Source organism: Lysinibacillus sp. RS10 (assembly GCF_041956855.1).
Lineage (GTDB): Bacteria > Bacillota > Bacilli > Bacillales_A > Planococcaceae > Lysinibacillus > Lysinibacillus xylanilyticus_A.
The window spans coordinates 1,667,873-1,725,543 of record NZ_CP167122.1 but is presented as its reverse complement, the minus strand read 5'-3'; the positions used below and the strand labels follow the sequence as shown (position 1 = coordinate 1,725,543).

General features: G+C 36.1%; 54 protein-coding genes, 1 pseudogene and 1 riboswitch (1 of these 56 cut by a window edge). Of the genes and pseudogenes, 2 read left to right on the top strand and 53 right to left on the bottom strand.

The genetic code is table 11. The features are described from left to right. Positions 1-134: 134 nt before the first annotated feature. From ACB089_RS08780 to ACB089_RS08550, 47 genes and pseudogenes are all read right to left on the bottom strand, one after another. The gene (locus ACB089_RS08780; protein WP_374966082.1) at positions 135-698 is read right to left on the bottom strand and encodes a hypothetical protein; all 564 of its coding nucleotides are present in this window, start codon (positions 696-698) and stop codon (positions 135-137) included. 233 nt (positions 699-931) lie between these two features. Then, positions 932-1,195: a hypothetical protein gene (locus ACB089_RS08775; protein ID WP_374966081.1), complete on the bottom strand. Its 264-nt coding sequence runs from the start codon at positions 1,193-1,195 to the stop codon at positions 932-934. Between the two features lie 523 nt (positions 1,196-1,718). Continuing rightward, on the bottom strand, positions 1,719-1,913 hold the full coding sequence (locus tag ACB089_RS08770) for a hypothetical protein (RefSeq protein WP_374966079.1): 195 nt from the start codon (positions 1,911-1,913) through the stop codon (positions 1,719-1,721). 193 nt (positions 1,914-2,106) lie between these two features. After that, positions 2,107-2,628, bottom strand: coding sequence for an SUKH-4 family immunity protein (locus tag ACB089_RS08765; protein WP_374966078.1), 522 nt, complete (start codon positions 2,626-2,628; stop codon positions 2,107-2,109). A gap of 55 nt (positions 2,629-2,683) precedes the next feature. After that, positions 2,684-2,851 carry a hypothetical protein gene (locus tag ACB089_RS08760; protein WP_374966077.1) on the bottom strand — a complete coding sequence of 56 codons (168 nt, stop codon included), beginning with the start codon at positions 2,849-2,851 and terminating at the stop codon, positions 2,684-2,686. 83 nt (positions 2,852-2,934) lie between these two features. Beyond that, positions 2,935-3,303, bottom strand: a complete 369-nt coding sequence (locus tag ACB089_RS08755) for a hypothetical protein (protein ID WP_374966076.1) — start codon at positions 3,301-3,303, stop codon at positions 2,935-2,937. Positions 3,304-3,418: 115 nt separating this feature from the next. Further along, positions 3,419-3,907, bottom strand: a complete 489-nt coding sequence (locus tag ACB089_RS08750; protein WP_374966075.1) for a CPCC family cysteine-rich protein — start codon at positions 3,905-3,907, stop codon at positions 3,419-3,421. Positions 3,908-4,503: 596 nt separating this feature from the next. Then, positions 4,504-5,181, bottom strand: a complete 678-nt coding sequence (locus ACB089_RS08745) for a hypothetical protein (protein WP_374966074.1) — start codon at positions 5,179-5,181, stop codon at positions 4,504-4,506. A gap of 322 nt (positions 5,182-5,503) precedes the next feature. After that, complete coding sequence (locus ACB089_RS08740; protein WP_374967528.1) at positions 5,504-5,653, bottom strand: RHS repeat-associated core domain-containing protein; 150 nt, start codon at positions 5,651-5,653, stop codon at positions 5,504-5,506. A gap of 158 nt (positions 5,654-5,811) precedes the next feature. Next, positions 5,812-6,798 carry an RHS repeat domain-containing protein gene (locus ACB089_RS08735; protein ID WP_374966073.1) on the bottom strand — a complete coding sequence of 329 codons (987 nt, stop codon included), beginning with the start codon at positions 6,796-6,798 and terminating at the stop codon, positions 5,812-5,814. Positions 6,799-7,351: 553 nt separating this feature from the next. Beyond that, on the bottom strand, positions 7,352-7,897 hold the full coding sequence (locus tag ACB089_RS08730) for an imm11 family protein (RefSeq protein WP_374966072.1): 546 nt from the start codon (positions 7,895-7,897) through the stop codon (positions 7,352-7,354). Positions 7,898-7,899: 2 nt separating this feature from the next. Further along, complete coding sequence (locus ACB089_RS08725; RefSeq protein ID WP_374967527.1) at positions 7,900-9,411, bottom strand: RHS repeat-associated core domain-containing protein; 1,512 nt, start codon at positions 9,409-9,411, stop codon at positions 7,900-7,902. Positions 9,412-9,780: 369 nt separating this feature from the next. Further along, positions 9,781-10,089: pseudogene (locus tag ACB089_RS08720) on the bottom strand (hypothetical protein); the annotation flags it as partial. A gap of 295 nt (positions 10,090-10,384) precedes the next feature. Next, entirely contained in the window at positions 10,385-10,969 is a 585-nt protein-coding gene (locus ACB089_RS08715; RefSeq protein ID WP_374966071.1) for a hypothetical protein, read from the bottom strand. Between the two features lie 19 nt (positions 10,970-10,988). Then, entirely contained in the window at positions 10,989-13,049 is a 2,061-nt protein-coding gene (locus ACB089_RS08710; protein WP_374966070.1) for an RHS repeat domain-containing protein, read from the bottom strand. A gap of 353 nt (positions 13,050-13,402) precedes the next feature. Then, positions 13,403-14,329: a hypothetical protein gene (locus ACB089_RS08705; protein ID WP_374966069.1), complete on the bottom strand. Its 927-nt coding sequence runs from the start codon at positions 14,327-14,329 to the stop codon at positions 13,403-13,405. Positions 14,330-14,460: 131 nt separating this feature from the next. Next, on the bottom strand, positions 14,461-15,297 hold the full coding sequence (locus ACB089_RS08700) for a hypothetical protein (protein ID WP_374966068.1): 837 nt from the start codon (positions 15,295-15,297) through the stop codon (positions 14,461-14,463). Between the two features lie 769 nt (positions 15,298-16,066). Next, on the bottom strand, positions 16,067-16,615 hold the full coding sequence (locus ACB089_RS08695; RefSeq protein ID WP_374966067.1) for a hypothetical protein: 549 nt from the start codon (positions 16,613-16,615) through the stop codon (positions 16,067-16,069). Between the two features lie 15 nt (positions 16,616-16,630). Beyond that, on the bottom strand, positions 16,631-18,583 hold the full coding sequence (locus ACB089_RS08690) for an RHS repeat domain-containing protein (RefSeq protein ID WP_374966066.1): 1,953 nt from the start codon (positions 18,581-18,583) through the stop codon (positions 16,631-16,633). Between the two features lie 598 nt (positions 18,584-19,181). Further along, positions 19,182-20,063 carry a hypothetical protein gene (locus ACB089_RS08685; RefSeq protein ID WP_374966065.1) on the bottom strand — a complete coding sequence of 294 codons (882 nt, stop codon included), beginning with the start codon at positions 20,061-20,063 and terminating at the stop codon, positions 19,182-19,184. A 35-nt stretch (positions 20,064-20,098) separates the two neighbouring features. Further along, on the bottom strand, positions 20,099-25,591 hold the full coding sequence (locus ACB089_RS08680) for a DUF6531 domain-containing protein (RefSeq protein ID WP_374966064.1): 5,493 nt from the start codon (positions 25,589-25,591) through the stop codon (positions 20,099-20,101). 30 nt (positions 25,592-25,621) lie between these two features. After that, a complete protein-coding gene (locus tag ACB089_RS08675) occupies positions 25,622-26,020 on the bottom strand; it encodes a DUF4280 domain-containing protein (RefSeq protein WP_134020098.1) in 399 nt (132 codons plus the stop codon). A 77-nt stretch (positions 26,021-26,097) separates the two neighbouring features. Further along, positions 26,098-26,595 carry a hypothetical protein gene (locus tag ACB089_RS08670; RefSeq protein WP_374966063.1) on the bottom strand — a complete coding sequence of 166 codons (498 nt, stop codon included), beginning with the start codon at positions 26,593-26,595 and terminating at the stop codon, positions 26,098-26,100. A 39-nt stretch (positions 26,596-26,634) separates the two neighbouring features. Beyond that, a complete protein-coding gene (locus tag ACB089_RS08665) occupies positions 26,635-27,732 on the bottom strand; it encodes a pentapeptide repeat-containing protein (protein WP_374966062.1) in 1,098 nt (365 codons plus the stop codon). A gap of 15 nt (positions 27,733-27,747) precedes the next feature. Continuing rightward, positions 27,748-29,274, bottom strand: a complete 1,527-nt coding sequence (locus ACB089_RS08660) for a phage baseplate assembly protein V (protein ID WP_374966061.1) — start codon at positions 29,272-29,274, stop codon at positions 27,748-27,750. Then, entirely contained in the window at positions 29,271-29,915 is a 645-nt protein-coding gene (locus tag ACB089_RS08655; RefSeq protein WP_374966060.1) for a hypothetical protein, read from the bottom strand. Before ACB089_RS08655 ends, ACB089_RS08660 begins: the two co-directional genes overlap by 4 nt. A 290-nt stretch (positions 29,916-30,205) precedes the next feature. Further along, positions 30,206-30,979: a DNA and RNA helicase gene (locus ACB089_RS08650; RefSeq protein WP_374966059.1), complete on the bottom strand. Its 774-nt coding sequence runs from the start codon at positions 30,977-30,979 to the stop codon at positions 30,206-30,208. A 49-nt stretch (positions 30,980-31,028) separates the two neighbouring features. Then, positions 31,029-33,677 (bottom strand): molecular chaperone, encoded by a 2,649-nt coding sequence (locus ACB089_RS08645; RefSeq protein ID WP_374966058.1) that lies wholly within the window; start codon positions 33,675-33,677, stop codon positions 31,029-31,031. Between the two features lie 24 nt (positions 33,678-33,701). Beyond that, the gene (locus ACB089_RS08640) at positions 33,702-34,397 is read right to left on the bottom strand and encodes an iron-dependent peroxidase (RefSeq protein WP_374966057.1); all 696 of its coding nucleotides are present in this window, start codon (positions 34,395-34,397) and stop codon (positions 33,702-33,704) included. Next, positions 34,388-35,665 carry a normocyte-binding protein gene (locus tag ACB089_RS08635; RefSeq protein ID WP_374966056.1) on the bottom strand — a complete coding sequence of 426 codons (1,278 nt, stop codon included), beginning with the start codon at positions 35,663-35,665 and terminating at the stop codon, positions 34,388-34,390. Before ACB089_RS08635 ends, ACB089_RS08640 begins: the two co-directional genes overlap by 10 nt. Before the next feature lies 1 nt (position 35,666). Continuing rightward, on the bottom strand, positions 35,667-37,313 hold the full coding sequence (locus ACB089_RS08630) for a serine/threonine protein phosphatase (protein WP_374966055.1): 1,647 nt from the start codon (positions 37,311-37,313) through the stop codon (positions 35,667-35,669). Between the two features lie 51 nt (positions 37,314-37,364). Next, on the bottom strand, positions 37,365-38,201 hold the full coding sequence (locus ACB089_RS08625; protein WP_374966054.1) for a PP2C family protein-serine/threonine phosphatase: 837 nt from the start codon (positions 38,199-38,201) through the stop codon (positions 37,365-37,367). Between the two features lie 6 nt (positions 38,202-38,207). Beyond that, positions 38,208-38,732: an FHA domain-containing protein gene (locus tag ACB089_RS08620; protein ID WP_223556189.1), complete on the bottom strand. Its 525-nt coding sequence runs from the start codon at positions 38,730-38,732 to the stop codon at positions 38,208-38,210. Between the two features lie 40 nt (positions 38,733-38,772). Then, positions 38,773-39,348: an FHA domain-containing protein gene (locus ACB089_RS08615; RefSeq protein ID WP_374966053.1), complete on the bottom strand. Its 576-nt coding sequence runs from the start codon at positions 39,346-39,348 to the stop codon at positions 38,773-38,775. Positions 39,349-39,384: 36 nt separating this feature from the next. Then, positions 39,385-39,819 (bottom strand): J domain-containing protein, encoded by a 435-nt coding sequence (locus ACB089_RS08610; RefSeq protein ID WP_374966052.1) that lies wholly within the window; start codon positions 39,817-39,819, stop codon positions 39,385-39,387. A 92-nt stretch (positions 39,820-39,911) separates the two neighbouring features. Continuing rightward, on the bottom strand, positions 39,912-40,337 hold the full coding sequence (locus ACB089_RS08605) for a membrane-associated protease 1 (protein ID WP_368636830.1): 426 nt from the start codon (positions 40,335-40,337) through the stop codon (positions 39,912-39,914). A 223-nt stretch (positions 40,338-40,560) separates the two neighbouring features. Further along, entirely contained in the window at positions 40,561-42,729 is a 2,169-nt protein-coding gene (locus ACB089_RS08600) for a transcriptional regulator (RefSeq protein ID WP_374966051.1), read from the bottom strand. Positions 42,730-43,178: 449 nt separating this feature from the next. After that, the gene (locus ACB089_RS08595; protein ID WP_374966050.1) at positions 43,179-44,102 is read right to left on the bottom strand and encodes a serine/threonine-protein kinase; all 924 of its coding nucleotides are present in this window, start codon (positions 44,100-44,102) and stop codon (positions 43,179-43,181) included. A 748-nt stretch (positions 44,103-44,850) separates the two neighbouring features. Continuing rightward, entirely contained in the window at positions 44,851-45,264 is a 414-nt protein-coding gene (locus ACB089_RS08590) for a hypothetical protein (protein WP_374966049.1), read from the bottom strand. Continuing rightward, positions 45,261-45,377, bottom strand: coding sequence for a deaminase domain-containing protein (locus ACB089_RS08585; RefSeq protein ID WP_374967526.1), 117 nt, complete (start codon positions 45,375-45,377; stop codon positions 45,261-45,263). The genes ACB089_RS08590 and ACB089_RS08585 overlap by 4 nt, the downstream gene beginning before the upstream one ends. After that, positions 45,361-45,633, bottom strand: a complete 273-nt coding sequence (locus ACB089_RS08580) for a hypothetical protein (protein ID WP_374966048.1) — start codon at positions 45,631-45,633, stop codon at positions 45,361-45,363. The genes ACB089_RS08585 and ACB089_RS08580 overlap by 17 nt, the downstream gene beginning before the upstream one ends. Continuing rightward, positions 45,633-46,340, bottom strand: coding sequence for a phage baseplate assembly protein V (locus ACB089_RS08575; protein ID WP_374966047.1), 708 nt, complete (start codon positions 46,338-46,340; stop codon positions 45,633-45,635). The genes ACB089_RS08580 and ACB089_RS08575 overlap by 1 nt, the downstream gene beginning before the upstream one ends. Positions 46,341-46,737: 397 nt before the next feature. After that, on the bottom strand, positions 46,738-47,484 hold the full coding sequence (locus ACB089_RS08570) for a DUF4261 domain-containing protein (RefSeq protein ID WP_374966046.1): 747 nt from the start codon (positions 47,482-47,484) through the stop codon (positions 46,738-46,740). A gap of 49 nt (positions 47,485-47,533) precedes the next feature. Further along, the gene (locus ACB089_RS08565; protein WP_167397445.1) at positions 47,534-48,004 is read right to left on the bottom strand and encodes an Imm30 family immunity protein; all 471 of its coding nucleotides are present in this window, start codon (positions 48,002-48,004) and stop codon (positions 47,534-47,536) included. A gap of 22 nt (positions 48,005-48,026) precedes the next feature. Then, the gene (locus tag ACB089_RS08560) at positions 48,027-48,518 is read right to left on the bottom strand and encodes a hypothetical protein (RefSeq protein WP_374967666.1); all 492 of its coding nucleotides are present in this window, start codon (positions 48,516-48,518) and stop codon (positions 48,027-48,029) included. A gap of 597 nt (positions 48,519-49,115) precedes the next feature. After that, positions 49,116-49,427: an SMI1/KNR4 family protein gene (locus ACB089_RS08555; RefSeq protein WP_374966045.1), complete on the bottom strand. Its 312-nt coding sequence runs from the start codon at positions 49,425-49,427 to the stop codon at positions 49,116-49,118. Positions 49,428-49,621: 194 nt separating this feature from the next. Beyond that, positions 49,622-50,545, bottom strand: coding sequence for a serine/threonine protein kinase (locus ACB089_RS08550; protein ID WP_374966044.1), 924 nt, complete (start codon positions 50,543-50,545; stop codon positions 49,622-49,624). Positions 50,546-50,708: 163 nt separating this feature from the next. Between ACB089_RS08550 and ACB089_RS08545 the strand changes: the two genes are divergently transcribed. Both ACB089_RS08545 and ACB089_RS08540 read left to right on the top strand, forming a co-directional pair. Further along, complete coding sequence (locus ACB089_RS08545) at positions 50,709-51,203, top strand: hypothetical protein (RefSeq protein WP_374966043.1); 495 nt, start codon at positions 50,709-50,711, stop codon at positions 51,201-51,203. A gap of 2 nt (positions 51,204-51,205) precedes the next feature. Continuing rightward, positions 51,206-52,444, top strand: coding sequence for a hypothetical protein (locus tag ACB089_RS08540; RefSeq protein ID WP_374966042.1), 1,239 nt, complete (start codon positions 51,206-51,208; stop codon positions 52,442-52,444). 37 nt (positions 52,445-52,481) lie between these two features. Here ACB089_RS08540 and gcvPB read toward each other — a convergent pair whose 3' ends face one another. From gcvPB to comGF, 6 genes are all read right to left on the bottom strand, one after another. Then, the gene (gene gcvPB / locus ACB089_RS08535; protein WP_374966041.1) at positions 52,482-53,945 is read right to left on the bottom strand and encodes an aminomethyl-transferring glycine dehydrogenase subunit GcvPB; all 1,464 of its coding nucleotides are present in this window, start codon (positions 53,943-53,945) and stop codon (positions 52,482-52,484) included. After that, entirely contained in the window at positions 53,938-55,284 is a 1,347-nt protein-coding gene (gene gcvPA / locus ACB089_RS08530) for an aminomethyl-transferring glycine dehydrogenase subunit GcvPA (protein WP_368636825.1), read from the bottom strand. The genes gcvPB and gcvPA overlap by 8 nt, the downstream gene beginning before the upstream one ends. A gap of 25 nt (positions 55,285-55,309) precedes the next feature. After that, on the bottom strand, positions 55,310-56,413 hold the full coding sequence (gene gcvT / locus ACB089_RS08525) for a glycine cleavage system aminomethyltransferase GcvT (protein ID WP_374966040.1): 1,104 nt from the start codon (positions 56,411-56,413) through the stop codon (positions 55,310-55,312). Between the two features lie 260 nt (positions 56,414-56,673). After that, a riboswitch (glycine riboswitch) is annotated at positions 56,674-56,766 on the bottom strand. Between the two features lie 144 nt (positions 56,767-56,910). Further along, entirely contained in the window at positions 56,911-57,426 is a 516-nt protein-coding gene (locus ACB089_RS08520) for a shikimate kinase (protein WP_368636823.1), read from the bottom strand. Positions 57,427-57,445: 19 nt separating this feature from the next. Next, positions 57,446-57,646: a hypothetical protein gene (locus ACB089_RS08515; protein WP_068983514.1), complete on the bottom strand. Its 201-nt coding sequence runs from the start codon at positions 57,644-57,646 to the stop codon at positions 57,446-57,448. Beyond that, on the bottom strand, positions 57,624-57,671 hold the 3' portion of the coding sequence (comGF, locus tag ACB089_RS08510) for a competence type IV pilus minor pilin ComGF (RefSeq protein ID WP_374966039.1). 378 nt of this gene lie beyond the right edge of the window; only the last 48 of its 426 coding nucleotides appear in the window; its start codon lies beyond the right edge, outside the window — the gene reads right to left on this strand; the stop codon is at positions 57,624-57,626. Before comGF ends, ACB089_RS08515 begins: the two co-directional genes overlap by 23 nt.

The following is a 57,671-nucleotide window of genomic DNA, read 5'->3' as shown; positions in this document are numbered from 1 at the left end:
ATTAAACTGTACCTTATCGAGAGACTTTTTTTAAGTGTCTACTCGACAGGGTACAGTTTAAAGTTTGCCTAGCTTTTTTTCAAAATGTCCTTTACAAAGGGTACACTTCATATAGCCAATCAAGGTACTGTTACTTAAATAGAACTACTAAAAGGATAAGGTTTGTCCCATAGATTAACTGACAGGTTCATTTCACACACTTGTTTTACAGCCTCATCACATTTTTCTGTACTACCAATATCAACATAATAATCATAATCAAATCTCACAAACATTGTTTCTGATTCTAATTGCACCCAAACATACTCCCTTAAAGCCAAGCGAGTAATAAGTTCTACTTCATTAAAACTTATACTCATCCCTTGTTCAGCCTTTTGAAAAAAATTAAGCATTTCTTTGGATTCTTCCAAGGAAAATCCCTTTTTTTCGATACTATCTTCAATCGCTTCCAAGCCTAGCGGTTTTTCAAGTTGTTTAACAATTAATTTAAGAGAAGTTGAATTGGTCATAAAAACCTGAATAGCTTTAATAAACAAGTCTTCTGTAGTTAAATATTCAATTACTGTAAATATTATCCCATTGTATTTTTTTCCTATATCAGAAACAGATGTCCAGATAGGGTTTCCACCTTGTGAATTTAATGGATGTTCGTCATCTTTATACTTAGAAATTTGCCAAAAATAATTAATATTAATCACCAATCCTGTTTAAATTTTTATCATATGTTCCTAGTCTAGTTTCCTCCCTAAACATATACCCTAGCAATCCCCCCCTGTAATATTCTGTCATTCGAATAGTTTTTGCCTTAATTTTGATTTAAACAACGGATATAAAAGAAGCCGCAACATGGGCAAATTGCTTTCGTTGCGGCATTATTAATAAGACTGTAAGTAATATTACATAAACTTATGCAATCGTACCTTTTTAGTATCTACAACTGTTTGTAAATAAAAGGAGTTTTGAGGTGATTAATTAACTTGCTTGAAAGATACTTTTTCTGATACTGATCCAAGTCTGAATTTATAATCACAGTGTGATTCTCTTTTCTAAATAATTGATCTGAGCCATTTTCGATAAAGACCATATCAGGATTAAAAGCGATCAAAATTTCACCGAAAATTTGAAATAAAACCTCTAACCCTTCCTCAAATGTTTTCCCAAATAATTGTATCCCTACTTCCGTATCAATTTCCATTTTATACTCTTATCTTAGAAAATCAATGCTAGTAATATCTTCTGTTTCAATATCCATTGTGAAGTACTTACAGCTAAGCCGAGAAGAATTTTCATAATAAGTTACGTTCTCTGTAACTGTCTCGTTTACTATACTATAAATTGTTCTCTTTAATGCTTTATGATCTATATTAGAAACTAAAAATAATGCACAGTCCATCTCACTTCTCCCCCCCAAATAATCTTGTAATTGAGCCATCCTTCACTATCAATAATTCTTCCAACCTTTTTAAATCACCATTAGGATTTGCTTTTCTTAATATTGTTTCTGTTTAAATACATTCCCTTCGATTAGAAAATCTGGATTCGATCCTTCTATAATGCCATAACCGTTCTCACCGTCAATTTCATCCAACATTTCAACGTTATAACCATTATCAGCCAAGAAATCGGCTGTTTCATTTTGTTTCTTTATTCCGTGGGGATCTCCTTCACCATAGCTCCCTTTAGGTTTACTGCCTTTTGGTAGAGAAGGTTCAGTAAGTTTAACCTTTGGAACTTACACGTCCCCTTAGTCTCGTCTCGTTCTTTAGGATCTTTATTTTGATTTTGACTTGTATTGGATTTTGTACTGGTTTTGAATCTGGTGTTGGTGTTGGTGTTGGTGTTGGTGTTGGTGTTGGTGTTGGTTTTGATTGACTACCACTAGGTGTTTTAGAAGTAGTTCCTTTTGTAAGCATTGATGTGCGTACACCATAAAGACGAAATTTTCATTCGGCAATGAGTAGAGAGCTTTTAAGAGCCACCCGCTAGTCCATAGAATGAAAAAACCACAACACGACGGTTAGCTCGCATTGTGGCGTTGTTCGTTCTACTATAAAACCATTTCAAGAATAGTTGCAACAAATGGATAAATATAGTTCTTATTGTTTTCTACAAATCTGTTTCATAGTCTTCTATCAAATGTGACCAGAATCCTTCAACGTCTTTCATTGCTAAAGGATCAATTTGGTCAAACATCTGTTGAAGTTCATGTGTATATTTTTGTGTACTATATTCATTTTCTTGTTTCATTTTCATTACCAATTCATTTTTTATTAAATGGAACAAAAAAAATGTCCTCAAATCTTTATTTATCATATATAAATGAGGTTCATGAAGGGATGAAGTAGTAAAAAATTCACTGCTACTTTCTTTAAAATACAATCCATATGAGTTACGCATACCGAAACTTGCAAAATGACCAATTTTAATATACTGTACGCCTTCAATTAATGTTTTTTGAAAAGTATCTGATCCATAGAACATAAAATCATTATATTCCTCTGGCACTCCGATACTGACCATAAACTCAGCATTATCATGACTTACACCAAGTCTTACTAATTCATTGTAATCATAGTTTCTTATTTCAGAGTCATAGTAGTCACAAATCTCACGAATATCAATATCCACACTTTCACTTCTCCTATAACTTTTTAATTCAGCATTTCCTCGATCCCTTAAAGCCTTATCTCCCATACTCAACGCTATAGGTTACTTCTACATCAGGAAGTTCATTAGTAGCTTGTTCACTCCATTTAAAAAGTTGTCCTTGATGCTTAAATGGTGAGTAATAAAAGTTAGAAAATACATCTTGCTTTCCCCAGAAAAATAAAAAGTCTTTAGCTTCTTTCATAATTAATGCTCCTTTTTTGAACTTAATTGAAAATCCTTTTTTAATCACCTAAATTGAAAAAATATTTAAGTAAAAGCCTATTTTCAAGGGAATATTTCCCTTCTATTCTTATCTATTGGTTCACTTGGATCTTTCCAAATTCCGAATTTCCATTTAATATCATAATTTTTTAATAGCTTCTTTATTTCATTTTCTATCACAATGTAATTAAACTCTTCTTCAAAATGTATACTAAGAGAAAGTACATGATGCTCATCACACAAAAATTCACTAAGATCATCAAATCTATCAATAAGTTCTATTTTATATCTGCCTTTTTGGCCTTCTGCTATATATCGTCCTTTTTTATTTTCATAGGGTAATGAAACGTTAAAAACTTTTTCTATTTTTTTTACTAAATCTACAAAAGGTAAATCTTCTAGTAATACAATATCTAGGTATTTTGTCTTCACCTTTATCGAAACCTCCCTTTAGACTAAAAAGCAAAAATAACCACAAACTACAAATATAGTTCTCGCTTTTGACGATCGAAAGTCGAGCGTTCTCTATAATACAAATACAATTGATTTAGTCACCTTTTTTATACGGGATATTTTCTGGCTCAAGAAGCATTCGGTGCTTATCTCTATAGTCTTTAATTGAAGAATGATTTACAGAACTAATACGCTCGATATCATTTTCCGATCCACCATCATCCTCCCACATACAGACGCGGCACACTTTATATTCGCCTAGAGTTGAAAGAGTAAGATACCCACAGCATGGACATTTATATAAAACTTCCTCATCTCCAATTATATTTACATCGTCTTTAAAACAATCTTCAAGAAATTTTTTTAAAAAGTTATTTGAAATTCCAACAAGAATGATAGTAGTAAAATGGTCAACTAAAAAGTTTTGAACATTTGGAGAGTAAACACTATCATATTCTTTTGTTTCACCTTCCTCATCCAAATAATCGGAACAAAGGATATTATCGATTTCGTTTTTGGGTAAAGAAGAGATTTTGTATATCGCGTAACTTGTTAACGCATGTTTCCTACTAAATATTAACATTTTTACTTAACCTCTGACTTTGATAGTTTTGTTTTTTCAAGCGCGTAATTAACTGCATCTGTAAAAGGATCCTCTACAACGAATTCAGGAAGTGCTTTATAAAACGAAAGAATCTTTCCATCTTTAGCATGTCCCGCAAGTACTCGATTAGTAGCTAGATCAACTTTAGCTGGTTACCCGGAGATTCATCTGCTAGAAATTGCTCCATAAGATCATGATACTCATTCTTAGAGATATCACCAAGTTCCACTTGTTTTACTACATGTTTGTTATAATGAATACCTAATTCCCCGCTTTTCCATTGTAAATATGGGTTGTCTTCCTAAAGTCGTATTGTTTTAACCATAACAAAAAACCTTGAAAGGTGGTTAGCCAATCAAGGTTATAATTAATATATCCAAAAAGTTATTTTGCTCTTACTTCAATTGCTCATCTCTACTAACCCTATACATAATTGTTGGTTGTACAACAAAACCCACTTTCTTCCAAGTTAAAAATGTTTACTTATTATCTTGTAACCATTTTCTAGCCTCTTACAGTCAATCTAGTTCTTCTAACTAATATCTCTATACTTCTCTTTTGTATCATTTAATATTTTACAATTCCTCTGAATCAACTAATTCATCTTTTAAATAGGTTATTTCTTCATTTAAGAAAACGCTGATTCCTAAATCAAGATTTTCTGTATTTTTTTTAAAACTTATTATCTCATCTATTAAATTTTGTATTTCAACTACATCATTCTGATTGTAAGTGTAAATTTTAAAATATAATTTAATGAAATCATATTTTGTTTCTGCTTCTAAATTGTATAGATCGTTGTTTATGTTTTGGTAATTAAATGTTGATGTTTTTTCAAGAATCAAATATTTTAAAGTCATTTGTTCATCAAAAACTATAAATACATCTTCTGTTAATTCCCTGAAAATATAACTTTCAGCTAAATAAAGTTCATTTTCAATAGAATATGTAAAAATAATAGTATCCTTATATAGAAATTGACGTACATTATCAAGTTTTTTGTTTTTATCCAAAAAAACTTGAAAATTTAATTCTATCTTTTCTTTTTGTTTTTCACCTAATACTTTTAGTACTTTAGGTTCATTTTGCAGAATTTTAGAACCTGAATTATAGAGTAGCTGAATGTTTAGTTTACAAACATTTCCGAATCTATCTGCTTCCCAATAATCTTGTATTTCATCAGAAGCATAAACTGATTCTCCCCACTCTATACAGTAGTAACCACCATTAACTATTTTTGTTATATTATTCATAGTTTCATTCTATTTGAGTAATTGCGGGCTTATCAGTTATAGACTTAATGTCTTTATACACTCCGGCAGCATCAGACTTGCCATAAGCAGTTATTATGCCAGAGTCCTTTCCGCTAACTACTACAACATCTCCATCTTTATAGAATAGTAAATGATTATTGTTCTTATGATAAAAAATATTATCTGGATTGTGATCCATTCGGATTAAGTGAATGTAAAGGTGCAAAAAGACTAGAAAAATTCAGAAAAAACTTTACGGGTGACCTGAAAGAATCCAGATTCAACAGGCATATGGATAAACATGGTATGAATCATGATGTTATCAAGGATATACTCGACCATACCCGTACAAAGTAGGATTATTGCTAGCTAATCCAATCGGGTCTTGTTGGGTGTACATACCCATTTCTAGGTCATAATAGCGAAAGCGATTATAGTATAATCCCGTTTCCAAATCATGGTATTGACCCAGGAATCTAAATGGAATAAATCCTGCTCTCCGGTTAGTTCTCTAACCTTTTACATATCCAGCTCCATTGACCATACAAGCTTGCCTTGACTGTCATAGGCAAGCTTGTAACACCTAGATAGTTAGAATTAAAGTCGACAACTAGGGTATTGCATATCAATTTATTTTACAATGGAGATTTTTTCAGGGTTACGTATTGGAATTTTAATTTTAATACCCTTTGTACTTGTTACTTGAATAGAATCATTTTCTAATTCTGCTTTTATAAAAGGATTACTATTATCTAAAAATAAGAACCAAATTAATTTTCCTGTTTTATCATTCAATTGAACAATACCGTCTCCTCCAAAACTACCTTCTCCAATGCTTACAGTAAAATCATCTGTTTCATACTTTTTCAATATATCAAAATGACATACGGAATCTCCATCATTGTACTTGAAAAAACTTTCAATTGTCGATTTGCATAACACTCTTATCCATTCGTTGTTATTATCTAAAACTAGTATATCTTCATTAGAAAAGAAAAAAGCATTAATTAATGGACACTCAAAATTTTCAATCAACTTATTTATACTCATAAAATCTCCTTTGAGGTTACTGAATTCATCGTAACCATAGGTAACCTTTACACCCGTTAACTCGTTTACCATGCTTCGTAAGCGATGATTGACATCCCAATTATACGTGCGTCTTCGTGTATCGCGGTTTTGACTATTTATTCGATGGTGTGTCGGTCTACCTGCTACATCATACTGCCATTTGCTGATGACATCTCCTGGTAAGATTCTTTCAATCTCTTGACCGAGTTCATTGTACTGCATGGATGCTGTCCAATGTTCTTGCTCTGAGTGAGAAGCTGTGATTTGTGACACATTCTCCATTTCATTACGAGCGACGTCGATTTTTGCACCTAAGCTACTCGTAATCTGGGAACGGTTACCTAATTCATCATAGCTACTCGTAATCCAATGATCATTCTGCCACTCCTTGATCATTTGTCCAGATGGGTCTCGCTCCAGCTTTACTTTCACATGCTCATTTTCGGTTTCAATTAAAGAACCATTTTTGTCATAGCCAAACGTTTCCCAAGTGTCATCGTAATAATCAGTCCAAATGATATTTCCTAGACCTGATACGCTGTCCAACTATCCCCCATGATTTTACCATGTAACAAAACACTGGTTTCAGGTTTCGAATAACGGTATTCAGTATATGCACAAGAGAAGTAAATTTCATTTCTAACAAAAAAATCGTATGTAATGAAGAGCTTAGGAGCATCTTCATTACATACGTTTTCGGTATATAAAAAATTTGACCAGTTCTTTATGATACAATTCATGACTATGCCAAATTATTTACAAAAGCATTTTCTAGGATTTTTTGCATAAACGAAAATAATTTTCTATATTCATTCCCTATCTTTTTTCCGCTAGAGCCTACAGCTTTAAACCTATTTTCCCTAGACTAATTTTATCAAAGTTTGAGCTCAATGTTTTTTAAACAAACAGCATTTTTTTGTGTCCTGCACTTCAATAAGTAGCGCAATGATCGTTTCTGGAAACGTATCATTAAACTGATTGTTAGGAACAACATATGATATTTCCAGCTCGAATGTACCTAAAATTCCAGAGACAATTGAGTAGTACCCTTTGTTTTACATATATTTTCGTTTCACATGTGAAAATATTGCTTTTCACACTATTCTGCATGTCCAACTTTTTCATATCGTAATCCTTTGATTTGATTATTATTCATTAAATCAATAAAAGAATCTGTAACAAAATAGCTCGCTGACATTTTACTATCTCTAAATATCGCTTGTTTTTTTACGATTGGAAGATCAAATACGTACCTATTATTTCTTACCATTTCCATTATTTCGTCTGAAGACATTTTATCTACATTTTTTATCGATATAATTTTATTAGTTACATTTATAAAATAATACGGGCCTCTATCTGTATTAACTGGCAAAACTTCTATTTCTTCACTATAATTAGATTCAAAAATCCTTTTAAGGTCATTATTCACGATTAAGATACCATCAAAATAGCATGAAGCATCAAAATCTTCCAATCGTTTATCCTTTTTCTTTCCTTTTTCTTCGAAAATTTCTAACTCTAAAGGAATCCAATTATCCCCTAAGTTTTGACCTTCAAAGTTTAAATAGTTAGACGTACTTCCTGGTTTAAATACAAAAAACTTAAAAACCTCATAGTCACTTTTAATTTCATAAATATTCACAGCTAATACACCTTCTTGTCAAATAATAGTTCATTCCTAATTCTCTCTAATTCTTTTTCTACGGCGGATTTTCCTCCTGCTTTACTTGCATTGATTATTCGTTTGTTTACATCTTCATAATATATATTTGTATGAATCACCCTATGATATGCGCCTGGTTGTTTACTATTAGGGTCTATGTGTTTCAAATAAATACCATTATCAGCTGAATTTATATCGATTTTATAATGAGCTAAGATATCCCTTGCAGGTTGCGCCCTTAGATCATCACCAGCTACAATATGATGCGCAGCAGAGCCTTTCTCCTTACGCCAAGCCCTTTTCATATATCCTTCTGTTTTGCCCAGCTCTTTGTTAGCTCTATTCATATTTTTCTTAAGCTCTTTTGTACATGAAAGCCCAAGTATATCTAGCCAAGCATTAGGATCATTTACATACCCATACAGTGTTGGATTATTTCCAGCAAGCCCAATAGGATCTATCTGTGTATATATCCCTTCGATTGGCGAGTAGTATCTGAATCGGTTGTAGTAAAGACCAGTTTCTACATCCTCGTACTGTCCTTGATAACGGAACGGTATAAAATCTTTCTTACTTGTAAATTCTCTAACACGTCCAAAAATGTCTAACTCACTTGACCATACTCTATTTCCTTTCGAATCATACGCCTCAACTGGTGTGCCAAGATAGTCCGTTATAATACTAAACTTGCCTTCATTCGTAAGTTTAGCTGAGGGTCTAAATGTTCCAGGGTCAAATATCCAAGTTACCAAATTTTTGGAAACATCATCTGAATGGTGAGTTTCATTATTAGTAGACGTATTCAAAGTACATAATTCACAAGTACAGCCACCATCTTCAACCCATTCATGCAAAGTCGTATTGCCATCCCAAATAAAATAAGTAGTTTTCCCATCAAAACTCTTCTCAATACGCCTACCTAAAGTATCATATTTAAAAGTAACTTCCATCTTATCTGGTCGTGTGACTCTCGACATCATACCACTGCCATCGTATTCGTACTTCCACGTATCACCATTCTTCTCAACCTTCTCAACCAGATTCCCTTCATCATCATAAGAGAAGGTAGCCTCTTTCGTTTCAAGCAATCTGCTGCCTGCGCCATAGACACGATCTGTCTTTTCTTTCGTTTCATACAAATTCCCGACATCGTCGACACTGCGGTGTAAGAAGTCAAATTGACCGCCTTGATTGGACCAGACGAGGTTACTGAATTCATCGTAACCATAGGTAACTTTTACACCGGTTAACTCGTTTACCATGCTTCGTAATCGATGATTTACATCCCAATTATACGCTCGTCTTCGTGTATCACGGTTTTGACTATTTATTCTATGGTGCGTCGGTCTACCTGTAGTATCATACTGCCATTTGCTGATGACATCCCCTGGTAAGATTCTCTCAATTTCTTGACCAAGTTCATTGTACTGCATGGATGCTGTCCATTGTTCTTGCTCTGAGCGAGAGGCTGTGATTTGTGACACATTGCCCATTTTATTACGAGCGACATCGATTTTTGCACCTAGGCTACTCGTAATCTGTGAACGGCTGCCTAATTCATCATAGCTACTCGCAATCCAATGGTCATTCTGCCACTCCTTGATCACTTGTCCAGATGGGTCTCGCTCTAGCTTTACACTCACATGCTCATTTTCAGACTCAATTAACGAACCATTTTTGTCATAGCCAAACGTTTCCCATGTATCATCATAATAATCAGCTCGAATGATATTCCCTAGATCATCATGTTGATACGCTGTCCAACGATCACCTGGACGTTGAATTCTCTGAACCAATCCAGCCAGACTTCGTTCATACGTTCTTTCCATCTCATCAAAGCCGACTTCCTTAATGATATTGCCTTTCGTATCACGTTCAAACTGATACGCTTCGCCTTTTTCGTTGATAACAGCGGTTAACTGCTCTTCTGTATCATAGGTGAATTTAACTTTCTTCCCACCTTGTTCTCGAGATATTACACTGCCAAGAATGGTGTAATCAAAGGCTACTTGTGTATGATTATCTTTCGCAAACACGACATCATCATAGGCATTGTACTTCAATTGAACATCGTTACCATCTGATGAATTTGCACGTACAAGGTGATTCAATTTATCATAACGGAATTTCTCTGTGGCCCCTAGAGGATTTGTCGTTTTTGTGCAATTCCCACGATGGTCATACTCCTATGTCGAACTTGTCCCGTCTGGTAATGTCACTTGATTCAGGTTTCGATCAGCATCATAAGCTAGCTTTAGTTAGATATAAAGATCAAAAGGGCAATAAAATCCTTTTAAATGGATTTATTGCCCTTTTTAATTTAACTTCAAATCTTTTAATACACTAAAGATCTGTTACAGAATAGATCCCCTATAGTATTTTCTTATCTATGGTAATTCTATTGACGTTGAAACCTTTAGAAAAATATGTTTTATCAGTTTTTTAGAATATTATCTAATCTAATTTTTAATCCATATCTGCCACATTAAAGTTGTATCTTTCATCTTCACGTGGATCATTAAAACCTTCAAATTCATTTACTTTAACAAGAGAAAACAAAAAACCATAATTCGCATTAGGATAATCTAATTTATTCTTACGTGCATAGCCCTTTATAGATACCGAATATTTACCAGAAGACACATTATACCCAAATCCGGAATTTAATGTAATTCCATCTAATGTTTGATATGATACTTCATTATTTCCTATAAATTTATTTTTATCGAATTCATAAAATAAACCAATACTAGCAATCCATAATGTATCTTTAACTTCAATATTGAAGTCATGATATACTAATTTTTCCTCCCATTCATCGTCAAATGATTGATTATAGTTATCAAGCTTGATTACATATTTTATAGAGTCTATTGGTAAAAAAGGAATCCAAATACCTTCAGTAAGTAAAGTTAAATATCGATTATGATTATCCTGAAAGTTCTTTAAAAGTTTTTTTGACCTAACTTTTTCTTTTTTTAAAAAATCTTCTAATACGTCTAATGAAAATAAACAAATACCGTAACTTGAGACAGTTAAAATTCTATCCATAATAACATCTCCTATTCTTCTATTTACAAGGAATTTTCCCATTTGAATGTAATTCTTTTATTTTATCTAATGCTTCTGCAGGGGTTAAATTTTCGAATAACCTATTATCAGTGTAAGGGATTTTCAAATAACCTTTAACGTCAATATCTTGGTATGCTTTAGCAGCTTTTTCAAAAAATTCATCTACTGTTCCAGTAAATTTTGAACCGTGATAAGGTATTCCTTCTTCTATAAGTTCTCTATGCAATTTTTTGTGAAGATCTGCTGTTCCAGCTCCTTTATCTGGATACCATGCAATCGAAGTTATTTGGCTTAATTCTGTAATACCTAAAGCCTTAGCTATTGATCTCGGCATCAAATGATGTCCCATACCTGTTTCTAATAAATCTGAATATAAACCAAATTTATCTATATTCTTATTCGTATCTTGGACATATCCATACAAAGTTGGATTCTTACCTTCAAGACCAATCGGATCCGGTTGAGTATAGTTCCCTTGTTCAGGATCATAGTATCGGAATCGATTATAATAAAATCCTATTTCTACATCTTCATACTGCCCTTGATAACGGAATGGAATAAAGTCTTTCGTCCCTGTGAATTCTTTCACTCGTCCATAAATATCAAGCTCTGCTGACCAAACCCTATTACCCTCTCCATCATAGGCTTCAACAGGCGTTCCTAGATAGTCACTAATAATACTATAATTACCTTCACTCGTGATTTTAGCTGAAGGTACGAACCCATCGTTAAATATCCATGTGATTAGATTATCATTTTCTAGTTCAGCTGAATCATTCTCTGATAAAAACTCATGTAATATAGTATTTCCATCCCATACGAATCTCATAGTTTTGTCGTCTGAACTCTTCTCGATCCGTCTACCTAGCGAATCATACTTGAAAGTAACTTCTGTGTTGTCTGGTCTGATGACTTTTGACATCATCCCATTACCGTTATATTCGTACTTCCACGTATCACCATTCTTTTCAACCTTCTGAATGAGATTCCCTTCATCATCATAAGAGAATGTAGCTTCTCTCGTTTCAAGCAATCTACTTCCGGCGCCATAGATACGATCAGTCTTTTCTTTTGTTTCATATAAATTTCCGACATCATCGACACTGCGATATAAGAAATCAAATTGACGACTGTCTTGATTTGCCCACACGAGGTTACTAAATTCATCATAACCATAAGTAACTTTTACACCTGTTAACTCGTTCACCATGCTTCGTAAGCGATGATTGACATCCCAATTATATACGCGTCTTCGTATATCACGGTTTTGACTATTTATTCGATGGTGTGTCGGTCTACCTGTCACATCATACTGCCATTTACTGATTACATCTCCTGGTAAGATTCTCTCAATCTCTTGGCCGAGTTCATTGTACTGCATGGATGCTGTCCAATTTTCTTGCTCTGAGCGAGAAGCTGTGATTTGTGACACATTGCCCATTTCATTACGGACAACATCGATTTTTGCACCTAAGCTACTCGTAATTTGTGAACGGCTGCCTAATTCATCATAACTACTCACAATCCAATGGTCATTCTGCCACTCCTTGATCACTTGTCCAGATGGGTCTCTCTCCAGTTTTACTTTCACATGCTCATTTTCAGTCTCAATTAAGGAACCATTTTTGTCATAGCAATATGTTTCCCAGGTATCATCATAATAATCAGCTCGAATGACATTCCCTAAATTGTCATGTTGATATGCTGTCCAACGTTCGCCTGCTCGTTGAATTCTCTGAACCAATCCTGCCAGACTTCGTTCATACGTTCTTGTAAGCTTATCAAAGCCGATTTCCTTGATGATATCCCCTTTCGTATCACGTTCAAACTGATATGCTTCGCCTTTTTCATTAATGACAGCGTTTAACTGCTCCTCTGTATCATAGGCGAATTTAATTTTCTTCCCACCTTGTTCTCGAGCCTTCAAGCTACCGAGAATTGTGTAATCAAAGGATACTTGTGTATGGTTATCTTTCGCGAAAATGACATCATCATAGGCATTGTACTTTAATTGAACATCGTTACCATCCGAAAGATTTGCCCGTATTAGCCGATTCAAGTTATCATAACGGAACTTCTCTGTGGCCGGTATTCTTTAACTATTCTTTGCTCTTACTTATTTGTTCAAGTGCTAGATTTATACATCTATCGTTTCCTAAAATTCATTTTAAAAAAAGAGTTGCAATAAAACCCGATCAGGATTTATGCCACTCTTTTGATGTAAGTATAAATATCTTTACAATATTCACCAAGGTTTTAATTTGTACGAATCATATTGTGGTGTTTAAAACATGTAACATTTCTTTTCTTTTATTCATAGAGAATGATGATTTACACAACAGTGTAAGAACTTAAATTACAACCCAGAATAAAAGGCAATAGCGTATTAGTATCATCGAAAAACCAAACTATTTAGATACTTCTGTTTCTTTTATACTTTTTCTCTACACAAGTTAAAAATTGTAAATTGTTTCTTACCCCAAAAGTATTAAATTTACTGAGGGTTTCAAGGCTAATATCATAGTGATTTTCTATTGGCGTATTAAAATATTTCATACTTTCTTTATCAATCAACCATGACAATTTTCCGTCTTCTATAAATGTATTTGAAACTAATCTTATAGATTCAAGAAATTCTAACTTATCTAAAAATTTCAAAGATGGTATATTCCCGCATGCTTCTATAGTTAAGACTCTCAAATTTGATAATGTTCCGAGAACCTCCCAATCATTAACCTTTTTACAATTTTGAATCCATAACTCTTTAACCGAAGAGTTGTTTTTAATTCCATCAATTGACTCTAATTTTGACAGATATCGTAATTTCAGTTGCTCTATTTCTTTTAAATCCTTTAATCCATCTATATTTTGAATAGGTGACGACCAAATCCCTAATATTTTTAATTTTTCTAATTTTACAAACTCGTCAACATTCTTCTTTTTATAATGATGAATTATTAAACGTTTTAAATTCACACAGTCAAAAATGTTTTCAATTTTTTTGTTGTACAAAACAAAGAAATCTTGTAATTTTATTAGTTTTGATAAGTCTAAGCTTTCTTCACAGCTTCCTTCTAAACTGAGATATTCTAAGTTCACTAACTTTTCGACGGCTTTCAAATTCCCATAACTTTTTCTACCTAAATCTAAGAATTCTAACTGAGTTATTTCACTTAAAAAATCTACATTCGGTAAAATCTTCTCTTCCATCTCTAAAGATATTCCATTCACGTTATTATCCTTCAAAAAATTTATTACATCTTTATCTATGGATTTCGATTCTTGGATAAACACATTATAATTTTTAAAATCAGTCTTTGAAGTAACTATATCATACATTTGATTTCCCCCTTAAGGTTTACATTTAGTACTTATCTTAATGTTTTTTCCAGGGCTGTTAATTTTATTCGATAGTTCTATTTTATCAGGATTAAATTTCTTTGTTTTGTATTTCACTATTAAATCATCTTCTAGTTTAAATAAGTCTTTATCTGAATGGTGTAATCAAAGGCTATCTGCGTATGGTTATCTTTCGCAAAAACAACATCATCATAGGCATTGTACTTTAATTGAACATCGTTATCATCTGAAAGATTTGCCCGTATAAGGCGATTCAAGCTATCATAACGGAATTTCTCTGTGGCCCCTAGTGGATTTGTCGTTGTTGTGCAGTTACCACGACGGTCATACGCCCATGTCGAACTTGTGCCGTCTGGTAATGTCACTTGACTCAGGTTCAGATCTGCATCATAAACTAAGCTTACCATATGGCCTTGTGCATTTGTCACCGCTTTAATTAAATATTGTTCATTATAGGAAAATTCAGTCTTCTTGCTATCTTCTAAAATATTAGCCTGTAATGTCCCATTTTCGTTATAAATCCACTGACGACTTCCGCCCTCTGCGTTAACTACCTGAATTAATCTATCCTTCTCATCATACTGTGAAGATAAGGTACTGCCATCTGCAAGAGTAATCGTCACTGGATTTGCCCATTCATCATAGCTATATGCCGTGACACGACCATCTTCATCTACCTCTTGGAGTAATTCAAAGTCCCCATTATATTCATAGCTGACTTCACTACCATCTGGATGAACAATTTTCGTACACAGGTTATCTTCGTTGAAATAGTAATAACTCTTATGACCTAAACTATTCGTAATTTCGTTATAGCCCTCGTGATACGAAAGCTCACCTGCAAGGACATTGCCATCTCCCCATGTTTTGATTACTCGTGCATCTGTAGTTGGGCCATCATAGCGCCTACCCTGGTGAAATGGTCTACCTTTATTGTTTCGGTACAAGGAAAAAAGCAAATAACATAATGATTTAAATAACAAAGAGTAGCAATATAATCCAAGTTACTAAGGATTTTGCTACTCTTTTAATGTAGGTAAAAGATTTACATAGACGGTCCAATTTTTTTATTTCTTACCTTACTTAACTATCTCAAACTAGAATTTTCTACTTTTTATTTTCTTGATTACCCTTTAATAACATCCATACACTGTTAGGATTTAATTTTTCGTAAACTATTAGATTATCAACTAGAACTTATCTTTCAAACACACTTTCAATATCTGATATTTTGCAGTAATTTACTATACGAATTTCGTCTTGTAAAAAAGAATAAATAAAGAACTTACTCCATCAATGTTAGATAAATAAATCCCTAATAACTCATTATAATCAGGATTAAAGTATAGTCCGATACATTCTGTTTTAAAAAGCTTAAAATTTTTCTCCTCCTATCATCATAAGTTGCATATAGATTAAAATCATCCAAATTATATACTTTATTTACAGAAATCAATGGATTAGTTCCCCTGATGTAAAAAAACTACGACATCTTCGCTATTCTTTTTTAATAAATAACTTTCATCATACTTAACCCAAAAACATGTGGAATTAAGAGCTTATAAAGTCTTCATTACATATGTTTTATAATATTTGTATTTCATCAAGCGTTTAACAAAAGGGCGATTTTAGTACATTATCTCTTCTGACTAAATGGATTGAAATATAAAATTTTATACATTCTTTCGGAATGGTGTATTATCTTTCCTATTTACTTTAAAACCCTTTATCTTTTTCATTACATATAGGGACTATCTGAATCGCTTGGGGATCATAAAGTCTATCTTGATACGATAAAACTTCATCTGGCCAGTAGTACTTTTTTAACATTTTATTATAGTCACTATATTTCGAATCAACCACTTCCATTCCAGAGTTACATTCGGTTTTAAGTTGATTTTTCAACAACTTCACCATTGATTTAACTGATTCACTTCTTGTGGGAGAGCATATCATAACAGTTTTATATATCTTTCTATAACCCGATAAATCCCACATGTTTAAAACATAAATAAAATCATCTAAATCTTCACGGACATATTTACGGACATTTAACACCTCGAATTTTTCTCTAAAATTTTGTTCCTTTCCAATGTATATACCCATTACTTTATTTAAATAATCGTTTTGGCATATTTTACTCCCGAATGTAAGTCCCCTTTTTTTGTAATTCATAACATCAAAGTAAATTAAATTATTTTCCTTTATAAAATCATTAAAAAAATTAACAATAAAGTCTCTATCAGCAATCATATCAATTTCCATAAATAACCACCCTCACTAGTGACATCCTACATTTTTCAAATTATGTTCTGGATGATTGTATGACCTAAACTCCACATCACTATTAACACCATGTGATTGTCTAACCTTATTCAAGTCATCTAAAGCTTCTTGTTCCCTTTTAATTGGACTTCCATCTTTTTTTGTTTTTCCAACATTCCCCCAGTTTTGATTCCCATCTGCGTCAATCCATTCAATATCAGGGCGTCGACCAGTTTTTTTCCCATTCGGTGTTTTAATTAACCTTTCTTTTCCCCTTCCACCAGATGTTACGGTACCATTTGCCGCCACAATTTCATCATCCCATGAATATATCATTTCATTATGAGGACCTTTTCCACCTGTTTTAGGACCACGCTGTTTAGCTAATCCAAATGGATCAATCCAAATATTTGGATCATATACATAGTTATAAAGTTTAATGCCACCAGATAAACCAATCGGGTCTGGCTGTGTATACATCCCCTCACTTGGAGAGTAATATCGGAATCGGTTATAATACAATCCTATTTCTACATCTTCATACTGTCCTTGATAACGGAATGGAATAAAGTCTTTCTCACCTGTAAATTCATTCACTCTACCGTAGATATCAAGCTCAGCTGACCAAACCCTATTACCTTGTTCACCATAGGCTTCAACAGGCGTTCCTAGATAATCACTAATAATGCTGTAAATACCTTCATTCGTAATTTTAGCTGAAGGTACGAACCCATCGTTAAATACCCATGTGACTAGATTATCTGATATTTCAGACTTGTTATCCGAAGAATATCCCTCTAGATTTTCAAATATATCTGAATTATTCTCCGAGAAATACTCATGTAGGATAGTATTCCCATCCCAAACGAAACTTATTGTTTTCTCGTCAGAACACTTCTCTATTCGTCTACCTAGCGAGTCATACTTGAAAGTAACTTCTGTGTTGTCTGGTTTGACGACCTTCGACATCATGCCATTGCCGTTATATTCGTACTTCCACGTATCACCATTCTTTTCGACTTTTTGAACCAGATTTCCTTCTTCATCATAAGAGAATGTTGCCTCTCTAGTTTCAAGCAATCTGCTTCCGGCACCATAGACACGATCTGTCTTTTCTTTCGTTTCATACAAATTCCCAACATCATCGACACTGCGGTGTAAGAAGTCAAATTGACCGCCTTGATTGGACCAGACGAGGTTACTGAATTCATCGTATCCATAGGAAACCTTAACACCTGTTAATTCGTTTACCATGCTTCGTAATCGATGATTGACATCCCAATTATACTTGCGTCTTCGTGTATCTCGGTTTTGACTACTTATTCGATGGTGTGTCGGTCTACCTGCGACATCATACTGCCATTTGCTGATGACATCTCCTGGTAAGATTCTCTCAATCTCTTGACCAAGTTCATTGTACTGCATTGATGCGGTCCAATTTTTTTGCTCTAAACGAGAAGCCGTGATTTGCGACACATTGCCCATTTCATTACGAACAACATCGATTTTTGCACCTAAGTTACTCGTAATCTGTGAACGGCTGCCTAATTCATCATAACTACTCGCAATCCAATGGTCATTCTGCCACTCCTTGATCACTCGTCCAGATGGGTCTCGCTCCAGTTTTACTTTCACATGCTCATTTTCAGTCTCAATTAACGAACCATTTTTGTCATAGCCAAACGTTTCCCAGGTATCATCATAATAATCAGCTCGAATGATATTCCCTAGACCGTCATGTTGATACGCTGTCCAACGATCGCCTGGACGTTGAATCCTCTGAACCAATCCTGCCAGACTTCGTTCATACGTTCTAGTTATATCATCAAAGCCGACTTCCTTAATGATGTTCCCTTTCGTATCCCGTTCAAATTGATACGCTTCGCCTTTTTCATTGATGACAGCGTTTAGCTGCTCTTCTGTATCATAGGTGAAATTGACTTTCTTTCCACCTTGTTCTCGAGACATTAAGCTGCCGAGAATGGTGTAATCAAAAGCTATCTGCGTATGGTTATCTTTCGCAAAAACAACATCATCATAGGCATCGTACTTTAATTGAACATCGCTTCCATCTGATAGATTTGCCCGTACAAGTCGATTTAAGTTATCATAATGGAACTTTTCTGTGACCGGTATTCTTTAACTATTCTTTGCTCTTACTTATTTGTTCAAGTGCTAGATTTATACATCTATCGTTTCCTAAAATTCATTTTTAAAAAAGAGTTGCAATAAAACCCGATCAGGATTTATGCCACTCTTTTGATGTAAGTTTAAATATCTTTACAATATTCACCAAGGTTTTAATTTGTACGAATCATATTGTGGTGTTTAAAACATGTAACATTTCTTTTCTTTTATTCATAGAGAATGATGATTTACACAACAGTGTAAGAATTTATTCAAGAAGTGACATGTGGCGGATTCTGGAGTCCACAAGCCTCATCAGAACTCCCTGCAGAAAGCGGTTCAGGTGAAATGCTATAGTGTATTAGCATCTGTTGAAATAAAAACTAATTAGATACGACCTGTTTCTTTTATATTTTATCCCTATACAAGTTAACAATTGTCAATTGTCTCTTATCCCAAAATCATTAAACTTGGAAAGAGTTTCAAGGCTAATATCATAGTGATTTTCTATTGGTGTATTAAAATATTTCATACTTTCCTTATCAATCAACCATGACAATTTTCCATCTTCTATAAATGTGTTTGAAACTAATCTAATAGATTCTAGTGATTCTAGCTTATCTAAAAAATTTAATGATAGTATATTTCCACATGCTTCTATAGTTAATACTTTCAAATTTGGTAACGTTCCAATAACCTCCCAATCATTAACCTTTTTACAATTTTGAATCCATAACTCTTCAATAGAAGAGTTATTCTCAATTCCTTTAATTGATTCTAATTTTTGTAGATACCGTAATTCAACTCTTTGTAAAGAGTTTAACCCTTTTAAGCCATCGATATTTCGAATAGGTGATGACCATATTTCTAAGATTTCCAGCCTTTTTAAAGCATTAAATTCTTCAGCATTATTGTTTTTATTTTTATAGTGATGAATAACTAATCGCTTTAAATTTGTACAAGTAAAAAGATTTTGAATCTTTTTATCATATAAAACAAGTAAATCTTGGAGTTTTGATAACGTAGATAAATCTAGTTTTTCTTCAATACTTCCCTTAAAGCTTAGATACTTTAATTCATTTAAAGCTTCAATAGAGCTTAAATCACTAATGTTATTCTTTCCTAAATCTAAATACTCTAAATTAGGCAGTTGCTTTAAAAATCCAACATCTGATAAGGACCTATCATTAACCCGAATAGCAAGTCCATCTAATTCTTTATTTTCAATTTTATCCTTTATATTTGGCTCCATTAAAGGCGATCTTTGAACGTATACTTGATATTTACCAAAGTTTGTTTCCACATTTACCGGATTTCCCACTATATCACTCCTGAGATCTCTTATTTTTTCTATTACTATTTTTTAGTACATTTTATTTTTTTACCTGGACTGTTGATAGCATTTGAAAGTTCCATTTTATTCGGATTAAATTCAGGATCATCGAACATCTCTATTATATCATCTTCTAATTTAAATAAATCTTTATCTGTTAAGGCATTCGGATCATGGATAAAGCCAACTTTATCTAAAACAGCTGGATCTAGTTTTCCTTTGTTTAGATGTTGATACAACCTCTTATAAAGATTTTTTGCCTTCCCAACATACATTTTATTACCTTCTGGGAAGAAATAAACGCCACCTTTTTTTGCAAAGGTATCTAATAACTCCTTTAAGTACAATCTATCCCCATATTTAGTTGGCTTAAATCCAACTAAATCAAACTCTGTCAGAGGATCATAAACATATCCATACAACGTAGGATTCCCACCAGCAAGCCCAATTGGATCTTGTTGTATATATATCCCTTCACTTGGAGAGTAGTATCGGAATCTGTTGTAATATAATCCAATCTCCATGTCCTCATACTGCCCCTTATACCTAAACGGAATGAAATCCTGTTCACTAGTGAATTCCTTCACTCGTCCATAAATATCAAGCTCAGCTGACCAAACCTTTTTACCTTGTTCATCATAGGCTTCAACAGGCGTTCCTAGATAGTCACTAATAATACTGTAGTTACCTTCATTCGTGATTTTAGCTGAAGGTACGAATCCATCATTAAACACCCATGTAACTAGATTATCTGGTACTTCCGATTTATTCTTTGAAGAACTCTCAACTAGATTTTCGAATTTATCTGAATTTTCCTTTGAGAAATACTCATGTAGGATAGTATTCCCATCCCATACGAATTGTATTGTTTTTTCGTCAGAACTCTTCTCTATTCGTCTACCTAGCGAGTCATACTTGAAAGTAACTTCAGTATTGTCTGGTCTGATAACCTTCGCCATCATTCCATTGCCATTATATTCGTACTTCCACGTACCACCATTCTTTTCGACTTTTTGAATCAGATTTCCTTCATCATCATAAGAGAATGTTGCCTCACTCGTTTCAAGTAATCTACTTCCTGCACCATAGACACGATCTGTCTTTTCTTTTGTTTCATACAAATTCCCAACATCATCGACACTGCGGTGTAAGAAGTCAAATTGACGACTATCTTGATTGGCCCACACGAGGTTACTAAATTCATCATAACCATAGGTTACTCGTATACCCGTTAACTCGTTTACCATGCTCCGTAAGCGATGATTGACGTCCCAATTATACACGCGTCTTCGTGTATCGCGGTTTTGACTACTTATCCAGTGGTTTGTTGGTCTCCCTGTTACATCATACTGCCATTTGCTGATGACACCCCCTGGTAAGATTCTCTCAATCTCTTGACCAAGTTCATTGTACTGCATCGCAGCTGTCCATTGTTCTTGCTCTGAGCGAGAAGCTGTGATTTGCGACACATTTCCCATTTCATTACGAGCGACATCAATTTTTGCCCCTAAGCTACTTGTAATCTGTGAACGGTTTCCTAATTCGTCATAGCTACTCGTAATCCAATGATCATTCTGCCACTCCTTGATTACTTGTCCAGATGGGTCTCGTTCCAACTTTACGGCCACATGCTCATTCTCAGTCTCAATTAATGAACCATTTTTGTCATAGCCAAACGTTTCCCAAGTGTCATCATAATAATCAGCCCGAATGATTTTCCCTAGACCGTCATGCTGGTACGCTGTCCAACGATCGCCTGGACGTTGAATTCTCTTAACCAATCCTGCCAGACTTCGCTCATACGTTCTTTCCATCTCATCAAAACCGATTTCCTTGATGATATTCCCTTTCGTATCGCGTTCAAACTGATACGCTTCGCCTCTTTCGTTGATCACCGCGTTTAGCTGCTCTTCGGTGTCATAGGTGAATTTGACTTTCTTTCCACCTTGTTCTCGAGACACCAAGCTGCCAAGAATGGTGTAATCAAAGGTTACTTGCGTATGGTTATCTTTCGCAAAAACGACCTCATCATAGGCATTGTACTTTAATTGAACGTCGTTATCATCAGAAAGATTTGCTCGTACAAGGCGATTCAAGTTATCATAACGGAACTTTTCTGTGGCCCCTAGTGGATTTGTCGCTGTTGTACAATTTCCTCGACGGTCATACGCCCATGTTGAACTTGTGCCGTCTGGTAATGTCACTTGACTCAGGTTCAGATCAGTATCATAGGCTAAGCTTACCACATGGCCTTGCGCATTCGTTACCGTTTTAATTAAACGATGCTCATTATAGGAAAATTCAGTCTTTGTGCCATCTTCTAAAATATTTACCTGTAATGTACTGTCTTCATTATAGATCCACTGACGACTTCCACCCTCTGCGTTTACTGCCTGAATCAGCCTATCCTTCTCATCGTACTGTGAAGATAAGGTACTACCATCTGCAAGAGTAATCGTCACTGGATTTGCCCATTCATCATAGCTAGATACCGTTACACGATCATCTTCATCTACTGTTTGGAGTAATTCAAAGTCCTCATTATATTCATAGCTGATTTCACTACCATCTGGGTGAACTATTTTCGTACACAGGTTATCTTCGTTAAAATAATAATAACTCTTATGACCTAAGCTATTCGTAATTTCGTTATAGCCATCATGATATGCAAGCTCCCCCGCAAGGACATTGCCATCTCCCCATGTTTTGATGACTCGAGCACCTGTAGTTGGCCCATCATAGCGCCAGAAGAAGCTATTTTTATTACGGTCAATTTTTTGCATCATTAAGTGATTAACATAATTAATATGCGTACTTTGCCCTAATGCATCTTGGATTTCGATTAAATCCTGCCCATTATTGTAAACATAGCGAACTAAGACTTCACGACTCATCTGGTGACGTAGGGCGACTTCTGTCATTCTGCCTGCCTCATTAGTAGTAACCTCTAGCACTCTACCAACACTGTCGGTTACTTGAGATAGGAACCCTTTAAGGTTATAGGCAAATTGAATAAGATGGTCTTGCTCATTCCTTACTTCTTTTAATCGGTATTTTGTTTCGATTGTTTGTTCAAATACATAAATCAATCGTGTATCATGCTCAAACAAATGATACTCCTGGCCTGTATTTGTTAAGGTCATTCTTTCTCGTTTGTTAAAATAAGGCAAGTTTATAGGTAAAATTGGAAAGCTGACTGCGCGACCATCTGTCACAACAATTCCAATCAGGTCTTCGTCTTCAAAAATCTCTAAAGCTAGATCATATGTAAAATGCATACCATGACCTGACAAGCCAATCCGACTGCTATCACTGTACCAAGCGCGTTCCCATGAAAGGGGGATAGGTCCAGGTAGTTCAAAGTCGATGCCTTCATAAACCATTCGCCCTGTAATTAAATCAACGGGTTCAAAACCCCATTTACAGAATTTTTCGCTTAACCCTTGTGTACATTTAAATTTACTGTCCATCAATACTTTATGATTAAATTTCGTTAGCCCTTTTGTAGCTATATCCTTCATACCCTCTATTACCTTCGACACACCGAGCAATTCATCCATCGATGAAACAACTTTATCTGCTGCCGTCTTCACGGCCTTAGATCCTTTGTTAGCTAGTTCCGCTAGTCCCTTTACTGCATCTAACGTTTTAGATACTTTCGGATAAGCTGCCTTCATCCCTTTTGCTACAGCTTTTGAAGCATCTATTCCCTTATCAGCACCTTTTGCGACATCAGCAGCTTTATCTAAGAGTTTTGCCCCTTTTTTGACCTTGTAGGCTCCCTTAGCGGCATCACCAACTACTGGGATCGCACCTACTAAGTTCATGGCTGCATCCATGTAATTCCCTCTTGCCAAGCTAATTCCTGCATTCGCAATATCCGCAAATGTACCGATGACAGGAATAAATCCAGCAACATCCAATGCTGCACTTACGCCATCTACTAATTTACTAAAGAAGCCTTTCTTCTCTTTTTTCTCTTCTGCCTTTTGCGGGAAGATTAAGTCAACTTTCGTCGTAGCTTCGATTGCTTCTTCATTTAATTTCGGTGGTTGGCTCTTCTTCTCTATACCTTCTTGTTCTATGAGCGTACTAATTAATTGTGTGTCAGCGGCCATAATCACATGACTTTGTTCCTTCGCTGATATCGCAATCCATTCTTCCGCCTCTACGGCTAGCTCTTTCATTCCACTAATTTCGAGTGTTTCATCAGCCGCTAGCATGATGGTACTGTTACTTTGAAATGTGACGCCATCTCCATCATCCATCTTTAAGTCCAATACTCCATCTACTGCACTAAAGGTAATATCTCCAACACCTAATGTTACATCTTTCCCAACATTAGTCGCCAATGATTTAACGGTAGTATCCGCCATTTTCTTCGTCTGCTTTTGCCCGCCCTCTGGTGTGGCTGGATTCACACGCACCGAGCTGATAACGATGGCTTCTTCTTCAACTGCACTTGGAAAATGCAATTGGGCACGTGCACCTATTTGAGGCATTAAATACATAACACCATTGGCATCTGCTGAATAAGCAAACCAATGTGCTTTTGCTTGATCCTGGCTTTTATCGATATCTAAATGAATTTTAACGGTGTTTTGCGTGACATCAATGATCTTTCCTGTAAACGCTGCACCAATAAGGTCTAAATTACGTACTAATCGCTGACGAATACTTTTCTCTGGTTGGGCAGTATATTGAAACTTCAGCACACCCCCATCAAGATGGGTTTCCCTAGCCGTTACGATATAGGAGCTTCCCTTGAATTGCACCATCGTGCCCAGCTCATGGGGTTCCGTGCTTTCAAACTCACAAAATGTATAATCGGCTTCACTCACATCCGTGCCATCGTTTTCAGTAATCAACCGGTACGCATCGACATCCATTCGTACTATAGAAGGCAGATGGTCGATCGTTATGCTTTTTCTACTTTGAGGTGTACCAAGCCAGAACCGAGCACCCTTTCCTTTTAAATCTGGAAAAACAACGGCGTGCAAACGGGAGGCCATTCTTTTAATAAATTCCCAATCTGTTTCTAAGTATTGAATCGCGATACTACCAATGGCTTGACCGTTAGAAGCTTGGTCAATGTAATCCCCGTTAGGATAGGCTTTCACGATGTTATTTATTAATTGCACATACGTCATATTGGCATCTTGAAAAGAACGTGAGCGCTTCGCAATATCCATATTTGCTGTAAAGGATACAGCCTCAACGGAGACATAGTGTACCCCTTGGGATGCCTGCAACTCTGCATTTTCAATTCTTCCTGAGAACAATATGGCACTGTCTCGTCCGAATTTCACAACCACTTCATCTGTATGATTGACCCGCTGAATATACTTTTGCGCTTGCTTTTCAGCAATCATTCCCGTAAAGTACAATCTTGCATGATCATTGGCCTTATGTTTGATAGTTAGTTTATCTAAATGAATAAGTGGATAAGGCCATTCGAGCACAAGATCCTCATACGTACTAACCATGTGTACTTCCTTTTCTTCTAGCGATTTCATTACTTACCTCCTTTCAATCAACCTCGTCTTTTAAAAACCTTGTTTCGGTATTTCTACTTCCTCTTGACCGTCGTGAATAATTTCGATTTTGCCTCCACCTGCTGAGCATTGGGTATGGCAGCGGCTTAATAACGCTTGCTTCCCCTCGATATTGACAGTTTCCATTCCTTCCATCCAATCAATGGAACATGTTGGTGTACATGGCTTTTGCAACTGTAAACAAACACCAAAGGTTGGGATGTTGTCAGGGTTTCGATCCCCTACATTCATGACGGCTTTCTCTTTAATATAAACGCCATGATCTTGCGGCAAATTTAAATAATTGAGGTGGCTACCATGCTCACAAGAAATGATGGCGCCATGTACGACATAACTAAATTGCTCTTGTTCCGAACCTTCTGTTTCCAAACTTTCTACAACTTGAGCCATTAAATATCCTTCCTTTCGTATCGATTAAACACTGTTTCAAACTACGACAGTGTTTTGGAATGATTTATTAGAATGATCTATCGTCCTTGTAGTTTTACTCGCTGCAACTGAATCCCGAGATATGGTCGTCGCAGCATACTTTCGGCCACATCTAGATTGACGATGGTGAACGATTCCTTTTTGCCGTCGACTTGAAAAATACAATCCAGTTCCACTTTCTTCGGGTCAATTACGAGCTCTTTTATTTGCCCGTCTGGATAATAAATCGTCTCATCGGAAATACAGTTCTTCTTCACAATGTCCATAAGCCAATGCACACGCTGTGTTCCTTTCTTCACATCCGTAAAGACAATGGCGGTAAATTCTAAGTTATCCTCATATTTCACCAATAACCCTTTTAAATCATCTGACACGATTCTACGAGGCTTCTCTAAATAATCCAGATATACCGCATTCTCTTTTTCTATTACTTCCCCGAACACAGATGAACAGATAAAGTTATCATCGAGGTCTGTCTTGAAAGGAATGATTGGATTTGTAATGCTTTGATCTTGTCGAACAATAAAATACTCCATCTTTTCCTCCTGTAACTATCATTTCTATTAATTTCAAAGTTAATGAATCCAATGAATGTCTTTGATCTGGTCTGGGCTAAATAGACATTTCTCTTGATCGCGTTTAAAGAAGGTAGCTCCTTTTAAATTGGCACCTGTAAAATTAGCGCCTGCAATTTGTGCAAACTCAAACCGTGCATTTTCCAAATTCGCATGACTGAAATCAGTACCTAAGTAACAGGCAACTTCGTCATCAGGAAGCATCAGCGTTTTCCCCTGTGCATGTGTAAAATTAGCACCTGCTAAATTAGCATTTCGAAAATCAGCATCTTGAATGGCTGCATAGGAAAAATCAACATTCGCTAAGCTACAATCTACAAAACTAGTCCCGACGCAAACACTTTGTTTCAATGAAGCCCCTTCTAAGTCACTGCCATTGAAGTTTGCATAGGAAAAGTCCATTTCGTTGAAGTGTTTTTGCTGTAATGGTAGACTTGAAAAGTTTTCAAACGTATACGATTTGTCCATCTCGTTTTTCTCTAACCATGAGACAAGATTTTCCTCCACCCGTTCTCGTTCGTCGATGATCGCAACATCTTCACTAAATCCTTTATATTCACCGACACGAAATCGTAAACACGCGGCTCGTTGAAAGTCTATTTCAGGTACGCTTTCTTTTTGATAACGGAAGAGATAGCGTACCAATTGAATAATATACTGATGAAACAGAATCACTGTCTGTTGAATAATTCCTCGAACGTCAGCTGCTTGGATAGAGAGATATGGCTTTCTTTCTTTTTCAAGCGTTTTGTATAAATCTATAATCGCCTCACTAAGCCAATCCGCTTCATACTGTGCCGTGCATTCTCCCCATTCGTAGTACCATTTTTCTCCATAGGCTTCTAGCAAATACGTACACTTGTTATCTAGTAATGATGTTCGCAGCAATGAAAAATGAATAAAGGCAACTGGCGCTAACCTTTCTTGCTCTTGCTGATCTCTAATATTTGCAAACAGCTGTTCAAGCGAGTGAATGATTGGTTTTAGTAAGATTTCCTTCTCTTGGCGAAACTGTCGATCAACCTTCTCTTGTAATCGGCTGATATGAACTGACACGCATTCATCCATAAAATGCTGTAATGCTTCTTCTCGTTTCATGCGTTCACATCCTCACTAATTTGCTCGTACTTCTGTTCCTTTGATCTCCATTTTGTCTTCCATCTTGATTGAACTATCTTTACAAATCATCTCTATTTTCTCGGTCGCATTAATCATAATTTGCTTCGCATTGATGGCGACTTTATCTGTTGCTTGTAAGGTAATATTTTTATCACTTATGATGGAAATCCCATTATCATCCATAAGCGAAATCATTAATCCTCCACCAGATATGACAATACGATCGGGTGCAAGTAGAATTTGTTTACCGTGCTTCGTTCTAAGTGTTTTGACATCTGGATCTGCCATCCGCGCTGGGTCTTGGCGGCTATCCTCTGGTGGTGCAGGTCTTGAGCCACCTCCGCCACTAGCACTGGCACTTCCACCACCGCTTGGACTAGGCGGGTTCGTCGCTGCTAACATTGAACTAGATTGCGGAGGCGCTTTTGATACGGAACTAATCGCAATCCCTTCATCCTCACGATTGCCCGGGAAATAGATTCTAACGTTATCAGATAGCTCCGGCATGAAGTACCATCCTGTATTATCTTCTGATGCATAGATCGTTGAATATGGAAACCAATATGCTGTATCTTTTTCTTGCCCCTCATCGAAATCGACATGAATACGAATTTTGTCCCCCGCAACATCAATTACTTTTCCTTGAATGGAGGCACCAATAATAGCTTGATTATAAGTAGTATGAACACTGAAGCCGTTCTGAGGTGTTAACGTGTAGATATGCTTGAACAAGCCATCTTTTAAAGTTGAGTAGATTTTATAGACATACAAATTCTTTGATTGGAACGTCACTTCATTGCCTATTTTAAATGGTTGGAACGATTCTACTTCATAGTACATATAGTCACTATCAGTAATACCGTCGAGATGATTTTTACTGGACACAAGGAAATTGCCAATCGCCTTTTTAACTCGATAATTGATGGCCTCCATTTTCTGCGTGCCTCCAGCTTGAAACGGTACACCGAAGTAAAACTTGGCGGCCGGATGAACCGTATCTGGCACCAGGCCTGTATGGAATCGTGATGCCATTCGTTTAAGAAACTCCCAATCTGTCTCTATATACTGCATCGTGAAACGACCAATACTAGCGCCTTTAGTGGCATAATCCATGAAATCTGCACCTTTTTGATCGGCAATACATGCATCTATTAATTCACTATAGGGCATACTCGCATTTTGATAAGTTTGGTTTTTCTTCTTCACATCTAACACATACGTATGCGAAACTGCTTTAACCTCCAAATAATAGGTGCCCAAAACCGATTTCACTTGTACATCTAACGCAAGCCCATTAAAAATAGGAATAGTTTGTCCACCACTGCCGATTTGCAATACTTCAATAGCCGTTTCTGCATCTGTCATATAGACATAGGAATCTTCGAGTTCATCTGGAATCACGCCCGTTAAATGCAATGTAGCATGCTCATTCATTTGTTGCGTAATTTCGATTTGATCGACGCGAATATTATAGGGCATCACGATGATATCTTTATACGTCAAGGCCGTTTCCTTACTCATTCGACAACACCTTCCCCATCTAATAATTTGTTTTCAACAACGATAGATTCCATCATGCCGTAAGCAATGGGCTTCCAAATATCCATCTCTTTTTTCAAACAATTAACCGAGCCCATCGTCACATTCTCGCCTACTATAAACAAAAACATTAAATTATAAATCTTGTTATCTAGTGCTGGCGAAATGAAGTCAAAGTAACCAATTTGTAGACCGTTCACTTCAATCATGGCGGTATCCAACATTTTTGTAGTTGGCTGCGTTTTTTGAAGGATGTTCCTCATGGCCTCTGTGAAGTCTTCTAATTCCTCTTCTTTTACCTGTTGTTCCATGATTTTCAGCGTGACATTGATGGACGTACTTTCGCTTGTATAAATATAATCGGGTCTACGACTGGATGGATATTTAATATCCATTAATTCAGGCTCCATCACATCAAATGTTGCAGGCATGCACATCCGGATTTGATCCTCATAAAAACTCATCTCTTTAAACTCAATCGTTTCATCTTCAATCATGAGCTGACCATCTTTAATCGCCTTCACAATATCAGTATGTAATAATTGGTTTTCGATGTTCTCCATTCGTTTCTTCTGCCTTGCATGTTTCGTCATCTCAATAACTTCTTCATCCATAAAACTCATTTTTTTCGCTCCTTTGTTTCGATTAGTCTTTCTATCTCATGACCTTGTATTTTTTCACTTTCCTATTAAAGGTTAACTCAGCTGTCATGTTCGAAAATCGCTTCGGCATTCGGAACGGAATCTTTCCTTCCATGACAAGCTGAATCAATGACCGACATATTCTGCTCATCTATATTGACAAAGTCCTTGGAAGGCTCCTCATACGGTGTATATCCTTCTTATAAAGCCGCTTCCTGCTGAGCTAATTCACGTAGTCCGTTCATGAACATTCTTCATCTGCAGACCATCAGCTAGTCAACAATCATGCGCTTTGGTCGCCCTTGGCTATGCCCTGTCATACGACCACCGCGCTTTGATTCCAATAAAATACGGTTCAAGTATTTATGAATTTGACTATTAGAAAATGTTTGGTAGTCTAGCTCTAGCCGATTGCAAATATAAAAATCAATCGCATCTCGTTGAACCCGCTCCTGATTTATGCACTCTAAAGCAAAAGCTATATCATACGGATTCGCTGGGCGATTTTTTAACAGCTCTCGTGCAAAATAGTGCAAAATGATTGGATGGTATGTGCTTTTTTGAAAACCTGCAAATTGACTGTGAAGATAATTAACCGTATTGTATTCAGTCGCAATATCGGAAAAATCAATATACTCCGAGCGCAGTTTTGCACCCGATTTTAATTTAAAGCGCGCTAACTCTAGCTCATTATTTGCAAGTTCTAATGAATCATCTAGGACTATTTCTGTTGTGAAGTTTCTAAAATCTAATTCATTCACTTCTTCAGCAAACCGCACTTTTAGAATCGTTTCGCTTCCTGTTGCCTCATAAGGAAGCTCATAGCTACTATGTAGCATATAGAGCTTTCCGTTATGCTTAATAACGCCTTTCCCTATAATGAGGCTTGTATCTGCTACGATAATATTGGCACCAGCAATAATGCCATTAGAATAATCTTGGAAATACAAATCTAAAAATTCTCTTGGGTAATCTCGCAAATTTTCCAGCATTTCTCGCTTTAAAATGCGCCCTTTTTGAAAATGTGGATATTGATTGGCAAACAAGCTGTCACCCACCTCTTTTCTTGTTTTTCACTGTTATCCTCTGGAGGTTTTACTTTAATCCATCAAAGAAATCTAGCTCAGACAAATCTGTTTCAAAAGCAAAGAATTCCTTCCTTCCAATAAACAGCTGTTCGTCTTTTCTTGTTACCGGTACGACATGGAAGCCCCAATGATCTTCTCCTGCGAAGACAAAGAACTTTACTTCTCCATTAACGATGGAATCTGTCTCGTCTTGTGGAATTTTATCTTGATAATGCGTCGCGATATTCTCATAAAGGACAGGCACAAAATCCTCTTGACGATTAAAGTAAGTGTATTTATACGATAAGTTATCATCACTACCCGTTAGGAAGAATTCAACCTCTGTTACACCCCACGGACGGGAAATTGTACCGTGAATTTGATTCAGCCTCTCTAAACTACTGATGAGTAATTTTTCCTGACGATTATGTGTAAAGGCGCTAACCGTATAAGGTACTACTGGTGCATGATTCGTCACTTCCGTTTCGATCATGCCAATCTTTTTCGCATTTAAATAACGAAGGGCTCCTCTTAGGCAGGCAAGTTTTAGTTCAGGTACTTTGCCGACATTTTCAGCCTTTTGTCTAAATTCAATGCTGCGTCCTGGTACAAATTCCTTTAATGCCTCGCGGAACGCATCGATTTTACAAGATTGTCCAGTTAGTTTGATAATGGAATATTCTCCCAGAATTCCACTCTCATAAAACTCCTCTAAAAACTCTCGCACAATATCATAAATATCAGCCTTAATAAGATGATTGATCTCCTTAATGTTGAAGAAGACATTTGGATAATCATAAACTTCCTTAAATTGATTGTTTTCTAGCATGGAAAGACACCAGCGGTCTACAGCTGTGACATTTAAATCACTATCCTGCTGCATATCACTCTCCGAATAAAAACGACTTCTTAAAATGCCCGTTTTTCGGAAAAATTCCTTCTTCATTTCCTCTGCCATTTCCCATAAGAAATAATAATTATTGCGGACACGTAGATATTCATCACGTGTTCGATTTTCATACTCCTTAAAACGAGTAGGGATAATGTACTCGGCATCTAAAAAGGCTTTTTCGAATTGCTCGTACACTGCTTCTGTGCCGTAATCGTCTACATATCGATAAATATCCTTACCAGGAATATCAATTAATGCATCGATATCATAAGCGTTTTTCCCTCGACTATAGTAATTCGCAAAGACAATTTTCATAAATTGAAAAATACGATATGTAATATTGTTGCCACCAAAATTCGTATCGCCATTTTCATACGTTGTATGAATATCAATTTTGTATGAAATACGCCCATCCTCTATTCGAAACTTACAGGAGGAAAGGTCTGTAGTTCCACCTCCACAATCGATCACGAGTGCTTTATATAGCTTGCCATCTAGAAAGCTATTATTCTCTATTTGATTGGCGATCGTATTATAAAGAACCGCCATGCCTTCATCGAGGGCATGCTCCGTTTCGATTTGGTATTCAGGTAAAATCGCATGAAACATATCTAAAAATTGCGTTTTCAGTTTAACGGGACTGGAAATATGCAAATGCTTGAAGCGACATTTAAATTGATGCTCCGCCATGCGAATAATATAAAGCAAAAACTCTCTTAAAATTTGGCTTCGTGGCACAAGTGCCGTATTTCCGTTGGCATCCATCACCTCTTCCAATTTTGCATAATTACTAACCCAGCGTTTAATGCCTTGGAATTTCGTCGCCAATGATGTATAGCTATTTTTTTTCATCATTTTTAACGCTTCATAGCCGAAGTGATAGCTTACTTGTTCTGAATCCGAGCAATCTGCTACTGTCATGACGGTCGGCACTACTTCGATCCATTCATTTTGATGGAGCGGGTCTGGAAATTGGACAAAATTGATGCTATTTAGCTGAATTCTTTCATTTAATAAATCATGACTGCAAGGGGAAGCGACATAATCACTCTCTAAATAAACACCAGCTGTTGTATTTGTTGTTCCAAAATCAATAGCAAGAATGGCATTGGTTGTTTCTAGCTGTTTAATCTCTAAATCTGGTATTGGCACCTTATAGTAGTGAAGATTTGTAGGCGGAAGTGGGGACTCCTGATAGTAAGTCTTATAGATATACTCAGAATCTTGCTTTCTTAAAAAAATAAAGCTATAGTTTTTATTTTTTGTTTTCCGGATCCCAATCGCTTCATCAGCAGCAAAGAAGTACTGATTTGGGACTTGGTCGTCTTTTAGGACATTCAAAATACCGCACAGCTCCAATTGCTCATTTACTAGCAGTACATTGGATTCAACAAGAAAACCACCTGTTTCTACGAAATACTGATCGGGCTTATCCATCTTCATCCCACTATACAAACTCATTTTGGCTGGAATTTTAATATCACCATTATCAGACATAGGTGTTTTTAAATATTTTTGCATGGCCGCTTCGACTCTTTCAAAGCCCCCATCCTTGCTTTCTTTAATTAGAGGATTTTCTTCAGCACCACGATATCTTAAAATCTTGTCGATTAACTCGTCTCTTGTCAGTGTATTAATAAGCCCTGTCACAAGTTTTTCCTTATAACAAATATTTCTAAGCTGGAAGGTTGTCATTTCCATTAATTCTACCCGTGTATAGGTCATATATTTCTTTTCTGTATAACGCTTATTGGCATATAGCTTATATGAATATTTAGTCGTCATTCAAAAATCCCTCCTCTGCCCTGTTCAGTAAAGAACTATTCGATCTAGCTTCATTGTTTCCTCTGCATCCATAATACCGAAGTGATATTGCCAATAAACCTCTATATGAAAGCCAATTGGCAGAAAAATTTCTTGTACAAGCTGTACCTTTCGCTGATTTTGTTCTGTCTGCCTCTGAGGTATGTATAAAAGCAGCTCATCCTGCTCCTCCGATTTCACATAAATGATGCAATGTTTAAAGAGCCTTTTCAGCGTATCCTTTAATAAGTAGATTTCTTCCCCTGTCTGATAAAGCCTTAGCATATTCAGGACAACTATTTCTTGCTCCTTTTTCGTAAAAGCATGAATATTGTCACGTACCAAATTGCCAAAGACATTTGCTTCGATTTCTTTAAGAATAAATCGAATAAAGAACTCTCTTTTATTCATGCCCTGCATACGATCGATTTCAGCTAAGAAATGCAAGGCAATGTCAAAAAGATAGTCCCTAAACTCTATATTTGTAGTATTGTCAGGATGGAAAAGATTGTTAAAAATCTCAAAATAGCGATAATAAGGATTAACTTCAACATGCTGTTCAACATACTGCGCGTTTAATAGTTGTGGACTAAGTTCCATATAGGGCGAATAGGTTTTGGCAAGGTTAAAATAAATATCCTTTTTAGAAAGGCCTTCATCTTCAGCTTTAATAAGCAAATCCCAAATATAGTTCATAGCCAAACACCTTCACATTTATATTCAAAAAAATGTCGTTGCACTTCCGATACAAGGAAGCTCAAAATATCATTTGAAATAAAGTTTCTTTCCTCTTTCGCCTTAAACTTTAGTAGCATTGTTTTTTTATGATCACTTTCTCCTATCATTTCCGTTAAGAAGGGATTGACAGAGTGACTAAAGCTTGTTCCTGAAAACGAGTCCAAGATGTCAACTTCAACAAGCTCAAGTCTAGTGGCTACCTCGAAGGAATTAATCATACGAGTAATTTCGCCCTTCGTTTTAACACTCGCCGCATACGTATTAGCAAATTTGTTCATAAAATGCTCTATTCGTCGGTTAGATACAAGCTCGTAATTTAATTTCCCGATCTTCTCATCTTCCATTTTTACAATTTTTATGAGCTCCCAAACCCCTGATTTATCTTGCGGTGAAACAACTGTCAATTCATTGTCTGAACGTTTAACGTAGCGAACATTTTGCTCATCAGCTTCGACAAGATAGCCATGCTGGTTTCCGATTTTTCGTATGGAAAGGACATGCTCAAAATTCACCTTATCAACGGCCGGGACGGGAAATCCAATATTTTTCAGCGTATGCCGTTCAATGTTCCAAAGCGGCACCATATTCAGTCGTTTTTGCGGCTCATACTCCTCTAAATCAATGATTATTTCAGTGATTTCAACATCCTCGTTTAAAGAAGGACAATCCACCAAATTCACATCAAAAAATTTATGAGCGAATGGATGATTGATTGTCCTCCATGGTAAGCCATTTATTTGGAAGATTGGATATAGCCTATCGATTTCCTGCAAATAGCTGGTGTTTCTTGTAAGACTGACCTTAATCTCTACTTGTCCTTCTGTCGTGACTAGCTTTCCACTGAAGCGTCGCTGCTCAGCAAGTAACTGTCGAATTTGCATGGAATCACACTCTAAAAATAATGTGAACAGTACGGACGGTTCATTTTTTTTATACGATTCAAGCAGTTTTTTTATTTTGATAGGTTTACTTTCTAAATCAGCTGGCCGCATCGGGAATAAGCATTCATGAATGGGATCAATATCTTCCTTAGAACTAAGCGTCACATAAATGTCAAACCTGTCCTCTACATCATCTATTTCGTTGAATATGCGCTCCTCAAGTCTTTTGTTCATTTCATCCTGATAGTCGATTAAATTTACAAAAACGCCACTGACAATATCCTTTAGTAGCTGACGTTGTTCTAGATCCTCTATTTTACGTAACCGTTCAAACATGAGCTCTTTAATCAATTTATTTTCCCTCTTTCATCAACTCAGAATCAGATGGCTGATTGGCAGCTGTCCCTTCATCCATAGGTGGAATTTCTTCCTCAGGTACTGCTTTACCAGCAGCTGGTCCTTGAGGAACAGGATTTAATTTATCATTGGCGTTCATAACCTTTCGCTCTAAACCTAAAACCTTTGATAGGAGCTCTGTCTCCTGATAAATTTCCTGTGCAAGTGTATAATATTCAATTGCTTTTCCGTACTCTTGGCGTGCATAGCTTTGATCCCCGCTTTTTTCTAAGCCTTCAGCCTTTAATTCCTTCTGGGTCTTTTTCAATTCGGCTATTTTAGCCTCGGTCTCTTCTATTTTCGTCTTTATTTGAGGTTCGCCAGTATAGGCAATCGGAAGCGCTTTTTTTCTTGCCTTTTGATAGCTTTCAAGAGCTCCATTGTAATCCTCAGCCTCAAATCGATAATCTCCATCTTTTACTGCTTCAGCAATTTGTACAATGGTATCCATATTAGCGATCTTTTGTTCAGTTGCTTCTTTTCCAAAATCATCAATGAGCTTGCCTTCCTTTTTAGCCTTTTCATATTGCTTAAGCGCATCATCAAATTTTCCTGCTTCTGCTGATTTATCCCCGTTAATGATCAACTCAGTAATTCTTAACTTTTTAGCTAGCAAATTCCTATGTATTGGGTCGTGCAATTTCTTTGCTGCATTTCTACCCTGGCTATATTCAAGAAGCGCCTTTTCATAATTTCCATCTTGAAAATAAAGGTTTCCGCTCTTTTCATGATCTTTCATTTCTACGGTTAATTCAGCCATTTTTTTCCCTTGCTTTGCTTGATAATAAATTGCGCCTCCACCTACGATTAAAGTGACGATTAATGCAGCTGCAATCATTTTGATGTATTTCATTTTTTTCTTGTTTGTTTCCTGGTAAACCTTGTTAACAAATATAGCAGCGATTGTGTAATTATTAACAACCTTTCTTTGCCTGCTTAAAAGTACCTCTTCCAATAAATCAGTATATTGCTCTGGCTCTTTTACATCTTCCAGCGCGTCTGCCATCTCAATTTCACCGACATCTTCCCAAAAGCCGGCTGTACAAAGTACTAATACATCGCCATCCATTAACTTCATTTTCTTAGAGACAAAAGGCTGAAAATCATTTGGTTTGCCAAGATAATTTAGCAGATTGGTTCTTTCTTCATGCTGACTAATATCTAGCGAACGTTCCCTACTACTCACTAGCTCCTGTGCCAAGCTTTGATCGGTGCTTTTAAACGATAAAGTACCATTCCGGAAATGATACAGTCTCGAGTTTCCTGCTACTGCAACAATCATTTTTGAGTAATCTGATACGACTATAACGATACTAGCTTTTAATCTTACTCGTAGGCTCTGATTCTGAAGGATGTTCTGCGCATATCTTATATATTTTTTAATGCTTCTTCTGGACATGGATGGCTTTTCCATAAATTTTTCTAAAATCGCCTTCACAGCAAGCTCTGCACTACTTATTTCCTGATCTGAATCTAACCCCTTCACAGCTACCCAGCAGGCTACATCGTCCAGCTCCGTATAGGCAAAGTAATCTTTATTTTGCAAAAACGAGCCCGCTTCGGATAAAAAGCTTGTTTTAAAGTTGCTATTTTCCTTTCTCATGATTCCCCTCCTCAATATTAGTAGTAAGAGCTCTGACCGATAAAAAGATGATCATGTTTTTTCTAGGATAATGATTGTTGCATTATCTTGATTTTTCAAGCGTTTCTGTTCAACAGCTTTAATGATATTTTGCGCAATATCATAGGTTGGCGCATGCTGAGAGAGAATTTTTTCCATTTCAACTTCTGTTATGGTATCGTAGACGCCATCACTAAATAGACATACCTTGTCCCCTCTATGAAGCTGAATCGGGCTTTTTCCTATATCTAGATTTTTAAAACCTTCATATCCTAAATAATTGATAAGTCTCTTCTTTAAAGGGTTTTCCTGCACTTCAAGCTGCGATATTTCACCAGCTATATAACGCTCTGTTAACACGGATTCAAAAATATGCTTTTGATTGATCGCGATAAATTCTCCGTTTCGAAAAATTGTTATGACACTATCTCCAACGGCTCCCCAATGAAGGAATCCATTGTTATCAATAACGACCGCCACTAATGTAGTACCACCATTAGAGCCATTTAAATTTTCGAGAATCATCTGGTTACTCGCTAAAGCCGTTTCCTTAAAAAATTTCTCCAGATTACTTAGGCCACTTAGCTTTTTGAATTCTTGTATAAATGTCGTGACAGCAACCGTACTTGCCATCCTACCGTTTGCTAATCCACTGATGCCATCTGCCAGAACTGCAATGGTTCCATAATTCGTTTCAGATGTAGAGAAATAGTCATCCTGCTCATCACGTCTACCAATTGTTTGACCATTTCCAATTTCAATCCTGCTTGTTTCATTTTTTTGCGTAAGCATGCTTCTAATCATTAGTAATGTAATGAGTACAATAATAAATACTAGCGCAATTATGTACGGCAGTAGTTCCAGTCCCATTTATCATCATTCCTCGCTCTGGTTGTTTTCCCATTCAAAGTGAACGCCACATAAAGGAATGAAAAGGAACATACTTCCACCTAATTGGATTACATCATATGCCGCTAACTCTGTTGGTGTATAAATTGCTTCATTGTTAAGATAGGCTAATCCCGATGCATCTCCAGGAAGTAAATAGAAATTCCTTTTTTTAGGATCATAAACGATGACAGCATGGTTACGCTTAGAAATTGAATTATCTCCCACAATACGAATATGCATATCTTCAGCTCTACCTATAAAGTTCTTTTCCGATAAAATTCGATAGTCTCGCCCCATCTGAGGTCCTTCAATACAAACTAACCATCCCGTTACCGGATCGATTCCATCCATTTCTCCGAGATATGGCATTGTCTTATCATCAACATCTACTGTTGTTTGCTGACCGCTTGATCTTTGCTCCTGTTCCACCATTACATTGCAATACGGACAAACATTTCTATGTCTTCTTGAACTAAACATGTGACCATTTGTACATCTAATCAAACTCATTTTCGCTATCCCCCGTCTATGTTACGAATTTTATTTTTCTCTATTTCACTAAAATTCGTGTATTTGCTATGTATATCGTATCTCCATTACCTATTGGGTAAGGACTCTCGTGCTTTAATCTATTTTTAACGCGCTTATGAGCTTTTTTAATACCAACACCATTGACAGAATCAATGTCCTCTATGTACCATACTCCAGATACACAATTTAATACGGCATGCTCATAGTTGATGAGTGATTCATACTCTGTACCACTTAAGTCGATATCTGCCTTATTGTCAGTTGAACTTTTTCCAATTAATAATGAAGATTGGTCATCTATCGCCCATTCCTCGATTTCCACTCCCCGATCATTAAGGAGAACTAGCTTTTGAATGTCCGCTATGGTCACATCGTTTTTTGTTACTCTTTTTTCATATTTAATAGAGCCAAAAATAATAGCGAGTATGACCATTACTGTTCCAATAATCGTTTTCAACAGAACATCCTGATTCATGACAAATACATATAGAATAAAAAAGAAGGCAATTGTAACAATAATGATATCGATAATTTTTATAATCATTTGTTTATTTGTGTTTTCACTGTATACATCCATTGAATTTTGGTCATACATGATATCACACTCCTTCATACTTGCTATGGCTTTCTATTACTTGTTAAAAAATCGTTCAAATAAATCCGTTGTATCTATCGGATTCTTCTTTGTATTCTTGTTAAGGGTTGATGACGTTTCCTTTGTTTTAGGATTAAAGCCAAAAAAATGCTCAAAGTTCTTTTCAATATTGTCCATATTAAAATCTGGCTTTTTTTCAGTAGACTGTTGGTGTGAAGATTGTTTTTCATTTGTCTGTCCTCTACTCCAACTTTGACCCACTCCATCTAGTCGCGCGTCATATGCCTCTCTTGAAGCCTGATCCTTCAGTACTTTGTATGCCTCTGTCACTTCTAAAAAAATCTTTTCAGATTCTTTGTTTCCACCGCTCACGTCTGGATGATGTTTTTTTGATAGCTTTCGATAAGCGAGTTTTATTTGATCGTATGTGGCGTCTCTACTAACACCTAAAGTTTCATAATGTGTTTTCATGTTTTTCATCCCCAGTATTAGGATTATTCAAAATTATCTAAGGAGCTATAAAAGCCCCTTAGATAATGTGGAATGTCTATCAAGCAGCAATCTTAGACAGCGTAGCCGCCTTCGATTTTCGCCAAGTCTGTTTTGTCTTTCTTTTGCTTAACGTATAAGTAGAATTCACCGATACCTTCTGTGTCACCAAATTTTTCTGTGTAGTCAACAACAAAGGCATTTGGGAAATGAATTTTTCTTACTACTTGATCAGCAGAAATAACTTCTAATGTTACTTTACGGTAGCAGTCAGCTTTTTCAGCTGGTACTAATGACCATAATCCTAATTTCATCGTATCATCAGAATTGTCACCATCAGTTGCAGTAAGGATTTTACCTCTAATTTTTAATGTTGCTCCTACATCTGTAGAACGTGCGTTAGAGTCATTTGGAGTATCTGTATCATACTCAACAGATATAATGCTATCTAACCCTAGTTCAATTGCTTCTGATCCTTCTACTTTTAATACAAAACCCATTCTTATTACCTCCTAAAATTTGTAGAATCGACTCGTTAAACTGCTGTAGATGAAATTTATAATGTTTTCAATTTCTCAAGCCTAATGCAAGTGCATAAAGCATTGAGAAATATGTAATCATTTCACCTTGCAATTTATGGTAGATTCATATTTATGTTAAAAGATTTATGAATAAATCTTAAACATCCTACTTAAAAAGTTGATCATTGTATGTTTAAACTTGTTAGGCCTTAACAGCGCTTGATGCCTTTGTAATCATAACTTCTAGGTTCTTCACATTACCGTTGAACATTAGGTCAATCTGGCATAGGCTTGTTTTTTCATCGATAAAGAAGCCGATATCGTCTCCATCATGAATAATGGAGTTTACAAAGCCTTTATCATTAAGCCACTTGCTTTTTTGACTACTCGGATTATTACTAAAGAATCGAACGATATTTTCGTGCTTAAAGTCACCTGATTGGAATCGTAGAATTCTTTCAATATACGTACTAACTTGTGTTTTGTAGATTGAATCAAATCCATCTTCTTCCATCGCTAAGCTTCTTGCTTTATACACGGTAATACGCTTAATATCCTTATCTTGAAGCTGAGCATTTTCTGAAGAGAATACAAAGCCAAAGCTTCTGCTGTTAATAGCATCTTTAATATTATTAGTAAACCCTGAGATTTCTTTTGCCATTGTTGTAACGGCTCTAAGTGAGTTATCTCCGGCTTCAATATCGAATCGCACACCAGGGTAATTTCTCTGAACACTTCTGAATGATTCTTTCAAATATTCTGGACATTGATAAGCTGAGACGATACCTGCAGCTACATAACTTGCACCAACATAGACTCCTTCTATCCAAAGCTTTAAGATATCCTCTTTTTCTTTAGACAGTCGCGCTCCATTTTCTGTTGTTTGCATTCTTGTATCAATGATTACACCTGATTTATCTTTTGGAATAATGGTGAAGTTCGGTAGACATGGTATTGCGAACTCACTATAGTCTTTTCGAACAAGCACTGAGCATTTATCGATCAGTCGATCAATACCTGCTGTTGCAATGCCATTGAATGTTGTTTCTTCTTCTGCCATGAAGTTGAAGAAGATTTGAATCTTATAATCTTTCACTGTATCTAAAAGAATAGATAACGATTCCATTGTATTTCCTTCTTGCTTAGCAACTTTATCGTTCCCTTTAAATCTAGATCTGCTAACTTTCATTTTTCCAGATGCCTCTAGTTCTAGGGCAGGGACAATCCCGTACCAAACTGTATCTGTAAAGTCATTTTTAGAGTTAACAGTGTTTAAATACGTACGTAATCGTGGTACGTTATTACTTTTAACGAGCATATCTAACTTCGTGTTTGTTACAAGTAACGAAGGCTGCATACCTTTGTTTTTAGTCGCATACTGATCAAAGTACATTTTTACGCCTAATAGTTTTTCCACTAATGGCTTCACTGTTTTTACAAATTCATCCTTAGCATTCTTATAGAATTCTAAGTAGGTATTGTAGTTTTGTACCTCAGTTTCTACATCAAATTCAGCCTTCACAGCTGGCAATGGAGAGAACGTTCTTACGACTAAATCTTTGACATAAGAGGATGGTGATTCTGTAATCGCCTCGTAGTCCTCTTCAAAAACTGTGCTTAAACCATAGTTACTATTTTCTTCAATAACCATCAGTTCAGAGCTATTATTTTGTGGTGCCTCAATGATTTTTAATTCACCATTGTCACCAATAGAAAGTGTCCCAATTTGTAATTTTTCGGACTCATCTTCATCCTGATTAACGCCCAACAATAGTCTTGTTTTAATATCTTCGATCGCTAATGGAAGCATCGCCATGACATTGTTGTAATTTCTACTTGCTACTTCAAACATCAGGTTTAGCTTGTCCCCTGTATCCAATTTTTTTGGATCGCCGTCATCTAATTTGTCATATTCACCGTATAGGTAATGGATTTCTTTTCGGACTTGTCGAATGTCGTCCATAACCTTTTTAGGAGAGATCATATCGAGCAGATTTTCAAATTTAAAATCTACATTCGCAATGCCCTGACTTCTTTTCGTATCAATGAGGGTGAATAGCATCTTTAAAAAATCATTATTTTGATCAATGGCTATTTCAGAAATACAGTCGTCTTGAATTCCCTCAGGTTTTTTAAGTGTATACATTACCTTTTGGTTAGCAGCATTGTAGAATGAGTAAACCGTTGGAGAAAACTTATCTAAAAATTCGTCGAAGCTTTTGACAAGTAGATATTGATTGATTTCTTTAATCTTTTCATCACTAAGACTGTCAATCCCTTTGACATCTCCAACAAGCGTGATTAAATCCATTTTTTCCGGATTAATTTCCTCAAAGAGCATGGTTCTGTTTGTTTGACTAATAATCTCCATTCAGTCGGCCGTATGATTATACAGCCATCCCTCCTTTTATAACGAATTTCGAGTAAGCATAATCAATAGTGATCTAGGTATTTAAATTTTAAAAGCGAATCTTCAGTTATTATTCAGTAGATTAATAAACATACATGATTCTCTAATATTTTATTTAACACCACATCACCGATGATAATATGTATCACAAAGTAACTATATACAATTTCTAATTTTACTGTCAATATTTGCAATAGAATATTCTGTAAAATAAGAATATTGTTTCATGTTTAGTGAAAATTAGATGAAGTTAATTTTATGATATTTTACGCAAAAAATATTCTTAAATCTTTATTTTTTATTATAAAAACAGCTTATGGCGTTGTTATTGCTAGTCCATAAGCTGTTCGGTAAGTACTTATTTATTTTTGTAAAATGAGAATATAGCATCAAATTTGTGAAATAATTGGTCATTTAGAATTATTTACCTTTAAATAGGTCCTTATCCTGTTGATATTGTGTTCCAAAGAAATGATCAACTCCATATATTTAAGTGAAGGGCATCTTCTTTTTGCATGCACAGAAAGCCCCCACATAATGGTTTGTGACAACAGAATACTCACTTTTTTATTATAATATCTGACATTCTCAATCCTATCCTCGATTAGTCGCTGGGATATATCCATTGGAATTACATTTGTTAGTGAAAAATAAAATGTTGCAGCTAAACTATAGATATCTGTATAAACACCCTGCTCTGATTTATAGGAATATTGTTCAAGAGGAGAATAGCCCGAACTTGTAAAAATTTGATAATTTTCAGCTGTTTTATAAAAAATCGCTGAGCCGAAATCTAGTAAATATGGATTACCCTCTGAATCTATCATAATATTACTTGGTTTAATGTCACGATGGAGTATGCCTTTTTTATGTAAATAGCACAAAGCTTTCATTAAAGGGAGAAATATATCCGAATATAAATGATCTCTTTCATGAATTTGAAACTTATTTAAATACTGATCTAATAACATCCCTTCATAATAATTCATTACGATATAAATCGATTCATTCTCCTCAAAATGTTCGATATATTTGACGATATTGGGATGATCGATTTGCTGCATAATGAACGCTTCATTCTGAAAAATCTCTTTTAAATCTTTAAATTTCTGCTTCGTTGAAGGTAAACGGTTAACTACAGTCTTATTATCTAAATCCCGTAAAGCGATATCGTGTGGAAAAAACTCTTTCATAATTACCTTGTCCCCACCATTGTTATTTTCGGCAATATAGACGATGGATAATTTACTAGTAGCCATAACTTTTTGAATTTTATATGTATCATTTAAAACACTGTTTGTTGGTAAACTCAACTCAACTTGAATCGTTTGCATCTTCAATCTACCATCCCTTTCATGACATTTCGTCGTAAATCATGTACAATTCGTGGCAAAATAAGTAAAAATATCACACGTGTTGATTAATCAAAATTATACAGTCATTTGATGATTGATGTCCCAATGAAACATCAATGTGAAATTTTCACAAATTTAAAACAGCCTTTATCTTGTCCATAAGTAAATGCACTTGGTCTTTCTGTTCCGGATTTTCACCAACAAATTCCATACCGTTTCTTTCAAACAACCATAGAAATCTGACTGTTCATAATGATTTTGTTATATGATGCAGTGTTACTAAATAGCATTATGCCTTCTTTAAATTCAATCTCCTCAGAATGCTCTGGAAGTTCATATCCCAATAAATGATCTTGCCACGGCTCTCCATTAGATAAAAACTCTAGTAGACAGATTTTTATTTTTTTAATCTGTCTACCTAATGGGGAGCATATCATCATACCGAGAAGGTGCGCTATTTTTTTATATTTCGGGCTTACAGAATATGTTTAGAGTCATTCACTTATTTAGGGATTAAAAAATAATTATTCGTTAGCATAACAATTAAAAAACAACCAGAAATCGGCATAACCGTTAACTGGCTGTTGATTAAAATCAGTTTTTTATTTTCCAATTAATCGAAAATAAATATCTTAATTAAAATCTCTTACAACTACATATCTCTATTTGAGATAAAAAAACAAAGAAACTTAATTCAAACTAGTTGTAAACTTTACTCACCTTAGAATCATATATAGCTATCTGGTTTTTTACTCAAGATATAATCAATACTAACTTTAAAGAAATCATCAGTTTGAATTATTTTGTAGTTTTCTTTTTTTAATAATTTCTTACATAATTCCATTTCATTTAAAAGTTGATCAACTTCTTTTTTTTCTATTGTATTATCAAACTCTGTATTATTTAAGTAAATTTCAAGTTTCATATAAATATAATCAGCAATTTCATTTAATTTTAGACTTTCGATTGCTATTAAAGTAAAATAAGCCGTTTTGCTAAAAACATTTGCGTTAACCCCCCTTTGAAATTCTTCTAAAATTTTCGCTGATGTCTGGGCAACATTATAATTATTTTCATTAATATATTCGTCAAATCCAAAAACAACGATATCTTTTATTTCTTCAATACATGCTATTTTCATTGAATCATTCCTTTACTGTATACATTTAGCTTAATATTTGGATACTTATGTCTAAATTCAAGTATCAAATTTGTACAGCTTTGACAAGTATCCCACTCAGTGAAAAGATTTATTTCTCCTTTTATATTTGGGTCTTTTAAACCTCTTGACCAATTTGCTCTTGGATAAATTATTTTTAAGCTTCCTGGCTTTTGTCAAGACCTTGCCTAGCTTTTTCTTCGCTTTTTTTAAGGATTTCTTTAGTTTCTTTTTGGCCTTTTTGATTTTCTTTTTAACGGACTTAGCCGCTTTTTTAACTTTCCCTACAGCGGGGATACTACCTAAAGCACTACCTAGTGCTCCGAAGAATCCTTTACCCTTCTTCGCCATTAAGCATCACCCCCACCAATAGCGATCATGCCCATGACGTCTAGTGCGGATTCAAGGTCAGCGCCTTCTCCCGATGTATTAGACACGAAAACTGGTGCTTTGTTCGAGCCTTCCATTGTCACAACCTGTCCCTGAATATCGGTGATTCCATCAAAAACGAGACTGCTGGAGCCACATGTTAAGCGCATGGATTCTGCTGCGCTCATGGAGATGCTTTTACCTGCAAAGGTGATCGTATCACTGGCTGTTAGTGTAAGCGGATGCTTACTATGTACTTCTACTCCGCTTCCCTGATCCAACTTTAGGAAAACGGCGCCTTCCTGTGCAGTAAATGTGACAGATTGTGGGTCTAGCTTGATGTCCTTGCCTTTTGGTGTGCCCCAGTAGGAAGTTTTTGGATCGGCTGTCTTTGGGTTGGCGTCGCCGCCCTTTCGTACGCTGTGGCGAACAACTGCTGCTTCCTCTCGGTGTGTCGTGAATGCAAGGTGAACACTATCGCCTTCCTCTGGCGGGCTGTAAAAGCCGCTATATCCTTCTGCAGTATAAGGCGTAGCAAGTGAGAACCATATGGCTTCTTCCTTTTTTTGTGCCTCATCAATGGATAGGTGCAAGCGTACTTGATCTTTTTTGACCTCTAATACCTTACCCTCAATCGCTGTGCCTGTTAATAAAGGAATACTTAGTCTCCCATTCAAAGATAAAAACAATTTGTTCTATTGGGGTGTTGACTTTGTCACAATGAAAATAAACAGCTCACACACCATAAAAAAAGGTTGTATGAGCTGTTTAAGTTAAATCCAAGCTTTTAACTTTTGATAATAACTATGTTAATAAAGCCATTTTAGTTTTTGATTAATATATTGTGTTTGATTCAAGTTTTTCTTTCTTGTTCTTCTTCTGTTAATTCAGCGATATCTACCCTACTTAAATTCCACAACTTATTCTATTTTTTTAGGGACTATAATCAATAGACTTCAAACGTTTTTAATCGTTATATCCTTCCGGATCTTCTTCACTTATAAAATATCATATTTTTTCATGTCTCTACATCCGCTAACCAAGTAGATACAGGCATCCAATTGATAAATTCCTCAATAAGCAAAATCATTCATTTTTAGGTTGATGATGACGAATTAAATTCCATATCCCAAATGGATTAAAAAATAAATCATCTTCTTCAAACATTGTACAGTTTTCTTTTTTTAATAAATATATAGGAGCATTTGGGTCTAAGCTAAAAGTTTCCCCATCATTAATTTTTGGTTTTTCTATAAGGCTGTATAAACAAAATACTTTAAACAACTGCTCAACCTCAGCCGCTGTGATTCCTTCTGTTGTTGTTATAACATCAGGATATCCAAAATTTTGCATGCCAGTAGTGTAAAAGAAATTATCGTCTCGAGACATCTGAATAAACGCAGTGAATACTTTTTTAATTTCTTTATTATTTGTTATATCCAGCCAATCTTTCTTTGTGCAAGCTCTTCCAGAAGATTCAACATTTACTGCAATTCCACCAGCATGTAGTACTGCACTTGCAACTTCCATGATTCTTAATACATTTTCTAAAGTACCTCCTTCACTAATAATATACACAATGCTATCATGTTTTTTCAGATTATTTATATCATCTTTACTAAATGATCCATTTCCAGCTATTTCAAAAGCCTCGGCAACATAATTATTATAATCACTAATTTCGATTTCAAAGAATTCGTCTGGCTTCTCAAAATTGCCAATATGCTTCCCAAAATATATATAACCATTACCTTTTTTAGCCATAGCTTCTTTGAATTCATTTCTGGTTTTCCAAAATCCAGGTATACCCAAAACAATTTTTGGTAATTTCATTATAATATCACCTAGTATCTTAAGTATTATTTTTAAAACTATTTTTATTTTAGCTCAACTTTTCTAAGATTGAATTAACTTTTTCTAAATATAAGTCTGAATCTTCCTCTTTTATCTCAAAAAGAATTCCTTTAATTAATTGTTTTGTGGGATCACTTACATTCTCTAATGCATTGATATATGATATTATCAAATTTTCTGAGTTTAAAAGTGTCCGATGAATTCTCTCAGCCCAAAATTCTGCGTGAGGCAACATTTTAGGTATACTAATAGCAAGTTTATATAATCCTTCTTCCCTCCCAGATTTTTCAGCAATATAAAATATTGTTTCAATAAGGTAGTCGCCTGCCGAAGGTTCTGCAATATCATCCTCAAAAATCGTACAAAGATCAGGAATTATATCATTCGTCCCTCTATGTGATAATTCATTAAGAATATTTTCAAACTCTTCAATATCGTCACCTTCATTTTCTAGAAAACGCATTTTGTATAAAATAGAAATATATTCTTTGGATTTCATTATATTTTACTCCGTTCTACCTTTATTCCTTCTGCTTTTCAAAAATCTTCACGTTTTTGCGCTCGTATTCCTCATAATAATCGATACATTCTTTCAATTTAGCTTTATTTTCTTTATTATATAATCCATCTTCTTTAAGAATTCTCCTTGCATCATTTATATCAAACGCTAGAGCATCTCGTGGCTTCAAAGACATGTATAAATCAAAATCTTCTTTTCTTGATTTTTGATTCAATCCATATGTAAAAGTTCTCCGATGCCTTCCCCCTTTTCCTGGATGCGGATGCTCTAAGAACATTGCATAACTTTCTTTAGTATCAATCCCAAACTCTTCTTGCATATATTTATTAGAAGGCATATGGTGACCCGTTATATCGTCTGCTTTTTCATTAGGAAGCTTTCCAAAATGCCCGTGTTTTAGCTCATTCGGAAGTAATTTGTCGCTAGTTTGTGGTATATTTTGCTTCTTATCCTCTGCAAATTTTTTATATCGTTCTTGAACCCTTTCTTTCATTTTATCATAATCAGTTTTAACCGTACCCTTAGGAACTTCATCGACTTTCCTTTCGAACTTGCTAATTAGATCTCCAAGCTTTTCCGTATCAACTTGGAGGGACCTCAATCCGAATAAATCAGCCGTTTGACTAAGCCTAACCTTAACAGGAATTGGAACATTCTGACATTCCTTTTTCCACCGTTAGCCGTGCTCATTCCGTCATAAACAGGGAGCTTGTATTTAACTTCATAAATACCTAGAATATCCGGATGTGGCGTTTTTGTTACACCTTGATTAATATTCTTTATCGGATCACCGAAGTTGTCTAAAATGTACTATTCAAAGTTTTCAAGGTTGTGTCCACCTTTTATACCTATAGTCGGTTTTGCTTTAAAACCTTCTACTTCAATTAAATGCTTATCATAACCAGTCTTAAAATTCACTTTAATTTTCGGATTAACTTTAGGAACTTTACCCGTCCCCTATGTTGTACTTTTAAATAATTCGGGGAAAAAGAAGAGGCTTTCTCTGGGTCGTTAGACCATAAAGAAAGCCCCGTTTAAATTAAAGAGATTAACCAACTATTAACTAATTCGAATCAATAAAATCCTATCATTAGTTTTCAGGAATATATAAATTATCCACAAATTCAGAGAAACTTTTAGAAATTAGTCGGATGTATTCCTCTCTTAACTCGTTATCTTCTTCAAAGTAATCCATATCACAATGAAATACACTACCTCTATCTTTCCCATCAATTGATAAACAAATCAAACTCCCCGCTGGGTCAATTCCAATTGGAAGAAAATTACTTGGTACCACTTGCATCAAATTATAACTTCTTAATTTCTCTTCTAGATTTATTTCATTTTCTATTGATAGAGGAAAAAAATGCTCCTTATTTACTGACTCATTTAAAGACGACAAGTAAAATGGCTACCATGTTTTTTTAAAATAACAATGTTGCATTATCTTGATTTTTTAAGCGTTTTTGTTCAACGGCTTTTATCATGTCTTGAGCAATATCATAGGGAGTAGCTTGCTGAGAGAGAATTTTCTCCATTTCAAACTCTGTTAAAGTATCATAGACTCCATCACTAAATAGACATACCTTGTCCCCTCTATTTAGATGAATCGGACTTTTTCCTATATCTTAGCCTATTGATAATATTTCCAACAGCAACGGCAAGTTCCATAAATTTAAGCGAAGAGCACCGCTTTTTTGCATGCACTGCCAGCCCCCACATAATAGTTCGTGATAAAATAATACTCACTTTTTCATTGTATTTTCTCACATTTTCAATTTTATCCTCGATTATACGTTTTGAGCTATCCAACGGGATAATTTCTGTTAAAGAAAAATAAAATGTTGCTGCTAAACTATAAATATCTGTATATACACCTTGCTCAGATACATTCGAATATTGCTCTAAAGGAGAATACCCCGGGCTTATAAATATTTGGTAATTCTCAGCAGTTTTATAAAAAATAGCCGAACCAAAATCCAGTAAATATGGATTACCTTCAGAATCTATCATAATATTACTTGGTTTAATATCACGATGAAGTATGCCTTTTTTATGTAAATAACTTAAAGCACCAATTAGAGGAAGAAATAAACTCGTGTACAAATGGTCCCTATCATTAATAGGGAAATCCTTTAAGTATTGATCTAATAAAGTTCCTTCATAATACTCCATCACGATATAAATCGACTCATTTTCTTCAAAGTGGTCAATATATTTGACTATATTACGATGATTTATTTGCCGCATAATTAACGCTTCATTTAGAAAAATAGCTTTTAAATTCTCGAATTTCTGCTTTGTTGAAGGCAAACGATTAACGACTGTTTTATTATCTAAATCCCGTAAAGCAATGTCATTTGGGAAGAACTCCTTAATAATTATCCGATTCCCTTCCTGCGTATTTTCAGCCATATAAACAAAGGACAACTTACTAGTAGCAATAACTTCTATTATTTTATATGTATCGTTCAAAACACTGTTTGTTGGTAAGCTCAATTCAACTTGAATCACTTGCATTTTTAATCTATCAGCCCTTTCAACACATGGATTACGAACAATTTGTTACATTTTCAATGTGGAATATATAATAATTTTAACTTTAATACAAATTAATGTAAGTATATCAATATACACCCTTATATTAAATAGTCATCTTATAGTAGTTAATGGTGAGTGGTGAGTGGTGAGTGGTTCTGCATTGCATGGTGGGGTTTGCCACAATGTGATGTGGGGGTTGCTTCGTTTTTTTTCTGGCATTTTGATGGTTCTATCCATCTTTTTGTTTTCTTTCCGTCGCTCTGCCTTTTTTCCGTCACTCAGCTCTTTCTTTCCGTCGCTTTGCCCTTTCTTTCCGTCTCTCCGCCTTTTCTTTCCGTCGCTCTGCTCTTTCTTTCCGTCGCTCTGCTTTCTATCCGTCGCTCTGCTCTTTCTTTCCGTCACTCTGCTTCCTATCCGTCGCTTCGCTCTTTCTTTCCGTAGCTCTGCCTTTTCTTTCCGTCACTCCGCCTTTTCTTTCCGTCACTCCGCCTTTTCTTTCCGTCGCTCTGCCGTCGCTCTGCCTTCTTTCCGTCACTCTGCTCTTTCTTTCCGTCATTCCGCCTTTTCTTTCCGTCACTCCGCCTTTTCTTTCCATCACTCTGCTCTTTCTTTCCGTCGCTCTGCCCTCTATCCGTAACTTTGCCCTTTCTATCCGTCACTCTGCTCTTTCTTTCCGTCGCTCTGCCTTCTTTCCGTACTCTGCTCTTTCTTTCCGTCACTCCGCCCTTTCTTTCCGTCGCTTTGCCTTCTTTCCGTCGCTCTGCTCTTTCTTTCCGTCACTTCGCCTTTTCTTTCCGTCGCTTTGCCCTTTCTTTCCGTCGCTCTGCTCTTTCTTTCCGTCACTCTGCTCTTTCTTTCCATCGCTCTGCTTTCTATCCGTCGCTTTGCCCTTTCTTTCCGTCACTCTGCTCTTTCTTTCCGTCACTCCGCCTTTTCTTTCCGTCGCTCTGCCGTCGCTCTGCCTTCTTTCCGTCACTCTGCTCTTTCTTTCCGTCATTCCGCCTTTTCTTTCCGTCACTCCGCCTTTTCTTTCCATCACTCTGCTCTTTCTTTCCGTCGCTCTGCCCTCTATCCGTAACTTTGCCCTTTCTATCCGTCACTCTGCTCTTTCTTTCCGTCGCCTTGCCTTCTTTCCGTCACTCTGCTCTTTCTTTCCGTCACTCCGCCCTTTCTTTCCGTCGCTTTGCCTTCTTTCCGTCGCTATGCTCTTTCTTTCCGTCACTTTGCCTTTTCTTTCCGTCGCTTTGCCCTTTCTTTCCGTCGCTCTGCTCTTTCTTTCCGTCACTCTGCTCTTTCTTTCCATCGCTCTGCTTTCTATCCGTCGCTTTGCCCTTTCTTTCCGTCACTCTGCTCTTTCTTTCCGTCACTCCGCCTTTTCTTTCCGTCGCTCTGCCGTCGCTCTGCCTTCTTTCCGTCACTCTGCTCTTTCTTTCCGTCATTCCGCCTTTTCTTTCCGTCACTCCGCCTTTTCTTTCCATCACTCTGCTCTTTCTTTCCGTCGCTCTGCCCTCTATCCGTAACTTTGCCCTTTCTATCCGTAACTTTGCCCTTTCTATCCGTCACTCTGCTCTTTCTTTCCGTCGCCTTGCCTTCTTTCCGTCACTCTGCTCTTTCTTTCCGTCACTCCGCCCTTTCTTTCCGTCGCTTTGCCTTCTTTCCGTCGCTATGCTCTTTCTTTCCGTCACTTTGCCTTTTCTTTCCGTCGCTCTGCTCTTTCTTTCCGTCGCTCTGCTCTTTCTTTCCGTCGCTCTGCTCTTTCTTTCCGTCGCTCTGCTCTTTCTTTCCGTCGCTTTGCCCTTTCTTTCCGCTGCCTTACTTTTGCTATCCGTCTCTTTTCCTTTTAAAAACCTATCTAAAATAAAAAAAGACGTCCAATAAGTACTAAAATACTTATCGGACGTCTTAATTCTATTTATTATGCTTTTTGATAGCGCAGCACTGGTGTACGAGCAGCGCGTGTTTCGTCTAGGCGAGATACGACTGTTGTATGTGGTGCTTCTTGAACGATTGATGGATTTTCTTCTGCTTCTTTTGCAATTTGAATCATCACATCGCAGAATGCATCTAACGTTTCTTTAGATTCTGTTTCTGTTGGCTCAATCATTAACGCCTCTTCCACATTTAATGGGAAGTAAGTTGTTGGTGGATGGTAGCCAAAGTCCAACAGACGTTTTGCAATATCTAAAGTACGAACGCCAAGTTTCTTTTGACGACGACCTGATAATACAAATTCATGCTTACAATGACGGTTATATGGTAGATCATAGAATGGCTCTAGGCGACACATCATATAGTTTGCGTTTAGTACTGCGTATTCTGTTACAGCTTTTAAGCCATCTGGACCCATTGTACGGATATACGTATATGCACGTACGTTGATGCCAAAGTTACCATAATAAGGTTTAACACGTCCGATTGATTGTGGACGTTCGTAATCGAAGTGGTATGTTCCTTCTTCTGTTCTTACTAAAACTGGTTTTGGAAGGAATGGAATTAAATCCGCTTTTACACCAACTGGACCTGAACCTGGGCCACCGCCACCGTGAGGGCCAGTAAATGTTTTGTGTAGATTTAAGTGTACGCAGTCAAAGCCCATATCACCAGGACGCGCTTTACTCATAACTGCGTTTAAGTTTGCTCCATCATAGTATACTTTACCGCCAACAGAGTGAATTAGCTCTGCCATTTCGATAATGTTTTCTTCAAATAGACCAAGTGTATTCGGATTTGTCAGCATTAATGCCGCTGTGTCAGAACCAACTACTTTGCGTAAATCTTCAATATCTACTAAACCATTTTCATCTGATTTTACAGTGATAGTTTCAAAGCCTGCAACTGTTGCCGATGCTGGGTTTGTACCGTGAGCAGAGTCAGGAACAATCACTTTATTACGGTGACCTTCACCATTCGCTTCATGGAATGCACGGATCATCATTAATGCAGTCCATTCTCCATGTGCACCTGCTGCAGGTTGTAATGTCACTTCATCCATACCTGTAATTTCAACTAATGACGTTTGTAGCTCGTAAAGAAGCTCCATTGCGCCTTGAGTCGTTGATTCATCTTGTAATGGGTGCACATTAGCAAAGCCTGAAAGTCGTGCAACAGCCTCGTTAATTTTCGGATTATATTTCATCGTACAAGAGCCAAGTGGGTAGAAACCAGAGTCTACACCGTGGTTTCGACGAGAAAGTGCTGTATAGTGACGCATAATATCAAGCTCAGAAACCTCTGGTAATTCTGCCGCTTCCGCACGTACTAAGTTCGCAGGAAGTAAATCTGCTAGATCAACCTCTGGTACATCAAGTGCTTCTAAGTTATAGCCTACGCGACCTTCTTTGGAAATTTCAAAAATGAGTGATTGATTTTCGTTATGCATTAAGAGCCCCCATTTCTGCAACAAGTGCATCAATTTCTTCCTTCGTGCGCAATTCTGTTACTGCGATTAGAACGTGATTTTTAAGAGAGTCATATGTTTGACCTAAAGGATAACCACCGATGATACCTTTTTCAATTAAGCCTTTATTGATTTCTTTCACACATTTATTTGTTTTCACAACGATTTCGTTAAAGTGTGCACCTTGGAATGCAACTGTAAAGCCTGCCGCTTCAAAAGCATTTTTAGCATAGCGTGTTTTCGCAATATTTTGGGTAGCCATTTCACGAACACCTTGTTTACCTAGAGCAGTCATTGCTACAGATGCTGCAAGTGCAAGAAGCGCTTGGTTAGAACAAATATTAGAAGTTGCTTTATCACGACGGATATGCTGTTCACGTGCTTGTAATGTTAATACATAACCACGACGACCTTCTCCGTCCACTGTTTCACCAATAAGACGGCCTGGAACTTTACGCATAAGCTTAGTAGTTACGGCAAAGTAACCACAGTGTGGACCACCGAATGCTTCAGCAATACCAAAGACCTGTGCATCTCCTACACAAATATCAGCACCTAGCTTACCAGGTGGTGTTAAAATACCTAGTGCAAGCGGGTTTGAAGATACGACAAATAAACTTTTTGCCTCATGTGCAATGTCGCCAATTACTTGTAGGTCCTCTATTTGACCAAAGAAGTTTGGATACTGTGTGATCACAGCTGCTGTATTATCATCGATTAGTTCTTTTAAAGCTTCTACATCCGTCACACCATCTTTATGAGGAACTGTAACAATTTCAATCGTTTGGCCGTATGCATATGTAGCAACGACATCTCGATACTCAGGGTGAACCGTTTCAGATACTAAAATTTTCTTACGGCGTGTGTGTCCAGCTGCAAGCATGCCTGCCTCAGCTAGTGCTGTTCCCCCATCATACATAGAAGAGTTTGCTAGATCCATACCTGTAAGCTCTGCAATCATCGTTTGGAATTCAAAAATTGCTTGTAATTCCCCTTGCGAAATTTCTGGTTGATACGGAGTATACGCTGTGTAGAACTCTGAACGAGAAATAACATGGTCCACGATAATTGGCTTATAGTGATTGTATACGCCTGCACCTAAAAACGATACGTTAGCATTTGTATCCTTATTTTTCGCAGCAAGTGCTGATAATTCTTTTAATAAAGCTGACTCTGATTTTGCATCTTTAATATCATATAGGCCTTTAAAACGTACTTTTTCTGGAATATCCTCAAATAACTCATCAACTGAAGATACACCAATTACGTCTAACATTTCTTGTTTATCTTGCTCCGTCATAGGTAAATAACGATGTTTCATAAATGTAGCTCCCTCTTTTCAAATATTATTTTGAACGCTTGTAAAACGGTGTTTCTACTGTCACTACCTTTAAGTGCTTACCACGAATTTCGATTTCTAATTCAGTTCCGATAGTTGCGAATTGGCTGTCAATTAATGCGTTACCAACATTACGTTTAGAAGAAGGAAGTTGAGTACCTGTTGTCACTTCACCGATTTCCTTACCGTCCTTAAATACTTTATAACCATGTCGAGGAATTCCTTTATCGATCATTTCAATGCCCACAATTTTACGTGACAGTCCATTCTCTTTTTGTGTCACTAATGCATCATGACCAAGAAAGTCTTCTTTATTTAATTTCACAGCAAAGCCAATACCCGCCTCAAGAGGTGAAATTGTCGCTGATAGCTCTTGCCCATATAATGGAAGACCCGCTTCAAAACGAAGTGTATCACGGCATCCTAAACCTGCTGGCACAACGCCTTTGTCTTTTCCAGCTTCTAAGATTTTATTCCATAACGCTTTAATATCTTCTGGAGAGCCGTATAATTCAAAACCATCTTCTCCTGTGTAACCACTACGAGAGACTAATGCTTTATGACCAGCAACTTCAACATCTGCTTGGAAACGGAAGTATTTAATGGCACTTACATCAGTAGCTGTTAATGATTGAAGTACCTCTTCTGCTAATGGACCTTGAAGAGCAATTTGTGCATATGCAGAAGATTGATTGTCGATTGTGACATCAAATTGATGTTGATTTTCCATCATCCAATCATAATCTTTTTCAATATTTGCAGCATTGACGCACAATAAATAATGCTGATCGGCTAATTTATATGTTAATAAGTCATCGACAACACCACCATCTTCATAGCACATTGCATTGTATTGCGCTTGGCCTACTGCAATCTTCGAAATATCATTTGTCAAAAGATTTTGTAAAAAATTTAGAGAATCAGGACCAGTTACTAAAATTTCACCCATATGTGATACATCAAATAAACCTGCACGATTACGTACTGCATCATGCTCTTCCTTAATAGAAGAAAATTGTACTGGCAATTCCCATCCACCGAAGTCAATTGTTTTACCACCATACTTTGCGTATGCGTCAAATAGAGGTGTACGTTGTAATTCGTTCGTCATTCTTTTTGCCCCCTTATTGTTAGTTCCATTTTTACTGGTAGTAGTTCGTCTGTTTTTGTATTAGTACAATGAATGTTCTGCCAATTTATTTTGAACGCTTAAGCAGAACATTTTGACATAAAAAAAGACAGACGAACCCCTTTTCGGGATTCTCTGTCCTTGCACCTGAAAGTTACACCAGACTGGCTCGCATTGTTACAATGCCAATCAGCCGGCTTTCTCCTTCGGTGGCTGTTGTAATACAGCTCTCTCCAGAGTTGCGTCTTGTACGAGTCCTTTTACCTGAGAGATTCATAACCTTTGCTACTTGCTCCTTCGGTGACGTCTACAACGTTCTCTCCCCGCACAATCATCCGCCCAAGATTAATCTTGGTACTATTTAGTATTCAATGAACTTTTAGTTACTTATTTGTCTATATCCTAACATTAATTGCATTGAAAAGGCAAACATTTTTTAAATTATAATAAAACACGAACATTAAATTTAATTTAAAATATTATCGTTCGCCTTTCAACCTTTTAACTTGGAATACTAAATACTCAAGAATTTGACGGATTGTCCTACTCTCTGTTAACACCTGTATATGTCCTGCCTCACGATAGAACTTTCTTCTGTAATGATACAGATTCTCTAGCTCCTCTTTTGTTGAACTCTGTACGATTGGTCTATTTGGATCATGCTGTATTCGTTTGTAAATATCTTCGAATGTCGCATCTAAAAAAAACACGAGTCCGCTGCGTCTCATTATTTTTCGATTTTCAGCATTGACTGCAACCCCACCACCTGTTGAAATAATACAAGCTTCATCTCTAAAATTTTCCAAAAATTCTGTTTCTATTTCTCGAAAACGTGCTTCTCCGTATTTTTCAAATATTTGTGGGATTGTCATACCCTGCTGTCTAACAATTTCACGATCCATATCATAATATGGCATCTTTAGAAAATAGCTTAAACGTCTTCCTAACGCACTTTTCCCGCAGCCCATAAAGCCAACTAAATATATTTTTCGCATTCGAATCACCTTCTTATAACTACGATTCTACACTGTCTGACAAAATTTGTCCCAATAAATTTATCGTAGCTCGAACATTCATCTTTTCTAGCCCTTCATATGTTCGAAACTGTATTTCATAAGACGTATAATACGTAAGAACAAAAGTAGTTACAAAAAATAATAATGCAATTGCGATTAAAAAAATAGCCCCTCTGTCATTTTTCAATAATTGGTACATAGAAGGTTCGCTCCTTTTGGATACC

Bases quoted from the DNA above. Each gene is read 5' to 3' on its own strand.
- ACB089_RS08610 (WP_374966052.1), bottom strand. From the start codon at position 39,819: ATGAAAACACATTATGAAACTTTAGGTGTTAGTAGAGACGCCACATAC.
- ACB089_RS08600 (WP_374966051.1), bottom strand. From the start codon at position 42,729: ATGGAGATTATTAGTCAAACAAACAGAACCATGCTCTTTGAGGAAATT.
- gcvPA (WP_368636825.1), bottom strand. From the start codon at position 55,284: ATGAAACATCGTTATTTACCTATGACGGAGCAAGATAAACAAGAAATG.
- ACB089_RS08725 (WP_374967527.1), bottom strand. From the start codon at position 9,411: ATGGGCAATGTGTCACAAATCACAGCCTCTCGCTCAGAGCAAGAACAA.
- ACB089_RS08550 (WP_374966044.1), bottom strand. From the start codon at position 50,545: ATGCAAGTGATTCAAGTTGAATTGAGCTTACCAACAAACAGTGTTTTG.
- ACB089_RS08750 (WP_374966075.1), bottom strand. From the start codon at position 3,907: ATGTTAATATTTAGTAGGAAACATGCGTTAACAAGTTACGCGATATAC.
- ACB089_RS08645 (WP_374966058.1), bottom strand. From the start codon at position 33,677: ATGACGACTAAATATTCATATAAGCTATATGCCAATAAGCGTTATACA.
- ACB089_RS08560 (WP_374967666.1), bottom strand. From the start codon at position 48,518: ATGAAAGAAAGGGTTCAAGAACGATATAAAAAATTTGCAGAGGATAAG.
- ACB089_RS08745 (WP_374966074.1), bottom strand. From the start codon at position 5,181: ATGAATAATATAACAAAAATAGTTAATGGTGGTTACTACTGTATAGAG.
- gcvT (WP_374966040.1), bottom strand. From the start codon at position 56,413: ATGACGAACGAATTACAACGTACACCTCTATTTGACGCATACGCAAAG.
- ACB089_RS08625 (WP_374966054.1), bottom strand. From the start codon at position 38,201: ATGGGACTGGAACTACTGCCGTACATAATTGCGCTAGTATTTATTATT.
- ACB089_RS08595 (WP_374966050.1), bottom strand. From the start codon at position 44,102: ATGCAAACGATTCAAGTTGAGTTGAGTTTACCAACAAACAGTGTTTTA.
- ACB089_RS08565 (WP_167397445.1), bottom strand. From the start codon at position 48,004: ATGAAATCCAAAGAATATATTTCTATTTTATACAAAATGCGTTTTCTA.
- ACB089_RS08660 (WP_374966061.1), bottom strand. From the start codon at position 29,274: ATGAGTAAGGAAACGGCCTTGACGTATAAAGATATCATCGTGATGCCC.
- ACB089_RS08665 (WP_374966062.1), bottom strand. From the start codon at position 27,732: ATGAAACGAGAAGAAGCATTACAGCATTTTATGGATGAATGCGTGTCA.
- ACB089_RS08715 (WP_374966071.1), bottom strand. From the start codon at position 10,969: ATGGATAGAATTTTAACTGTCTCAAGTTACGGTATTTGTTTATTTTCA.
- ACB089_RS08580 (WP_374966048.1), bottom strand. From the start codon at position 45,633: ATGGCGAAGAAGGGTAAAGGATTCTTCGGAGCACTAGGTAGTGCTTTA.
- ACB089_RS08670 (WP_374966063.1), bottom strand. From the start codon at position 26,595: ATGGAGTATTTTATTGTTCGACAAGATCAAAGCATTACAAATCCAATC.
- ACB089_RS08630 (WP_374966055.1), bottom strand. From the start codon at position 37,313: ATGAGAAAGGAAAATAGCAACTTTAAAACAAGCTTTTTATCCGAAGCG.
- ACB089_RS08605 (WP_368636830.1), bottom strand. From the start codon at position 40,337: ATGGGTTTTGTATTAAAAGTAGAAGGATCAGAAGCAATTGAACTAGGG.
- ACB089_RS08690 (WP_374966066.1), bottom strand. From the start codon at position 18,583: ATGTCTCGAGAACAAGGTGGAAAGAAAGTCAATTTCACCTATGATACA.
- ACB089_RS08620 (WP_223556189.1), bottom strand. From the start codon at position 38,732: ATGAGTTTGATTAGATGTACAAATGGTCACATGTTTAGTTCAAGAAGA.
- ACB089_RS08775 (WP_374966081.1), bottom strand. From the start codon at position 1,195: ATGGAAATTGATACGGAAGTAGGGATACAATTATTTGGGAAAACATTT.
- ACB089_RS08680 (WP_374966064.1), bottom strand. From the start codon at position 25,591: ATGAAATCGCTAGAAGAAAAGGAAGTACACATGGTTAGTACGTATGAG.
- gcvPB (WP_374966041.1), bottom strand. From the start codon at position 53,945: ATGCATAACGAAAATCAATCACTCATTTTTGAAATTTCCAAAGAAGGT.
- ACB089_RS08705 (WP_374966069.1), bottom strand. From the start codon at position 14,329: ATGTATGATATAGTTACTTCAAAGACTGATTTTAAAAATTATAATGTG.
- ACB089_RS08590 (WP_374966049.1), bottom strand. From the start codon at position 45,264: ATGAAAATAGCATGTATTGAAGAAATAAAAGATATCGTTGTTTTTGGA.
- ACB089_RS08615 (WP_374966053.1), bottom strand. From the start codon at position 39,348: ATGTATGACCAAAATTCAATGGATGTATACAGTGAAAACACAAATAAA.
- ACB089_RS08570 (WP_374966046.1), bottom strand. From the start codon at position 47,484: ATGAAATTACCAAAAATTGTTTTGGGTATACCTGGATTTTGGAAAACC.
- ACB089_RS08695 (WP_374966067.1), bottom strand. From the start codon at position 16,615: ATGGAAATTGATATGATTGCTGATAGAGACTTTATTGTTAATTTTTTT.
- ACB089_RS08520 (WP_368636823.1), bottom strand. From the start codon at position 57,426: ATGCGAAAAATATATTTAGTTGGCTTTATGGGCTGCGGGAAAAGTGCG.
- ACB089_RS08655 (WP_374966060.1), bottom strand. From the start codon at position 29,915: ATGAGTTTTATGGATGAAGAAGTTATTGAGATGACGAAACATGCAAGG.
- ACB089_RS08770 (WP_374966079.1), bottom strand. From the start codon at position 1,913: ATGCTTACAAAAGGAACTACTTCTAAAACACCTAGTGGTAGTCAATCA.
- ACB089_RS08760 (WP_374966077.1), bottom strand. From the start codon at position 2,851: ATGAAAGAAGCTAAAGACTTTTTATTTTTCTGGGGAAAGCAAGATGTA.
- ACB089_RS08675 (WP_134020098.1), bottom strand. From the start codon at position 26,020: ATGGCTCAAGTTGTAGAAAGTTTGGAAACAGAAGGTTCGGAACAAGAG.
- ACB089_RS08515 (WP_068983514.1), bottom strand. From the start codon at position 57,646: ATGTACCAATTATTGAAAAATGACAGAGGGGCTATTTTTTTAATCGCA.